Here is a 57,671-nt window from a genome sequence, read left to right as displayed (position 1 = left end):
CCAGAACGGGATCTCGGCCGCCGCCAGGACAAAGCCCGTGGCGATGAGGATCGTCATGGTGGGCAGCAGGAGGGATATGAAGGCGAGGGACTCGGCAAAGGTCATGAGCCCAAGGACGAAGGGTGCATAGCTCCTATGGTTCTGCACGAATTCCAGGATGCCGGTCTTCAGAAACTCGATGTCCATGGTGCCGTTGAATGTCCTGTCGTGGTTCCGCTGTCAGGGTCAATATGGCCTGTTCCGGTGAGAACCAATGGCCTTGTGATGAATGTGATCACATCAGGCGATTTGTAGCGGGGCGATGGTTGCGATAACGGGAGAGTGAAAGGGGCCTGAAGCATGAATGTTCTCTCGATCCAATCCCATGTCGCCTACGGTCATGTGGGTAACGCCTCCGCGGTCTTTCCGATGCAGCGCCTCGGCGTCGAGGTTTGGCCCATTCACACGGTGCAGTTCTCCAATCATACCGGCTACGGTTCCTGGAAAGGCCGTGTCTTCGACGGACCGGCCATCGAAGACCTCGTGGAAGGCATCGCGGAGCGGGGCGTTCTGGGCCGCTGCGATGGCGTTCTCTCGGGCTATATGGGCTCTGCCGATATCGGCAACGCGATTCTCTCGGCGGTGGCCCGGGTCCGTGCCCTCAACCCTGAGGCTCTCTATTGCTGCGATCCCGTCATCGGAGATGTGGGCCGGGGCGTGTTCGTGCGGCCGGGCATCCCGGAATTCATGCGCGAGCAGGCCGTGCCGGCCGCCGACATCATCACGCCGAACCAGTTCGAGCTGGACTATCTTTCCGGCGTCACGACTCAGACCCTGGATGACGTGAAACAAGCCATAGCGATCGTGCAGGCACTGGGTCCCAAGGTCATGCTCGTGACCTCGGTCGAAACGAAGGAGACGCCCGCCGACGGCGTCGATCTCGTGGCCGGCGAAGGTGGGCGATTCTGGCGCGTGCGGACGCCGAAGCTGTCTCTGTCCGTGAACGGGGCAGGAGATGCCATCGCGGCGCTCTTCTTCGTTCATTATGCCCGCTCACGCTCGGCCCCGACGGCCCTGGCCGAGGCCTCAGCTTCCGTCTACGGGTTGCTCAAGCGCACGGAGAAGGCGGGATCCCGCGAGATCCTGACCATCGCGGCGCAGGATGAATTCGTCTCCCCCTCGCATCGTTTCGAGGCGGCTGAGGTTTAGGGCGCTCTCGAGCCATCAGGCCCGATTCGGCACACCCGTGAGGAGCCAATAGGCCGAAGGGCGAAGGCGGCCTGCCTTGCGATCCTTCTTCAGGCGGTCCTAGAATGCCGTCCTAACGAAGGGTCATGAGGAGCGGAATGGATCAGGCAACCTCCCTTGCGGCGGTGGCGCTCAACGATGTTGCCATCACGTTCGGGCCGAAAGTGGGTGGCTACACGGCCGTCAGCGGCATTGACCTCTCGGTCCGTCCGGGCGAGTTCGTGGCGGTTGTCGGCCCCACGGGCTCGGGAAAATCCACGATCCTCAATGCGGCGGCCGGCCTGCTGAAGCCGTCGGCCGGTCAAGTCAGGATCTTCGGCAACGATCTTTCAAGCCTCAATCTGCGCGCCGGATACCTCTTCCAGCAGGATGCGCTGATGCCGTGGAAGACGGCTCTCGACAACGTGGCGGTCGCGCTCGAGTCGAAGGGCGTTGCACGCAGTGAGGCTTCGCGGCGCGCGAAGGAATGGCTCGGGCGTGTCGGGCTCTCGGCCTTCGTCGACCGGTACCCGCACCAGCTCTCCGGCGGGCAGCGCAAGCGCGTGGCTTTGGCTCAGGTCCTGATCCGCGATCCCGAGATCCTTCTGATGGACGAGCCATTCGGGCCTCTCGACGCGCAGACGCGGCAGATCATGGGCAATCTGCTTCTGAATTTGTGGGCAGCGGATCGCAAGGCGGTGATGTTCGTCACGCATGATCTGGAGGAAGCCATTGCCCTGGCCGATCGCGTGGTTCTGATGTCGGCCGGGCCGGCAGCACGGATCATCGGAGATTTTGCCGTGTCGTTGCCTCGTCCGCGCGATATTGCGGAGGTGCGCATGGAACCGACGTTCCACCCCATCCACAAGGAGATCTGGGCAAGCCTGCGCGTCGAAGTTCAGAAGGCCTACAGCCAAGGGGAGGGGGCGTGATGCCGCGCCTGAAACTGACCGTCCTGCAGATCGGCGTGGGGCTGATCTTCCTGCTGTTGTGGCATGTGCTGACCGTCTATCCGATCTCAGGAACGCCGAAGCAGGTTCAGTTCTTCTTCTCGACGCCGCTCGATGTCCTGAAGCGGTGCTGGACACTCTTCGCCACCGGAGAGATCTGGGGCCATCTCTGGATCACATTGGTCGAAACCATCCTGGCTTTTCTGATCGGCGCAGGCGGCGGCATCATCTTCGGCTTCCTGTTCGCCAGGAAGGAATTGCTGGCCGCGGTTTTCGATCCTTACATCAAGGCCGCGAATGCGCTGCCGCGCGTGGTGCTCGCTCCGATCTTCGCCCTGTGGTTTGGCCTCGGCATCTGGTCGAAGGTTGCACTCGGCTTCACACTGGTGTTCTTCATCGTGTTCTTCAACGTGTATCAGGGCGTTCGCGAAGTGTCGCCCGTCGTACTCGCCAATGCACGCATGCTCGGCATGAACGAGCGTCAGCTGCTCCGGCATGTCTATTGGCCATCGGCTTTGACATGGGTGTTCTCGTCGCTTCACACGTCTGTGGGTTTTGCTCTCGTCGGCGCCGTCGTCGGCGAATATCTCGGGTCGTCGGCCGGCCTCGGCTACAAGATCCACGAGGCCGAAAGCGTCTTCGACGTAACGGGCGTCTTCGCCGGCATGCTGATCCTCTCCGTCTTCGTCATCCTGATCGACATGCTCGTGACGAGGATCGAGAACAGCTTCCTCGTTTGGAGGCCGCAGACATCCTTGGCTGCGCGCACTTAGAATCCACAAAGATCCATCAAAGCAGGGAGAAACGCCATGGAACGCCGTACATTTCTGAAAAGCGCAGGAGCTCTTGGACTGGCAGCCGCTTTGGGACCGAACGCCCTTGCGCAAGGAACGCCGGAGAAGACGAAGGTGACGCTCGGCGTCGGCGGCAAGCCGCTGCTCTATTACCTGCCGCTCACCATCGCGGAGCGCAAGGGCTTCTTCAAGGAGCAGGGGCTCGAAGTCGAGATCAACGACTTCGGCGGCGGAGCGAAGTCCCTGCAGGCCCTCATCGGCGGTTCCGTCGATGTGGTGACGGGTGCCTATGAGCATACGATCCGGATGCAGGCCAAAGGCCAGGATGTCGTGGCCGTCACGGAACTCGGCCGCTTCCCGGCAATCGTGATCGCAGTGAAGAAGGACAAGGCCGGGCAGATCAAGTCGGCCGCCGATTTCAAGGGCCTCAAGATCGGCGTCACCGCACCGGGATCCTCCACGGCTCTCACGGCGCAATACGCCATGGTGAAGGCTGGCCTGAAGTCGTCCGATGCCGCCATCATAGGTGTCGGTTCCGGCGCCAGTGCGGTGGCTGCCATGCAGAAGGGCGAGATCGACGTGATCTCGCATCTCGATCCGGTCATCGCCAAGCTCGAAGCCGATGGGGACATTCAGATCCTCATCGACACACGCACGGAGGCCGGAACCCGCCAACTCTTCGGAGGCTCGAACCCGGCGGCGACGCTCTACACGAAGAAGGATTTCATCGAGAAGAATCCGCAGACCACGCAGCGTCTCGTCAATGCCTTCGTGAAGACGCTGAAATGGCTTCAGACCGCAAAGCCCGAGGATATCGCTGCAACGGTGCCGGAGGAATACTACCTGGGCGACAAGCCGCTCTACCTCAAGGCTGTCCAGAATTCGCTCGAAAGCTACTCCCGAGACGGCATCATTCAGATGGCCGGCATGCAGAGCGTGCTCGACATGCTGCGTCAGCTCGATCCGGAACTGAAGGGCGCCAAGGTGGACCTCGCCGCGACCTTCAACGACCGCTTCGTGCGGCAGGCGGCGATCTAACCGGGCGTCCGGGCGGATATCGTCGAAGCCTGGCTTTAAACCCGACTCGTTCGTCATCACCGGCATAGTGCCGGTGATCTCGATTGGAAGCGTGCGGCACTTCACAGTAGCGGGATGGCCGGCACAAGGCCGGCCATGATGTGGTAGGGCGCTGGCCTTGACAGTTCCTTCCGCGATGTCGGTGAACCCTCATTTCCTGTTCCGAGCCAGCCTTCCAGGTCGAAAGCGTAGACGGATAGGCCCGTCCCAATGCCACTGCGTGCCTTCGGTTGACAGAAGGGTCTCTAGCGTTACCTCATCCCGTTCTGAAGAATCGGAACTCTCGCGTTCCGAAGGCTCCCGAACAGGTTTGGCCCGCATGTCCCGTCGCTTTGTCACTCTCGATGTCTTCACATCCGCGCGCTTCGCCGGAAATCCTCTCGCGGTCGTTCTGGAGGCCGAGGGATTGGATGATGGGGGCATGCAGCAGATCGCCAAGGAGTTCAATCTCTCAGAGACCGTCTTCGTGCTCCCTCCTTCCGAGCAGCGCCAGCGCGCCGACATCCGCATTTTCACCCCGGCTCGCGAGCTTCCCTTCGCCGGGCATCCGACCGTGGGAACGGCGGTGCTGTTGGCGCTGCTCGATCAGAACGGGCAGCCGGGCGCCGTAGCCTTCGGCCTGAAGGAGCAGGTCGGCATCGTCCCCTGCGTCGTCGAGGTGGAGAATGCGGCAGGCGGCAAGGCGCGGTTTCGCCTGCCGCGCTTGCCCTTCGTCTGGGGCGAGGGCAAGGAGAGCGCCGATTGTGCCTGGGCGCTCGGCCTCGACCCGACCGAGATCGGTTTCGGCCAGCATGTCCCGAGCCGTCATTCGGCCGGCGTGGGTTACGACCTCGTTCCCGTCTCGTCCCTGGAGGCGCTGGCGCGCTCCAAGCCCCATGGCGAGGCCTTCGATAAGGCGTTCGGCGATAGCGATCATCCGGCGGCCTACGTCTATGCCCGCGTGCCCGATGCGGACGGCCTGAGGTTCCGCGCTCGCATGTACGGTCCCGGCATGGGCATCGCCGAGGACCCGGCGACCGGCTCCGCCGCGGCTGCCTTCGCGGGCGCCCTCATGCAATGCGAGCCTCTGGGCGATGGCGAGCACAACATCGTCATCGAGCAGGGCGTCGAGATGGGACGTCCCAGCGAGATCATGCTGCAGATGGTGATCAAGGCAGGAGCGCTCGTGTCGGCGGAGATCGGCGGACAGGCCGTGATGGTGAGCCGCGGCGAGATTCTGTCGTGAACCGTGAGCCTCGGATCCGGCGCGTCACCCGCGTCGAGGCGTTCTGCCGTCCGTTCGATTGGGACTGGCCCAAACAAAATCGGGACTTCATCGCCGAGAACTGGAAGCGCCGCACGGCGGGCAAGCCGCAGATGTTCAACGGGCGGGTGCTGCTGCTCCAGGATGTGCAGTTCGAGCAGGATCTGTGCCGCAACATCTATTTCGAGGTCGATTACGCCGATTTTCTCGGCTGGATCGACAGGGACTATCCTGACCCGGCCATCGCCAACGGTTTCGCCATGGGGGCGCTGCGCGGCTCCGACGGCGCCTTCATCTGCGGGGTCATGGGGAATGGCACGACCAATGCGGGCCGGGTCTATTTCGCGGCCGGTACGCCGGATCCGAGCGACCTGAGACCTGACGGTACGGTCGATCTCGCCACCAGCCTCACGCGGGAGCTCGCCGAAGAGACGGGCCTTTCGGAAGGTGACTACCATGTGGACGACGAGTGGATCATCGTCCAGCGCTGGCCTACCATCGCGCTCCTGCGGATGGTGACGCTGCCGATGACCGCCGAGGAGGGCGCGGCGAGAATCCGCGCCAACATCGCTGCCCAGGATGAGCCTGAATTGGAGGACGTGCGGGTCGTTCGCGGGGCGGAGGATATCGACCCGGAGCGAATGCCGCTCTTCCTGCAATCCTTCTTCGGCTGGGTGTTCGATCAGCGATAGCCGTGGCGGCTCTTGGTGGCATCGACGATGCGTACGGCTTCCGCATCGCGCCCGCCGGCACACGCGGCGTCCGCCGGCCCGAGTTCCCGCTCCACCTGATTGTAGACCGACTGATTCACATGCCCCATGGCGAGATCGTTGCTCATCACGGCACGATACCGGTCGATCTCGCCCCTGCAGCCCGCTCCTTCCGGCATACGGAATCCGGACGGAGTGATGCTTGTCCCGGCAGGGGGAGGGGCCGAGGCGGTCTGGTTGCAGGCGGCGAGCGGCAGCGCCAGCAACCCCGTCAGGCACAGGGAACGGATCGCAAGTTTCATGAAACACTCCTTGATCGAAGAAGCGAGGGACAAAAGCCAAGCTTGATCCGATCTAGGGCGATTTGCCGGGAAACCAGTCCCGTCTCGCTTGGAGTCATAACCCATACAATAGTCGAGCCTTGCCTTTTCATTTGTTTCAACGACTTGCCATCCTGACGAAGCCCCATTACAAACAGGCCCGTTGTTCGCGGCTTCACGCCCGCGGCCGAGGAGGATTGGGCAGCGATGATCATCGGCTCCCACAGCGCATGGACGAACGGACCCGCTCCCGCGGCCGGTCGCGCGCGTCTTCTTGGCCTCCTTCTCCTTAGCTGCCCCTGAGGGTCGGCTGGGCGTCGTTGCCTGGGCTCTCAGGGGTTCTGAAACAGCAGGAACAACCCCTTGAGCGCAAAAGGCCGCTCCCCCCGAGAAGGACTAAAATCATGACCGCTTCCGTATCCGGCTCCTCCAAGGACCGCGTTCTGATCTTCGACACGACCCTGCGCGACGGTGAGCAATGCCCCGGCGCCACCATGACTCTGGAGGAGAAGCTCGAGGTTGCGGAGCTGCTCGACGTCATGGGCGTCGACATCATCGAAGCGGGCTTCCCCATCGCGTCCAACGGCGACTTCGAGGCCGTCTCCCTGATCGCCAAGCAGGTGAAGCGGGCCACCGTCGCGGGCCTCGCACGTGCCATCTCGGCCGACATCGCCCGTGCCGGTGAAGCGGTTCGCGATGCCGCGCGGCCCCGCATCCACACCTTCGTGTCCACCTCGCCCATCCATCTGGCGCACCAGATGCGCAAGTCGGAGGAGGAGGTGCTGGAGATCATCACCAAGACCGTGACCCAGGCCCGCAACCTGATCGAGGACATCGAGTGGTCCGCCATGGATGCTACCCGCACGCCCATCGATTACCTGTGCCGCTGCGTCGAGGCCGCCATCAAGGCGGGCGCCACCACGATCAACCTGCCCGATACGGTGGGCTATGCCACGCCCGATGAATACCGTGCCATGTTCCGGGCCGTCCGCGAGCGTGTGCCCAATGCCGACAAGGCCATCTTCTCGGCACACTGTCACAACGATCTGGGGCTCGCGGTCGCCAATTCCCTGGCGGCGCTGGAGGGCGGTGCCCGGCAGATCGAGTGCACCCTCAATGGCATCGGAGAGCGCGCCGGCAACGCGGCCTTGGAAGAGATCGTCATGGCGATCAAGACCCGCGGCGACGTGTTGCCTTATGAGACCGGTATCGAGGCCACCATGCTGACCCGCGCCTCGAAGCTGGCATCGGCCGCCACGTCCTTTCCGGTGCAGTACAACAAGGCCATCGTGGGCCGGAACGCCTTCGCCCATGAGAGCGGCATCCATCAGGACGGCATGCTGAAGAACGCCCAGACCTACGAGATCATGACGCCTGAGAGCGTCGGCGTTACGAAAACCTCCCTGGTCATGGGCAAGCATTCCGGCCGCGCGGCCTTCCGCAACAAGCTGGAGGAACTGGGCTACAGCCTCGCCGACAACCAGTTCCAGGATGCCTTCGAGCGGTTCAAGGAACTCGCCGACCGCAAGAAGCACGTCTACGACGAGGACATCGAGGCCCTGGTCGACCAGAACATCGCCACGGCGCATGACCGCATCAAGCTGGTGTCACTCCATATCGTCGCCGGGACCCGCGGGCCCCAGCGCGCCACCATGCGGCTCCAGGTCGACGACAGGGTCGTCATCGAGGAGCAGGAGGGGAATGGTCCAGTGGACGCCACCTTCAACGCCATCAAGGCGCTCGTGCCCCACGAGGCGGTGCTGGAGCTCTACCAGGTTCATGCGGTGACCGAGGGCACGGACGCCCAGGCCGAGGTTTCGGTGCGCCTCTCCGCCGACAATCGCAGCGTCACCTCCCGGGCTGCCGATCCGGACACCTTGGTCGCCTCGGCCCAGGCCTATCTGGGTGCCCTCAACAAGCTCATGAGCCGCGGCGCCCGCCTGCACGCCCAGCACGCAGCGGAGTAACGCTCCTCAATCCTGTCGCATCCCCGGTGTGCGCCGGGGATGCACGGTCGCGCGATGCTTCAATGGTAAGCGGGCCCTAAGCGACGATGAGGGCAGGAGTTGAGGAGCTTTTAGAACGGCAGGGCTGTTCTATGCTGAGGGTTCGATCCCGTCGAACTCGGCTCAGCTGCCGCGCAGGCCGATTGTCCTGCGCCCTTCGAAGTCGAATTTTCTTGAAGAGATTGGTGGGTGTGCAAGGATTCGAACCTTGGACCCGCTGATTAAGAGTCAGCTGCTCTACCAACTGAGCTACACACCCGTCGCCGAAGCGCTCTTTCGCGGCGCGATGTCCGCTGAAGAGGCCGTGCGTGTAACAAACCGCTTGGCCCCTGTCTAGCCTGTTTGAAGAGGTTTTTTGCATCCTGTGGCAGTTTTTGGCGGGACCCGGTCGCAAGGGGGGCCTGTGACTTTTCATACCATTTTCCGTGCCAGAGGAACGGTCAGGCTTTCCGATCATTGACATACGGCGTGTCGAAAGCCGCGCGTAAACGGCGGTAAGCGGGAGGCTGGCTCCTATGAACGATGAGTCGAAGATCGAACCTTATTCCGGTCCTGCAGGAGGCTGGGGGTCCGTTAGATCCGTCGAGAGCATCCTGACGAGGGAGGGGCGGCTCGTCAGCGGCAACGCGATCCTGCTCAAGCAGAACAAGCCTGATGGTTATGCCTGTGTGAGCTGTGCCTGGGCCAAGCCGGCGAACCCTCATCCTTTCGAATATTGCGAGAACGGCGCCAAGGCGACGGCGTGGGAGCTCACGACGAAGCGGATAACGCCCGAGTTCTTCGCCGAGCATACCATCTCGGAGCTCAGGACCTGGACCGACCACGATCTCGAGGAGGCCGGACGTCTGACGCATCCCATGCGTTTCGATGCCGCTTCGGACACCTATGTGCCCGTGAGCTGGGAGGACGCGTTCCACGAGATCGGCCGGGAGCTGAAGGGTTTCGACCCGCGCGAGGTGGTGTTCTACACGTCCGGCCGCGCTTCGCTTGAAACATCCTATATGTGGGCGCTGTTCGCCCGCCTCTACGGCACCAACAACCTGCCGGACTCCTCCAACATGTGCCACGAGAGCACCTCCGTCGCTCTGCCGAAAAGCATCGGCGTTCCCGTGGGGACCGTGATCCTCGACGATTTCGAGAAGACGGACTGCATCCTGTTCTTCGGTCAGAATGTCGGCACCAGCAGCCCGCGCATGCTCCACCCGCTCCAGGAGGCGTCGAAGCGGGGCGTTCCCATCATCACCTTCAACCCGCTCAAGGAACGTGGCCTCGAGCGCTTCACCAATCCGCAGGCGCCGACCGAGATGCTGACAGGCTCCGAAACCCGCATCTCGTCGCAATATCATCAGCTCAAGATCGGCGGCGACATCGCGGCGCTCATGGGAATGGCCAAGGCCCTAATCGAAGCCGACGACCGCGCCCGGGAGGTCGGCGGCAAGCCGGTTCTCGATCACGCGTTCATCGCCGAGCATACCCACGGCTTCGAGGAGTTCGCCCGAGCCGCACGGCAGGCATCGTGGCCCGAACTGGAACGACGCTGCGGACTGCCGCAGGAGGCCCTGGAAGCGGCTGCGACCGTCTATGCCCAGGCCAATGCTGCCATGGGCATCTACGGAATGGGGCTTACCCAGCACAAAGCCGGCGTCGAGAACGTGCAGATGCTCGTCAATCTGCTTCTCCTGCGCGGGAACATCGGCAAGCCGGGCGCGGGAATCTGCCCGGTGCGCGGCCATTCCAATGTGCAGGGACAGCGTACGGTCGGGATCTCGGAGAAGCCCGAATTGGTGCCTCTCGACAAACTCAAAGAACAGTACGACTTCGAACCGCCACGCTGGAAGGGGCTGACGACGGTCGAGGCGTGCGAGGCCATCATCAAAGGCGAGGTGAAGGCCTTCGTTGCGCTCGGCGGAAACTTCGTGCGGGCCGTGCCGGAGACTGACGCCATGGAGGGCGCCTGGACGCGCCTGCGCCTCTCCGTGCAGATTTCGACGAAGCTCAATCGCAATCATCTTATTCCCGGGGAGATCTCCTATATCCTGCCGTGTCTTGGACGCATCGAGATCGACGAGCAGGAAACCGGGCCCCAGGCCGTGTCCGTCGAGGATTCGACGGCCTGCATTCATGGCTCCAAGGGAATCGCCAAGCCGGCAAGTTCCGACCTTCTCTCCGAGCCGCGCATCGTCGCGGAAATCGCCAAGGCGACACTGGCGCCAAACGAGAAAGTCCCTTGGGATGAGTGGGTCGCCGATTATGCACGCGTGCGCGATGCGATCGAGAAAACCTATCCGGAAGACTTCCGTGGCTTCAACGAGCGCATGTGGCAGCCGGGAGGTTTCCACCGTCCCATCGCAGCGCGCGAGAGGAAATGGAAAACCGAAACGGGCAAGGCCAACTTTACGACCCCCAAAAGCCTGGAAGTGGATCTCGGCATTGCAGAGCAGAATTCCGACATCCTCAAGCTTATGACGTTGCGCTCCAACGATCAGTTCAACACGACTGTCTATGGCTATTATGACAGGTTCAGGGGCGTGCGCGGCACGCGCATGGTCCTATTCATGAACAGCAACGACATCGCACGCCTGAACCTGGCGGAAGGAGACCTCGTGACGCTGACGACCGCCGTCGACGACGGGGTGATGCGTAAGGTGGACGGCTTGCGCGTGACGCCCTACGATATTCCCGAAGGATGCTGCGGATCCTATTATCCGGAATGCAATCCGCTGATCCCGGTCTGGCATCACGCGGATGAAAGCAAGGTGCCGTCGGCGAAGTCCATTCCGATCCGGATTACTCTGATGCAGCAACAGCAGCCGGAGGCGGCGGAATAACGCTTAGGGCCACGCCTGTCATTCGTCCTGAACGCATCGAACTTCGGATATCCTGAGGGAACGAAGCTGCGCTGAACCGATTGTGTCAACAGCGAAGCTTCATCTCGGGCGTATGCCTGACGAGAAAAGGGTGCGCAACGCAGGCAATGGCACAACTCTTCACACCGGCAGCAACCACTCTGTTTCGGGTGGGGATCGTGCTCATCGGTCTGGGCGTCCTCGCTGCGGGCACAGTAGCCTATGTCTGGGCCCGCTCCGGCAGCACGTGGAATGTGGGTAAGCCCGCGCCGCAGCCGGTTCCATTCCGTCACGACCTTCATGGCGGATCCCTCGGCATCGATTGCCGCTATTGCCATTCCACCGTGGAACGCGCTGCGGATGCCGGCATGCCGTCCGCCCAGACCTGCATGTCGTGCCATTCGCAGGTGTGGGTTGGAGCGAGTGTTTTGGAGCCCGCCCGATCGAGCTTTCTCCTCGGACAACCGATCAGGTGGACTTCCGTCCATCGCCTGCCGGATTACGCATATTTCAATCATGCCGTTCATGTGACCAAGGGAGTGGCCTGCGAGACCTGTCACGGCCGCGTGGACCAGATGCCGAGGACGGTGAAGACTCAGACCATGTCCATGGGATGGTGCCTGGATTGCCATCGCGATCCGACGCCGCATCTTCGACCGCGCGAGGCGGTGTTTTCGATGGGATACGAACCGCACGGCAAGGGTCTGCCGGAGGATGTGCGGGTGTTCTATCAGGAGGCGTCCCGGCGCCTCACAAGCTGCAGCACATGCCACCGGTAGACGAAATGGCCGAGAAAGAGATACTCGATTTCGACGCCGTGAAGGCCCGCCTCGCAGAAGAGGAAGGGCCACGGCTGTGGCGCAGCCTTGAAGAACTGGCCGATATGCCGGAGGTCCGCCGGTACGTGGAGGCCGAATTCCCGGATATCGTGCAGGCTTCCTCCGTCGACCGGCGGACCCTGCTCAGACTCATGGGCGCCTCATTCGCCCTGGGAGGTCTTGCAGCCTGCAACGGCAGCGGGGCTGAAAAGAATGCCCCGCTTCTGTCGCAGAGCCGCAACATGCCGGGCTACACGCCGGGCGTGCCGATCACCATCGCCACGTCGCTGCCGTTGAACGGCTATGGCCGGGGTGTCCTGGTGAAGGCGCAGGAGGGGCGGCCGATCAAGATCGAAGGAAATCCGCTTCATCCGGCGAGCCTGGGAGCGACGGACGTGTTCGCCCAGGCCGAGATCCTCTCCCTTTACGATCCTGATCGCTCGGACGTCCCGCTACGGGGTGGGTTGCCAACAACCTGGGAGGAACTCACGGGCTTCATCGGGCCTCTGCGTAACGAACTTGTCGTCGGGAAGGGGCGGGAGCTGCACATCCTCATGCCGCCGACCTCGTCGCCGACCTTGCTCCGGCTGATGGCGCAGGCGCGGCAGCTCTTTCCCTTGGCGCGATGGCATGTGTTCTCACCTGTCGACGATGACAACAGGCGAAGAGCCGCGACGGCTGCATTCGGTCGGGACCTGGACCTCGTCTACGACCTGACCCAGGCGGATGTCATCGTCACTTTGGGCGGCGATCTCTTCGCCGAGGAGCCAGGGCATCTGCGCTACGCGGCCGATTATCAGGCGCGGCGGCGGACGCAGGATCGGGCATTGCCGCATCTCTCCGCTGTCGAGACGCGGCCCAGCCTTGTGGGAGCTCGTGCGGATGAGCGCACTCCTCTTCCACCCCGAGATTTCGAAGCCTTCGTTCAGGCCCTTGCGGTAGTCCTGGGAGCAGGCGCCGCGCCTCTCGGCAATGCGCATCCATCCGTCTCGAAGCTCGCGGATGCCTTGCGCCGTGTGGGACCACGCGGGTTGGTCGTCGCAGGACGCGAGCAGTCGGCCCGCGTTCACGCGCTCGTCCACGCGATCAATGCCCATATCGGTGCGCTCGGAACGACGATCCGCGCCATCGAACCGGTCAGGCCGGTGGCGAATGATAAAGGCACGCTGGCGGATCTGGCTGGAGCCATGGAAGCCGGCGAGGTCTCCCGTCTTCTCATTCTCGGGGGCAACCCGGTCTATGCCGCACCGGCCGACATCGATCTGGCGTCGCTCATCGCGCGGGTTCCTCTGTCGCTGCATCTAGGTCAGCATCGGGACGAGACGGCGGCGGTCTGCCACTGGCATGTTCCGGAAGCGCATCCGCTCGAGAGCTGGGGCGACCTGCGAGCCTTCGACGGAACGGTGGGCCTGCGGCAGCCTGCAACGATGCCGCTCAAGACGGGGCTGAGCGTCGAGGAATTTCTCGGCCTCATGGCGGGGCAGCATCCGGATGGGCAGGCGCTCGTCCAGGCCACGTGGCGGGAGGCCTGGGGAGACGGTTTCGAGGAGCGTTGGGCGCGCTCGCTCGAAGATGGCGTGATCGAGGGTTCGGCGTCGCCGGCAGTCGCGTTGACCGAGCGGTTCGATGTGACAGCTGATGCGGCAGCTCCTGCCACATCTGGTGGAATCGACGTGGTATTCGCTCCCGATCCCTCTGTCTGGGACGGCTCCTATGCCAATAACGGCTGGCTGCAGGAGCTGCCGAGGCCTCTGACGAAGCAGGTCTGGGGCAATGCGGCCCTCATCGGTCCGGAGACGGCGACCATGTTCGGGTTGACCTCGGGCGATGCGGTTGACCTGACGGTAGAGGGGCGGGTGATCCGCGCGCCGGTCTGGGTCATGCCGGGGCATGCGCCGGGCGCCGTGACCCTGACCCTCGGCTACGGCCGCCGGCAGGCTGGCAGGATCGGCAACGGCATCGGGTTCGATGCCTATGCGGTGCGCCCCTCCCGCCGGCCCTGGATCGCTTCGGGTGAGATCAGGAAGGTCGGCGAGACAATCCCGGTGATCTCGACGCAGCAGCATCACTCGCTCCAGGGGCGCGACATCGTGCGCGTGGTCGCGTCCGACAAGGACGCCGTCGAGGCGGCGACGGAGCAGCCCTCGCTTTATCCGGACTGGTCCTACGAGGGACATGCCTGGGGCATGGCCATCGATCTCGATGCCTGCATCGGCTGCAACGCCTGCGTCATTGCGTGCCAGTCCGAGAACAACATCGCGGTGGTCGGGCCGGAGGAGGTGGCCAGGGGACGGGAGATGCATTGGCTGCGGGTCGACCGCTACCATGCCGGGGATCCGGCCAATCCCGAGACGTATTTCCAGCCCGTGCCCTGCATGCATTGCGAGAAGGCGCCCTGCGAGGTGGTCTGCCCAGTCAACGCGACGGTGCATTCGGCGGAAGGACTCAACGACATGGTCTATAACCGCTGCATCGGCACGCGGACCTGCTCGAACAATTGCCCCTACAAGGTTCGCCGCTTCAACTTCCTCGACTATCAGGGCACGGATTACACCGCCGCGCCCGACGCCATGAACCCTCAGGTGACGGTTCGCGATCGCGGCGTCATGGAGAAATGCACCTATTGCGTCCAGCGCATCGGTGCGGCCCGGGCGGATGCACGCGTCGAGGACAGGCCTCTGCGCGATGGCGAGGTCGTGACGGCCTGCCAGCAGGCTTGCCCGACACAGGCCATCGTGTTCGGCGACGTGAACGATCCCGGCAGCGCCGTGAGCAGGCTCAAGGCGAGCCCGCGCAACTACGCCCTGCTCGGCACCCTGAACACGAGGCCACGCACGACCTATCTCGCCCGCATCGAACCGTCCTCCGAGAATGGGTAGCCGCATGACCAGCGAGGCCCAGGCCGTCACGAGAACAGTCGCGGAAGTCCCGCTCGCCCGGCGCTTCGGCATGATCTGGTGGGGCGCGCTGCTGGCCTCCGGGGCGCTCGTGCTGCTTCTCGGCTACACCCTGGTCTTGGTCGCGCTTGTCGGCGTCGGGGTCTGGGGCATCAACATCCCGTTCGTCTGGGGCTTCGACCTGATCAACTATGCCTGGTGGATCGGCATCGCCAACGGGGCGAGCCTCTTCGCGGCCATTCTGGTGCTGTGCCGCCACGATCTGCGCACGGCGGTCAATCGCTTCGCGGAAGGCGTGGCGTTCTTCGCGGTCATCTGCGCGGGGATCTTTCCGATCTTTCATCTCGGGCGCCCCTGGCTGTTCTACTGGGTGTTTCCCTACCCGGCGACCTTCGAAGTATGGCCGCAGTTCCGCAGCACTCTCATGTGGGACTTCTGGGCCATCAGCACCCATGCCATCGTCACCAGTCTGCTCTGGTATGTCGGCCTCATTCCAGATCTCGCGACCCTGCGCGACCGCGCACGGAGCAGGAATGTCAAGCGCCTCTACGGCGTCTTCGCCCTCGGCTGGCGCGGATCGGTGCTGGACTGGGCCTATCATCAGCGCGCCTATCGCCTCGTCGCGATCCTGGTGCTGCCCCTGATCCTCATCATGCAGAGCACGGTGGCCTTCGAGTTCGCCGTGACCCTGGTGCCCGACTGGCACGAGACGCGCCAGCCGCTCCACTTCGTCGCCACCGGCTTGGCGCAAGGGCTGTCGATCGTGCTCCTCGTCGCCGTCCTGTTGCGCTGGGGCTTGCGGCTGGGGCCGTATATCGACGAGGGCGACATCGACCTCCTGGGCAGGCTCGTCCTCGCGAGTGCCCTCGTATCAGCCTATCTTTATGTCGACGAGATCGTCGCGGCGCTCCTTGCAGATGGGATTGCCCAGGAGGCCACGTTCAATCGCCTGACAGGCGATTACGCGGGGCTCTACTGGACGGCCATCGTCTACAGCATCCTGATCCCGCAGCTCCTCTGGCTCAAGGCCGCGCGCCGGAGCACCATCGCGTGCGTCTTCGTCGGATTCTCCATCGGCGTCGGCATCTGGTTCGACCGCTTCTCGATCATCGTCGGCGGCCTCCAGACCGATTACCTGCCGTCGATCTGGCGCACGTACAGCCCGACCCTCGCGGAAACAGGGCTCTTCCTTGGAACCGTCGGGCTGTTCGCAGCCCTCCTGCTGCTCTTCGCGCGCTTCCTGCCCGTGGTCTCCATGTTCGAGACACGCCATGACGAACATGAGGAGAAATCGTCATGACGCAGCCTCCTTACGGTATCATAGCCGAGTTCAGGTCGCCGGATGCGCTGATGGACGCCGTCAGGGCAACGAAACGCGCGGGCTTCACCCGGATCGATGCGTTCAGTCCCTTTCCGCTTCCCGACCTCGCCGATGAACTCGGCATCCGCACGAGCATCATTCCCTGGATCGCGTTCGTGACGGCGCTGGTCGGGGCTGGCCTCCAATACGGTTCTCAATACTGGATGAACGCCATCGATTATCCCTTGAACGTCGGTGGACGGCCCCTCAACAGCTGGCCGACCTTCATCCCTTCGACGCTGATCGTCGCCATCCTCTGGGCCGGGGCCGCGACCTTGCTCGGCCTGCTCGTGATCCTCCGGTTGCCGCGGCTTCATCATCCGGTCTTCTCCGTTCACGGCTTCGAGCGGGTGACCAACGACCGCTTCTTTCTCTGCGTCCTGAGCGAGGATCCGCTTTTCGACAGCGGAGCCACACGGGAGTTCCTGGAAACGCTGTCGCCGCAGGCGGTGCGGGAGGTCCCGGCATGCGATTAGCCGTTGCTCTCATCCCTGCCGTGTTTCTGGCGGCCTGCGATATCGGTACCGAGGAGCGCAACGAGGTCGCTTCGACCCGCACCGTCCAGCGCCCGCATGTGCCTGTTCCTCCCGGCGCCATCGCCCGGGGAACGGCGGCACGGGAGGCGGCGCTCGCACCTCCCGGACCGGAGGTGACGCGAGAGCTCCTGGCGCGCGGCGAAGAGCGGTTCCGGGCCTTCTGCGCACCATGTCACGGGGCGAGCGGGCGCGGCGACGGAACCATCGTCTCACGCGGCTTCCCGGCCCCCCCGTCTTATCACGAGGAGCGGCTGCGTTCCCTGGCGCCGGAGCAGATCGTCCAGGTGATCACCCATGGCAAGGGGCGGATGTTCCCCTACGCCGATCGCATTCTGCCTGAGGAGAGATGGGCCATCGCGCATTACGTGAAGGACCTGCAGGCGCGAGGAACGGGCTCGCCTTTCGATCAGGAAGCGGCGAGGCCATGAGCACGATGGAGGTCTTCTACATCGTGTTCGTCGGTCTGACGGGACTGGCGATGGGGAGCCTCGTCGTGCTCATGCTCGGCCATCTCATGAGCGAGCATTGGCTGGCTCCCGTGCGAAGCGAGATCGAGGCGGCCGCCCTGACGCTGCCGCTGCTCCTTCTTCTCTCAATACCGCTCGCGTTCGGGCTCGAACAGGTTTTCCCATGGGCCAGCTGGCGAGATGATCTGCCGCCCTTTCGGGCGGCATTCTTAAGTCCGGCGTTCTATCTGCTGAGGAGTGCCATCTATCTCGGGGTCTGCATTGCTTTGGCATTCTGGCTGACCCGGACCCCTCATGTCCGCCGCGCGAGCGCCATCGGATTGGCCTGTCTGATTCCCGTCATGAGCTTGTCGGCCTATGACTGGGTTCTGTCGCGCGAGCCGCATTGGTGGTCGAGCCTGTTCGGGTTCGCCTTCGGCCTGAGCGAGGCTCTCGCGGCGCTCTCCATCGCCATCCTCGTGGCCCTGCTCAAGACCGAGCCCGCTTCTCCTGTGCGCCTGAAGAGCCTGGAGCGCGCTCTGCTGACCCTGGCGCTGCTCTCGGTCTGGACATGGTTCGCGCAGTTCCTGATCGTCTGGCTCGCCAATCTTCCGCAGGGCGCGGAATGGTACGCGCGGCGTTCGGATCCTCAGAGCCTCGCTCTCGTGGCCGTTTCATACGGCCTGATGCTGGCTGCCATTCTGGTGCTGGTTCCCTCGGGCGTGAGCCGGATCGGCATGATCGTCGGAAGCGCGCTCGCCCTGCTGCATCACGGAATCCATTTCGTCTGGATCCTCCAGCCGCAAGGCGCTCCGTCCTGGATCGACCTGGGTGTCATGGCGGCCCTCATGGGCCTCTGGGGTGGCGCTCTCACGATCGTGATGCAGCTTCGGCCCACTTACGCGGAAGAGGCCGCAGCGGAGCCTTAGCTCTTTACGTCAGACCCTGCCGCCTGATGGGGAACGATGCGCCGCGTGCGGGGCTCCGTCTCCGATGGCTGGGGAGCCGGTTTCGGAAGATCCGCCGTCGTGTCCTCCTGCCTGCGGAGCGGGAGCGCCGGATCGGGAGGATAAACTGGGTTCTCGCCGGCGCCGAGGGTGTAGAGATAGCTTGCGACATGGCGGGCTTCTGCTTCCGTCAGCCCCTGCGCCGGCATGCCCGTTTGCGGCTTGAGCGCCACGGGATCGACCAGCCACGCGATCAGATTCTGCGGAGTGTTCGGGAGAAAGCCCGCGAGCAGATGTTGTTGCGCATAATCCCTCAACTCCGGGCCGACCTTGCCTCTGGCGCCTCTCACGCCGCTGATCGTGTGGCAGGTGCCGCAGCCATAGGCCTGGATCAGCGCCCGGCCGCGCCCTGGCTCCGCGCCCGCGATGGTCGAAGCGGCTGCCTGCTCCTGCTGGTCGCCGCAGGAGGGTAATCCAGCGAGGGCCGGGACGATGGCGATGCGCAGAAGAATGTGCCTGTTCATGGGCTCTGCTTGAGGGGATCCGACGAGGCAACCGGTAGTCTCGATCTCCGTTCCCGCCCGAGAGTGTCTTGTGATGAGTCGCTTCGCTCGAACGCCTTCTGCGGGATGTTTTGCGGGAACCAAGTCTCACGGCCAAGCTTATCCGTTCAATGCATGCAAGACCATGTAGGGCGGATGGATCTGGAAGCGACTCGGCATGGGCTCCCCTGGCGGCGCACGGCAACGACCCGTGCGGCGGCGCTTGCGTGCGCCGTGTCGCTTGCGGGCTGCAGCGGCGTGCAATCGGCCCTCGACCCGGCCGGCGGCGATGCGCTTCGGATCTACTGGCTCACCGTGATCATGACGGTGGGCGGAGCGCTCATCTTCCTCCTCGTCACCGGGCTTCTGCTCTATGCGATTTTCGCCCCGCCCGAGCGCCGGGCCTGGCTCAGCGGACGCAGGACCATTGTCGTCGGCGGACTCGCCTTTCCGATCGTCGTTCTGTCGGGTCTTCTGCCTTACGGGCTGATCGTCATGCGCGACACCGACGTGCCGATGCCCGGCGCGCTTCAAGTGGAGGTGGTCGGCGAGCAATATTGGTGGCGGGTGAAATACGCGGCCGAAGGTGCGAAGCCTGAATTCTCCACGGCCAATGAGCTTGTCATACCCGTCGGCCAACCCGTGACCGTGACGGTGACCGCCGCCGACGTGATCCACAGTTTCTGGATTCCGAATCTCGGCGGCAAGGTCGACATGATCCCGGGGCGCATCAACCGCCTCAGCTTCACGGCGGAGCGGCCCGGCATCTATCGCGGCGTCTGCGCCGAGTTCTGCGGCGACCAGCATGCCCGCATGGCCTTCGACGTGGTGGCGCTGGAGCCCGCAGCCTTCGAAGGCTGGAGAGCCGCGCAGGCGAAGCCCGCGCGGTCACCGGATCTTCCGTTTCTCGCGCGCGGCCGTGAGCTGTTTCGCGCCGGCGGGTGCGGGTCCTGCCATGCGGTGCGCGGAACCGACACCGATAGCGCCTTCGGGCCCGACCTGACCCATGTGGGAAGCCGACGCACCATCGGGGCAGGCCAGTTCCCCAACAATGTCGGCACGCTCGCCGGCTGGATCGCCAACACGCAGCACATCAAGCCGGGCGTGCGGATGCCATCCTACGGCTCGTTCACGGGTGAGGACCTTCGGGCGCTGGCGGCTTATCTGGAGAGCCTGAAATGAACGCGCCCGGGCGCTCCGAAGCCTTCGACGAGCGGGAGCAGGAGCTTCCCAATCCGCTGCCGCGCCCGGCGGGCGAGTTCGAGGCGCTCAAGAAGACATGGGAGGCTCCGCGCGACCTCAGCTTCATCACGGCCGTGAACAACACCTATGTGGGCCTGTGGTATGTGGGCACGGCGTTCCTGTTCTTCATCCTGGCGGGAATCCTCTCGCTGATCATGCGCGTGCAGTTGGCGGCGCCGGAGGGCGATCTCGTCGGGCACAATCTCTACAATCAGCTCTTCACCATGCACGGCACGGTGATGATGTTCCTCTTCGCCGTTCCGGCCGTGGAGGCGGCGAGCGTCTATCTTCTGCCGAACATGCAGGCCGCCCGCGACCTGCCGTTCCCGCGCCTCTCGGCCTATGCCTACTGGGCCTATTTCGTCGGGGGCCTCGTGTTCTTTTGCACGATCTTCTTCGGCCTCGCGCCCAATGGCGGTTGGTTCATGTATCCGCCGCTCACGGGATTGAAGTACTCGCCCGCCGACAATGCGGATTGGTGGCTCCTCGGCATCGGCTTCATCGAGATCTCGGCCATCGCGGGCGCCATCGAGATCATCGTCGGCGTGATGAAGACCCGAGCGGTCGGCATGAGCCTCGACAAGATGCCGGTCTATTCGTGGGCCATGCTCGTCTTCGCCGTCATGATCGTCATCGGCTTCCCGGCGATCATTCTCGGCACCCTGCTGCTCGAGATGGAGCGCGCCTTCGACTGGCCGTTCTTCATCGCCGAGAGGGGCGGGGATCCGCTCCTGTGGCAGCACCTGTTCTGGTTCTTCGGCCACCCGGAGGTCTACATCATCTTCCTGCCCGCGACCGGCATGGTGTCGATGATCGTGCCCGCCATGGCGCAGACGCCCCTCATCGGCTACCGGCTGATCGTGCTCGCCCTGGTGGCCACGGGCTTCCTCTCCTTCGGCCTGTGGGTGCATCACATGTTCGCCACGGGCCTGCCGAAGATATCCTTAAGCTTCTTCTCCGCCGCCAGCACCGCGGTGGCGGTGCCGAGCGGAATCCAGGTCTTCGCCTGGATCGCCACCATCGCGTCGGGACGCATGAAGCTGACGACGCCGTCGCTCTTCATCATCGGCTTCCTGTTTATCTTCACCCTCGGCGGCCTCACCGGCGTGATGGTCGCCATGGCGCCCTTCGACTGGCAGGCGCACGACAGCTACTTCATCGTGGCGCACCTGCATTACGTGCTCATCGGCGGCATGGTGTTCCCGCTCTTCGCGGCCTTCTATTACTGGGTGCCGGTGGCGAGCAAATATGCGCTCTCCGAACGGATTGGGCGCTGGGTGTTCGGCCTCATGTTCGTCGGCGTCAACGTGACCTTCCTGCCGATGCACATCACCGGCCTCATCGGCATGCCCCGGCGCGTTTACACCTATCCGGTCGGCATGGGATGGGACGCGTTCAATCTGGTGTCCACCATCGGGGCCTTCATGATCGCCGCCGGCGTCGCGGCCTTCCTGTTCGATCTTGCTCGAAAATTCCGTTTCGCGTCGGACGACAATGCCGGCAACGTCTGGAATGCGAGCACGCTCGAATGGCTCCCGAACGCCAATTACAACACCCGCAGCATTCCGGTCGTGGTGAGCCGTGACCCGCTCTGGGATCAGCCCAACCTGTCGAAGGATGTGGAGGACGGACGCTACTACCTGCCCGGAACCGTGACCGGCGGGCGCGAGACGCTGGTGACGAGCCCCTTCGACGCGAGGCCGCAATATATCCTGCAGGTTCCTGGCCCTGGCTGGCAGCCGCTGCTCGCCGCCGTGTTCACGGCCGCGTTCTTCCTGCTTCTCACCGTCAAGATGGTGCTCCTATCGGCGACCTGCGGCGTGCTCGCGGTCCTCTGCGTGGTCTGGTGGCTCTGGGAGACCGATCCGGGCCCGGTCCGCCCGCCTGCCGCTATCGGCGGCGGGATCGTAGTTCCCGTCTACGTGACCGGATCCATGAACCATTCCTGGTGGGCGATGATCGTCCTGATGGTCGTGGCCGGCATGGTCTTCACCTGCCTGATCTTCTCCTATCTCTTCCTGTGGCTCGTGAATCCCGCCGCCTGGCCGCCGCAGGGCGTTGAATTGCCCGAACGTCCTGCGCCCATCGTCGCAGCGGCTCTCCTCATCGTCAGCGCTGCGCTGATTGCCTACGCGAGCCGCCGTTTAAGAGGCGCCGATCGCCGCAGTCCCCGATCGGTGCCTATCCTGATCGCCGTGGCGCTGCTGCTCGTCGTCGGCGCCTCGGCGACGGATCTCTGGGCGCATTGGCAATCGGGCCTGAGACCCTCTGTCCATGCCTATGGAGCGGCCGTCTATGCCATTATGTCCCTGCAGATCTTCTTCGTGCTGACGACGCTGATCATGGGCCTCTACACCATTGCCCGCTGGCTCGCGGGCAGGCTCGACAGCGTCCGCCGTACGACCTTCGACAACACGATGCTATTCTGGTTCTACACGGTCGGTCAGGGCCTCGTCGGACTCGTGGTGGTCCACGGCTTCCCGCGCCTGACGGGGGGCGTCTAGCATGAATGGGCGGCGGACGGGACAGGTCCTCCTGATGCTGGCGGGCCTCATCGCATGGGCGGTCCAGTTCACGATCATCTATGCCGTGACATCCACGTTATGCGGCCGCGAATGGGCGGATGCGACGATCCTCGGGGTCGGAAGCGTTCACGCCATCGTCCTGCTCACGACGCTCGCAGCCCTCGGCGTTGCGGGCTGGTCTCTGCTCTGGTCGCGTTGCGTCCATGGCAGGCTCGGGGAAGCGGCCGCGGCATCCGATCGCTTCATGAGCCAGGCGGGGGCGCTGATCAGCGGTCTCTCGCTCGTCGTCATTCTCTGGCAGGGCATCCCTGCCTTCATCCTTCCGGCTTGCGCGTGATGCGCTCGATAGACGAGGTTCGACCATGATCAACTGGCAGGAGATATTCATACCCTCTCACTCGGTCCTGGAGACCATTGTGCGCGGGACGATGGTCTACGTCATGCTGTTTCTGATTCTACGCTTCCTGCTCAAACGTCAGACCGGCGTGATCGGCGTCGCCGACCTGCTCGTGATCGTCCTCATCGCCGATGCATCGCAGAACGCGATGGCGAGCGAGTACAAGTCGGTCACCGAGGGGATCGTCCTCGTTCTCACCATCGTGTTCTGGAACTACGCCATCGACTGGCTCGGCTTCCACTTCCCCGCCTTCCAGCGCCTCACCCGGCCGCCGCCGCTCCTGCTGATCGAGAACGGCAAGATGCTGCCGCGAAACATGCGCCAGGAGATGATCACGACCGAGGAACTCAACAGCCAACTTCGGGAGCAGGGCATCGAGCACTGTTCCGAAGTGAAGCGGGCCTATATCGAGGGCGACGGGACGATCAGCATCATCCGGAAGGACAAGGAAGAACCCGGAGGAAAAAACGAATCCGTGAAGGGAGTAGCCTAAGCCCTCAGACAATGCCCCCGCTGCCGCCCGCGACGGCGGGGCGCTCCTCGGCGACCATTCGGCGGTAGCCGCTGGCCCGGTAGGCCGCGATTGGGTCGACGGCGCCTCCGGCCTGCAGCCGCGCCATCGCCAGGATCGGCTCGATATCGGTGCGGTAGGCGGCCTTCAGGGTCTCGGACGCCATGAGGGCATCGTTGTCGTCCTGATAGCCTTCGAGGGCTTTCCGGTTCACGAGGAGCGCCTGGGCATAGGCGCGGCGGATCTCGTTGGCGCTGCGGATCAGGCTCTCGATGGGATCGGTCACGTTGTGCGACTGGTCGATCATATGGGCCGGGTGGAAGTTCTCGGCCCGGCGGTGCTCCGCATCCACCAGCTCGTTGAAGACGAGGAAAAGCCGGTGGGGATCGATGGCGCCCGCATCGAGGTCGTCATCGCCGTATTTCGAATCGTTGAAATGGAATCCGCCGAGCTTTTTGAACTGGATCAGGCGGGCAACGATCATCTCGATGTTCACGTTCGGCGCATGGTGGCCGAGATCGACGAGGCAATAGGCCTTGTCGCCGAGCTCCTGGGCGATCAGGTAGTTGGTGCCCCAATCCTGCACCACGGTCGAATAGAAGGCTGGCTCGTACATCTTGTGCTCGGAGAAGATGCGCCAGTCGTCCGGAAGGCGCTTGTAGATCGCCTTCATGGCATCGAGATAGCGCTCGAAGCTCCGGGTGAAGTTCGCCTGCCCCGGGAAGTTGGAACCGTCGCCGATCCACACCGTGAGCGCCTTGGAACCGATGGCCTGCCCGATCTCGATGCACTCGATGTTGTGCTCGACGGCCTGCTGACGCGTCGCCGCATCCGTATGGCTCAAGGAGCCGAACTTGTAGCTCTTCTCCTGGCCCGGCGCGTCGGAGAAGGTGTTGGAGTTCATGGCATCGAACCCGAGGCCCAATGCGTCGCCGTGCGCCTTGAGCCGCTTCGGATCGTCGACCTTGTCCCACGGAATGTGCAGCGAGACGGTCGGCGTCGCGCGGGTGAGCTGGTGGATCACCGCGCAATCGTCGAGCTTGTCGAAGATGTTGCGCGGTTCGCCGAGGCCGGGAAAGCGCGCGAACCGGGTGCCACCCGTGCCGACGCCCCAGGATGGGACCGCCACGAAGAACTGTCGCACCTTGCCGGTGACGGTATCGATGTCGACGCCGTCGCGCGCCAGCTTGGCACCCAGAGCATCGTAATCCGCCTTCAAGGCGCTCATGCGCTTCTCGTTGTCGGCGGAGACGATCTCTCCCGCAATCCTCTGTTCGGTCATGGCGTCCTCCCTTCTTTGCTTTGTCGCATTTTTGGACGGTGAACCGGATTCACTTCACCGAAAAATGCTCTTGGCTTATCGCGTGAACGACGTCGCGTTGCCCGCATCCACATTGATGATGTTGCCGGTCGATTTCGCGGATAGATCGGAGGCGAGGAAGTAGATCGCCTCCGCGATGTCCTCCGGGAAGACGTTCAGCTTCAGCAGCGAGCGCTTGCGGTAATGTTCCTCCAGCTCGTCGACGGCGAGCTTGGAGGAGGCGGCGCGCTGCTCGCGCCATTCGCCCGTCCAGATTTTGGAGCCGCGCAGCACCGCGTCCGGGTTCACCGTGTTGACGCGGATGCCGGCTTCCGCGCCTTCCAGCGCCAGGCAGCGGGCGAGGTGGATCTCCGCCGCCTTGGCGGTGCAATAGGCGGAGGCATTGAGCGAGGAGGCAAGACCGTTCTTCGATGAGACGAAGACCACGTTGCCGCCGAGCTTCTGGCGCCGGAACAGGCGGAAGGCTTCACGCGAGACGAGGAAGTAACCGGTCGCGAGAATCTCGATGTTGCGGTTCCACATGGCAAGATCGGTATCCTCCACGGGAGCCGAGGACGCGATGCCCGCATTGGACACGAGGATGTCGATGCCGCCGAACTCGACGCTGGCTTCGATGAAGGAGGACAGGACGTCCGGCTCGCTCGTGACGTTGAGTGTCACGCCGCGCACCGAATCCTGTCCGAAGCGCTTGGAGAAATCCTGCACCGTCGTTGTCAGCGATTCCTGATCGATATCCGCCAGCACCACGCAGGCGCCTTCGCCCACCAGACGCTCGGCCGTGGCACGGCCGATCCCGCCGGCGCCACCGGTGATGAAGGCCACGCGGCCGGCGAGGCTCTTCGGCTTCGGCATGCGCTGGAGCTTGGCTTCCTCGAGCAGCCAGTATTCGATGTCGAAGGCCTCCTGCTCAGGGAGGCCCTGATATTCGGACACCGAGGAGGCGCCGCGCATCACGTTGATCGCGTTGACGTAGAACTCGCTCGCGATGCGCGCCGTCGCCTTGTCGCGGGCGAAGGACAGCATGCCGACGCCCGGGATCAGGAAGATCACCGGATTGGGATCGCGCATCTTCGGGCTGTTCGGATGCTTCGACTGCTCGTAGTAGCGCGTGTAATCGGCGCGATAGGCCTCCAGTGCCGCATCGAGACCGGCGAGCACCGCATCGACGTCCGGTGTCTTCGGCTCGAAGTCGAGGACGAGCGGACGGATCTTCGTGCGCAGGAAGTGATCCGGGCAGCTGGTGCCAAGCTGGGCGAGGGGCTTCAGATCCGCCGAATTGACGAATTCGAGCACGGCGTCCTGGTCGTCGAAATGGCCGAGCTTGCGCTCCGCCTGGCCGATCTTGCCCCGGATCTCCGGCATCAGGCGCGCTGCAACCTTACGGCGCTCGTCCCGCGAGAGGCTGGAGGTCACGAGGCCGCCGAAGGCGGATTTGCCGGCCGTCCGCTCGGCGAACCATTGAATGGCCTGATTGATGATCCGCAGGGTGAGCGCGTAGCATTCCTTGGCGTCGTCGGCCCAGGTGAAGAGGCCATGGCTTTCGAGCACCACGCCCTTCGCATTGGGGTTGGCCTTGGCGAAAGCTTCAAGATCGAGGCCCAGCTGGAAGCCCGGGCGACGCCACGGCAGCCATCCGATCTCGTCGCCGAAGATCTCCCGGGTCAGTTCACGGGAGTTCCTGGATGCCGCGATGGCGATGATCGCATCCGGATGCATGTGATCCACATGCTTGTAGGGCAGGAAGCCGTGCAGCGGCGTGTCGATGGAGGCGGCGCGCGTGTTGAGGTTGAAGGTGGCATGGGGCAGGAAGCCGACCATGCGGTCTTCGCCCTCGACGCCCTGGTAGAGGTTCTTCAGCGACCGGAGCTTGTCCATGTAGAGGGTGGCGAAGCCGTCGAGCTTGATCGTGCCGACATCACCGCCCGAACCCTTGACCCAGAGCACCTCGACCTTCTCGCCGGTGAGGGGATCGGTTTCCAACACCTTGGCCGAAGTATTACCGCCGCCGTAATTGGTGATCCGCTTGTCGGCGCCGAGGAGGTTGGACCGGTAGAGCAGGAGGCCCGGCTCGTCCAAGGTGGCGGCCTTGGCGTCGTCCCATTGATTGTCGAGGAGTCTGACGGCTTGGGTCGCGGTGTCCACAATATCCTCCTATCCGCTTATGGGACGCGGAACGCCCCGAAATTGAGCGGAAAGTTGGCCGGGGGCCTCGATATTGTCAACCATTTTCGATCAAATTCGATCAATAATGATCATTATACGAAGGTGGTATGGCGAACTTGATTGACTGTGATCGGTTGCCTGCGCAGTCTAGGGTCGCAACTTGCGTGAGCCTGAAAGGGATTCGATCCTTCCGATCATTGTCGATCAGCCTTGTTGAGGAACCATGCACGAACGTGAAAGGCACCGGATCATCCTGAGCGCCGTCCAGGAGAAGCCGGTCGCGACAGTCCAGGATCTCGTGGAGCTGACATCCGCCTCGGAAGCCACGATCCGCCGCGACATCGCGGCCCTGCACGTTCAGGGACGCCTGCGCCGCGTCCGCGGTGGGGCGGAGGCTCTTCATCCGGCTCAGATCGGCAGCCTCGCGGCCAAGCCGTTCCGGGTGTCGGAAGGCGAGAACCTCGCGAAGAAGCGTGCCATCGCCCGCGAGGCCGTGGCTTTGTGCACGGAAGGGGACGCCATCATCATCAATGGCGGTACCACGACGTTTCAGATGGTGCATTACCTGACGACCCGACGGCTGCAGGTGTTCACGAACTCGTTCGCCATCGCCGAGCATCTCGTGAAGCATTCGAAGAACCAAGTGATGCTGCCGGGCGGCTCGATCTACCGTGACCAGAGCATCATTCTCTCGCCCTTCGAGAACGACGTGACGCGCAATTTCTATGCGCGCCGGATGTTCATGGGTGCCCAGGGTGTCGGCGCGCTCGGTGTCATGGAGCAGGATGCGCTGATCATCCAGGCCGAGCAGAAGCTGATCAACCAGGCCGACGAGCTGGTTCTCATGGTGGATTCCACCAAGTTTCAGCGCCGCTCCAGCCTCATTCTCTGCGCGCTCGATCGTGTCTCGACGCTGATTACCGACGACGCCATCCCGGATTCAGCCAGGACCATGATCGAGAATGCCGGAATCAAGCTGATCGTCGCCGGAACGACGGCGGCGGATCGGACTGAGGAAGCCTCATCGGCGGCCTGAGAGCCGGCGAGGGGTATTTGAAAAGGGAGGAAGAACATGAAAGCAATTGCAAAGCTTGCCCTCGGCACGGCGTTGGGTCTGGCGCTCTTTGCCGGATCGGCGAGCGCACAGAATATGAAGATCGGTCTCGTGGCGAAGTCGCTCGGCAACGGCTTCTTCGAGGCGGCCAACAAGGGCGCCCAGGAAGCCGCGAAGGAACTCGGCGGCGTCGAGGTCATCTATACCGGTCCGACGAGCACGACCGCCGAAGGGCAGATCGAGGTCATCAATGCGCTCATCGCCCAGCGCGTGGATGCGATCGCCATCTCGGCGAACGATCCCGACGCCGTCGTTCCCGCACTGAAGCGGGCCGCGCAGCGCGGAATCAAGGTGATCTCCTGGGATTCGGCCGTCGGCAAGGACGGGCGCATCGTGCACCTCAACCCGTCGTCGAACGAGCTGATCGGCAACATGTGCCTCAAGCTCGCGGCGGACCACCTGCCTGACGGCAAAGGCGATTTCGCGATCCTGTCCGCGACCTCCACCTCGACCAACCAGAACACCTGGATCGCCGAGATGAAGAAGCAGCTTCCGAAATATCCTGGGCTGAACCTCGTCACGACCGTCTATGGTGACGATCTGGCCGACAAGAGCTATCGTGAGGCTCAGGGCCTGCTGAAGTCCCATCCGAACGTGAAGGTGATCGTTGCTCCGACGACGGTCGGCGTGCTCGCCGCCTCGCAGGTGGTGAAGGATGCCGGCAAGATCGGGCAGGTCTACGTGACAGGCCTCGGGCTTCCCTCCGAGATGGCGGGCGCGGTGCATTCCGGCGCGACGAAGGAATTCGCCATCTGGAACCCGATCGATCTCGGCTATTCCGCCACGCAGATCGCCTATCGCCTCGTGAAGGGTGAGACCGACGGCAAGCCCGGTGCCGAAATCAATGCCGGCCGCATGGGCAAGATCAAGATCGGCGACAACGGCGAGGCCGCCATGGCCGATCCCTTCGTCTACGACAAGAACAACGTCGACGAGTTCGCCAAGATCTTCTGAGATCGGCAAGCCACTTGGCGGGAGGGCGCGGACAGCCGCGCCCTCCTTGCTCTCATCGGCACTTGGCAGGGTTTCCATGTCCGTGGTTCAAGCCATACTTGACGCTCCGACTCCGCTCCTGGAGATGCGCGGCATTTCCAAGTCGTTCCCCGGAGTCAAAGCGCTCGACCGTGTGGACGTCGCGCTCTATCCCGGCACCGTGACGGCGTTGATCGGCGAGAACGGCGCGGGCAAGTCGACGCTCGTCAAGATTCTCACCGGCATCTATCAGCCCGACGGCGGTGAGATCGTCGTCGATGGCGCTTCCGTGCATTTCGCCAATGCCGAAGCGGCGATCCGGAGCGGCATCACGGCGATCCATCAGGAAACCGTGCTGTTCGATGAGCTCTCGGTCGCGGAGAACATCTTTCTCGGGCACGCGCCGAGAAACCGGCTCGGGCTCGTCAATTGGAGCGCCATGAACGCGCGCGCCGCGGCTCTTCTCACCTCCATCGATGCGCCGATCAGCTCTTACACGCGGCTGAAGGACCTTTCGATCGCGCACCGGCATCTGGTTGCCATCGCGCGCGCGCTCTCCGTCGAGGCCCGCGTGGTCATCATGGACGAGCCGACCGCCGCGCTCTCCTACAAGGAGGTGGAGGATCTCTTCCGGATCATCGAGCGGCTGAAGAAGCAGGGTAAGGCGATTCTCTTCATCAGCCACAAGTTCGAGGAGGTCTACCAGATCGCCGAGCGCTTCGTGGTGTTCCGCGACGGTCGCTCGATCGGCTCAGGCCTGCTGGCGCAGACCGGGCAGGACGAGATCGTCCGCATGATGGTTGGACGGTCGGTCGATCACGTGTTTCCGAAAGTGGATGTGGGTATCGGCAATACCATTCTGAAAGTTTCTGGATACTCGCATCCGACGGAGTTCGACGGCATCTCCTTCGAGCTGCGGCGCGGCGAGATCCTGGGCCTCTACGGGCTGGTCGGCGCAGGGCGCTCGGAATTCTGTCAGGCCCTGTTCGGCATCACCCGTCCCAGCGCGGGAACCATAGAACTGGAAGGCCGCCGGATCGACATCCGTTCTCCGGCCGACGCCATCGCGGCGGGCATCGTCTATGTGCCGGAGGAGCGCGGCCGTCACGGCGCCGTTCTACAGATGCCGATCTTCCAGAACATCTCTATGGCGACGTTGAGCCGGACCACCCGAGCCGGGTTCCTGCGACAGGCGGAGGAATTCGCCCTGGCGCGGAAATACGCGGAGCGGCTGGACCTTCGCGCGGCGGCGCTCTCGGTGCCGGTCGGCACCCTGTCGGGCGGCAATCAGCAGAAGGTGGTGATCGGGAAGTGGCTTGCCACGAGGCCTAAGATCATCATCCTGGACGAGCCGACGAAGGGCATCGACATCGGCTCCAAGGCGGCGGTGCACGCCTTCATGAGCGAACTCGCCGGCGAAGGGCTGAGCGTGATCATGGTCTCGTCCGAACTGCCCGAGATCTTAGGTATGTCCGACCGCGTGATGGTGATGCGCGAGGGGCGGATGGCCGGGATGTGGGAGCGCGACGGTCTCGATGCCGAAATGCTCGTGCGGGCCGCGACCGGCAATGCATGACCGAGCACGACAGGGAATCTACGATGAGCCGAATCCTGAAATACCGTGAGCTCCTGCTGGTGGCGATCATCGTCGTGCTGATCGCGATCTTCTCGTCGCGCGCGCCGGGCTTCGCCTCGCCGGAGAGCCTCGCCAACATCTTCAACGATACGTCGATCCTGATGATCCTGGCGCTCGGCCAGATGGCCGTGATCCTCACCAAGTCCATCGACCTGTCGGTCACCGCGAACCTGTCCTTCACCGGCATGGCCATCGCCATGATGAACGCGGCTTATCCTCAGATCCCGCTTCCTCTTCTCATCGTGATGGCCATGAGCATTGGAGCGCTCCTCGGTGCCGTCAACGGCTTCATGGTCTGGAAGATCGGCATTCCGTCCATCGTGGCGACGCTCGGAACGCTCACGATCTATCGCGGCATGGCCTTCGTGCTCTCGGGCGGAGCCTGGGTCAACCAGACCCAGATGACGGCGTCCTTCCTCAACACGCCGCGTGTCGTCGTGCTCGGACTGCCTTTGCTCGGCTGGACGGCTATTCTGGTCATTGCGATCATCACCCTTGTCTTCACGCGCACGGTGTTCGGACGTTCCCTCTATGCCGCTGGCGGCAACCCGACGGCGGCGCTTTACGCGGGGATCGATGTCGGACGCACACGCTTTTTCGCCTTCGTGCTGTCGGGGGCCCTTGCGGGGCTCTGCGGCTATCTCTGGGTGTCCCGTTACGCGGTCGCCTATGTGGATATCGCGGCGGGTTTCGAACTCGACACGGTCGCAGCCTGCGTCATCGGCGGGATATCGACACTCGGCGGGATCGGGTCCGTCGGCGGCGCGATCCTCGGAGCCCTGTTTCTCGGCGTGATCAAGAACGCCTTGCCGGTCATCAACATCTCGCCGTTCTGGCAGATGGCGATATCCGGCTTCGTGATCATCGTGGCGGTTCTCTTCAATGCGCGGCAGGAGAAGCGGAAGGGCCGCCTTATCCTCCGCGATGCCGCGAACAGCAGACCGCCGCTGGCTGAAGTGCCGGCCGAAGGAGCCGCCGCATGAGCACGCTGACATTCGAGAGGAAGCCGCCACGACACATCCCCGACAAGCTCTCGACGCCGGCCGGGCGCATCCTCGGCAGCTGGGAGGCCCTGCTTGTCGCCGTCGCCATTGCGATCTTCATCGCGAATTCGTTCGCGTCTCCGCACTTCCTCGATCCATGGAACCTTTCGGACGCCACCTACAACTTCACGGAAAAGGCGATGATCGCCTTTGCGATGACGCTGCTGATCATCTCGGGCGAGATCGATCTTTCCGTCGCGGCCATCATCGCCCTGGCGTCGACCGCCATGGGGGCGGCCGTGCAGGCCGGCTTCCAGACTCCGTCCCTCGTCGGGATCGGGCTCGGTGTCGGGCTGCTCTGCGGTGCCTTCAACGGCTTCCTGGTGGCGCGCATCGGGCTTCCGTCCATCGTCGTGACCATCGGCACCATGAGCCTGTTTCGCGGCATCGCCCAGATCGTGCTCGGCGATCAGGCCTATGGCGGATATCCTGCGAGCTTCGCCTGGTTCGGCCAGGGCTACATGTCCGACTTCTCCTGGTGGCCGACGCTTCCCGGTTTCGAGGTCGTCACTTTTGAGATGGTCGCCTTCGTGGTGTTCGCTCTCATCTTCGGAATCCTGCTTCACTGGACGGCTTTCGGGCGACGGATCTACGCCATCGGCAACAACGCCTTCGCCGCGCAGTTCTCCGGCATTCCGGTTCAACGCACCAAGTTCATGCTTTTCCTCATGACCGGCCTGATGAGCGGCTTCGCGGCCGTCTGCCTCACCTCGCGCCTGGGCTCGACCCGTCACACCATCGCGGCGGGATGGGAGCTCGAGGTGGTCACCATGGCGGTGCTCGGCGGCGTGAGCATCCTCGGGGGCTCGGGCACCATCCCGGGCGTGGTGCTGGCCGCCATCGTCATGGGGCTCGTCACCTTCGGCCTCGGCCTCCTCAATGTCCCGGGCATCGTCATGTCGATCTTCATCGGCCTGCTGCTGATCCTCGTGATCGCGCTGCCGATCGTCATCCGCCGCATCCGCGCAAGGGCCGCCGCATGATCGGAACAGAAAAATACGCTTTCAAGATGCAGCTCAACCCCGGCATGGAGGACGAGTATCGCCGCCGGCACGACGAGATCTGGCCGGAGCTGGTGGAGCTTCTGAAAGAGGCTGGCGTCGAGGATTACTCGATCCATCTCGACCGGGAGACCGGCATTCTCTTCGGCGTTCTATGGCGGCGCGCGGATCACCGCATGGCCGATCTGCCGAACCATCCGGTGATGAAGCGCTGGTGGGCCCACATGGCCGACATCATGGCGACGAACCCCGACAACTCACCGGTCAGCACACCGCTCGCCACCGTCTTCCATATGGCATGAACGCATGAAAGTCGCAGTGCTCGATGTCGGCAAGACCAATGTGAAAGCCGTCATCGTCGACGCCGAGGCAAGGCGTGAAATCGCCGCCCGCACACGTCCAAACCGGGTGCTGACCGATGGCCCCTATCCGCATTTCGACGTCGATGGGATCTTCGAGTTCTTCCTGCTCTCCCTGAAGGAACTTCACGCGGAATTCGGGTTCGATGCCATATCGATCACAGCCCATGGTGCAAGCGGGGCGCTTCTCGGAGACGATGGCCTTGCACTTCCGGTTCTCGATTACGAGTTCCGCTACCCGGCAGAGGTCGATGCGGCTTATGACGAGATCAGGCCGGATTTCTTGGAGACCTTCTCGCCGCGTCTGCCCGGCGGGCTCAATCTCGGGGCGCAGCTGCACTATCAGAAATCAGTATTTCCGGAAGCCTTCAGCAGGGTGCAGGCCATCGTCACCTATCCCCAGTATTGGGGCTGGCGACTGACGGGTATTGCTGCCACGGAAGTCACATCGCTCGGCTGTCACACCGATCTCTGGAGGCCGAAGGAGGGACGTTTCTCCTCGCTCGTCGAGAGGCTCGACATCGCCGACAGGATCGCTCCCGTCATAAAACCTTCGAATGTCCTGGGGCATGTGACGGAGGAAATTGGTGCGAGGATCGGGCTTGCGCGGCCCGTGCCCGTCTATTGCGGCATTCACGATTCGAACGCTTCGCTTCTGCCTCATCTGGGCCAGCATGACGCGCCGTTCGCCGTCGTCTCGACGGGAACTTGGGTCGTGATCTTCGCGGTCGGCGGCGACCTCGATCACCTGGATCCCAAGCGGGACACCCTTGCCAACGTGGACGCACTCGGCCGTGCCGTTCCGTCCGCGCGGTTCATGGGTGGGCGGGAGTTCGAACTGCTGACGAAGGGGCGGGGCAAGGCGACGCCGGAGGCGATCCGCCGTGTCGTGGAACAGTGTATTCTCCTCACACCAAGCGTCGTGCCTGGATGCGGGCCATTTCCCGATCACAAACATCGTCTTGTCAATGCGCCCGATGATTTGAATGAAGATGAAACTTATGTTGTGGCTTCGCTCTACACGGCTTTGATGACGCAAGCCTGTCTCGATCTCACCCGCGCTGCAGGCCCGATCATCGTGGAGGGGCCCTTTGCACGCAATGTCCTCTATGCAGAGGCTCTGGGAAGCGCGACCGGCCGTCAGGTTCTAGCCGTTTCCAGCTCAACCGGAACGAGCGTCGGTGCCGCGCTCCTCGCGCTGATCTCGTCTGACCTAGACGTAAATCACGACGGGCAGAGAACGTCCGCCCGTCAACTGTCGGAAGAGTTTCAGCGCTATCGCGCGGAGTGGAATGCTCATTTGAAGATAAGATGATCGGAGCGCTTATGACTATCAGAGCATAAATCGCTATATCGTTAAATATTCCGACAAGTAGTAGTACGCTATTGCATGCATCAGTGATCCCCTATTGCTTTTCACCTGCCATATTGCAGCCGCACTGCGACGCTTAGCTGTGTCATAATTCAGTTGTAGCGTTTGAAGAGCAGAACAGGTTGCCGATGAAATTGGAACGAAAGAACCTATCACTCTCCGTCGACACGGACAGGCTTGAACGTGCACTCCACGTTCAAGCCCGACGCTCTCATCTTATCGGTGCTGCGCAACGAAGAAGAGACGCGGAAAGCGCAGCAGGACCTTTCCATCTCCTTGACCCGGATAAGCTTCCGAGATTGCTGCCTCGTAAAGGCGCAGAAAGTCGGAGCGCTCCTCCGGCAGCAGCGGATCGATATAGGGTTTCAGGCCGGTGCTCTTGAACCACTCGACGATGGCGGCGGCGCCATCGAGAGGATGAACATAGGTCGTCTGCCAGATGTCGACCGAGCATCCCGTCCGCCGAAGCCAGGCGTAATAATCCTCGAATGATCCGATCGCCTCCCTTGCTTGGGCAGCGGAGAACAGCTTTTGCGCCCATGGTCCCTCTTCGGCAACCTGGGCCATGAGGCGATGGGACGGCTCGTTCAGATTGTTCGGCATCTGAACAGCGAGGCATCCGCCATCCTTCAGGAAGGAGACGAGGCGTTCGAGAAGGGTAGGGTGGCCGGGCAGCCATTGCAGGACGGCATTGGCGAAGATCAGATCGAAACGCTCTTCCGTCTCCCATGTGGCGATGTCCGCCTCCTCGAAATCCAGGTTCGGCAACCGCGTTCTCGCCTTGGCCAGCATGTCGGGCGAATTGTCGAGCCCGATGATCCGTGCAGCGGGATAGCGTCGGGCGATCAGTTCCGTGCTGTTTCCTGGCCCGCATCCGAGATCGAGACAGTTCGTTGGAGCTTCCAAGGGTACCCGCCCAAGCAGGTCGAGCGAGGGCCGTGTGCGCTCATCCTCGAATTTCAGATATTGCCGTGCATCCCAGTCAGCCAATGGAAAGCCTCCTCGTCGTCGCTTCGTCGTACCGGCGCAGTTGACCATCCTGGCGGGATTCACGTAGGCCGCGAGCGGGGCGGTACGATTTGCGCGGCCGGTCTCAACCCATCGTGTGGTCCGCAACGCCTCGTCGGCTAAAACCGACGCGACAGCCATAATGTTTCGGCGTATACTTTGACAATAGGTTGCGGTTATGCGTGACCCCGGACGATACACGCAAGGCCGTGATCTCGACTGCCAAGGTTCATCCCTGGAGGAGTGATTATGGCCAATTTTCATATTGTCGCCGGCGCAAGTGATGCTCCGGCACATCCGGTTGTCAGAAAGATTACGCCTGCCGATTTGAAAGAAGCCCTGGCGAAGGGGTTCGACGATTTCTGGGCCATGCCGTCGCATCTGGTTTTTCTGGGGCTGATCTATCCGGTCGTGGGCGTCTGCCTCGCCGCTCTCACCTTCAGCAACGATGCGCTACCGCTTCTCTATCCATTGGCCTCTGGCTTCGCGCTGATCGGTCCGATCGCCGGCATCGGTCTTTATGAAATCAGCCGAAGGCGGGAACTTGGCCTGTCGACTTCCTGGCAGGATGCGTTCAACGTCCTGAAATCGCCCTCGATTCCATCGATCCTTGCTCTCGGCGTTCTGCTTCTGGTGATCTTCCTGACATGGTTGACGACGGCTCGCCTTCTCTACCAGTCGCTCTTCGGCTATGCGGTGCCCGATACCTATGCGGGGCTGATCAACCAGGTCCTTACGACCTCGGAGGGCATGCAGTTGATCGTCTGGGGCAACATCCTCGGCTTCGTCTTTGCCGTGGCGGTTCTGAGCATCAGCGTGATTTCATTCCCGCTTCTCCTCGACCGGGATGTGGGCGCGGCCGTTGCCGTCTACACCTCGGTCAAGGCAGTGGCCATGAATCCGCTCACCATGGCCCTGTGGGGCCTCATCGTCGCCGCGGCTCTCCTCATCGGCTCCATTCCGCTCTTCGTTGGTCTTGCCATCGTGATGCCGGTTCTCGGACACGCGACCTGGCATCTCTATCGTCGGGTCGTGGAGCCACCGCATCCCGACGACGCGCATCCGATCAGATAAATCGCATGTCCATGGGATTGTTGGAGGCGGCTCGGTGAACGGGCCGCCTTCCTGCTGTTCACGGACCGGGTCCGAAGAAGACCATCCGGGACAGCAGCGTGTAATCGGCTTCGAGTGACATGATCGCGACGAACACGAGAACTGCGCTGATCGGCACCAGAATGGCATAGACCAGCGACAAGCGCTCCCAGGCCATATGCATGAAGATCGCCACAATGAGGCCCGCCTTCAGCAGCATGAAAAGGACGATCAGGGCATATCGGAGAAGTCCCTGGACCTGGAAGTAATCGACGAAGTACGAGCATGCGCTCAAGACGAACAGCCATGCCCAGACGACCAGGTAAAGCTTGATCGGATGCTGTTGCCCTTGGGCATGTGCCGTTGCCTGTGCCATGGCGCGTCCCTTACCAAAGATAGAAGAAGGCAAAGATGAAGACCCAGACCAGATCGACGAAGTGCCAGTAGAGGCCCATGATCTCGACGGATTCGTAGCGCCCCTTCCGGCTCGTGAAGAAGCCCCGCCGCTCATGATCGAAGTCGCCGCGCCAGACCTTGCGGGCGATGACGAGAAGGAAGATCACGCCGAAGCTGACGTGGGTGCCGTGAAAGCCGGTGATCATGAAGAATGACGAGCCGAACTGAGCCGCTCCCCATGGATTGGACCAGGGGCGGACTCCTTCGTGAATCAGTTTGGTCCACTCGAAAGCCTGCATGCCCACGAAGGTGGCGCCGAGGAGCGCCGTCACCAGCATCAGGATCGCCGTCTTCTTCCTGTCTCGGCGGTAGCCGAAATTCACCGCCATCGCCATCGTGCCGCTGCTGCTGATCAGGACAAACGTCATGATGGCGATTAGGATCAGGGGAAGAGACCTGCCTCCGATGGTCAGGGCGAAGACCTCGCTCGTATTCGGCCATGGCACGGTCGTGGACATGCGCGCCGTCATGTAGGAGATCAGGAAGCAGCTGAAGATAAAGGTGTCGCTGAGGAGGAAGATCCACATCATGGCCTTGCCCCAGGACACATTCCTGAAGGCCTGCCGGTCCGAGGAGAAGTCGCTCGCGATGCTGCGCAGGCCCGAAGGTTCGGTGTAGGTGGTTCGCAAGTCCGTCGCAGCCTGTTCCGCCATGAGCAGAACTCCTCTCACGTCAGCAATTGCCGGCAGATGTCCACGAAATTTCCCGCCCAACCTGTCAGCACGCTCAGGAAGACGAGCCAAACAAGGAGAAGGAAGTGCCAGTACGTGGCGCAGAGATCCACGGACAGCCGCAGCCGATCCGTCGCACTTTCACGCCATGCGTTCTCGGTCGTCCTGCCCAGTGCGACCAAACCGCCGAGCAGGTGGAGGCCGTGCAGGCCGGTCAGGATGTAGAAGAAGGCATTGGCCGGGTTGGCGGCCAGGAAATAGCCCTCGTTGCTCAACTGTCGCCAAGCCAGGAGCTGGCCCGACAGGAACGCAAGAGCCGAGATGCCGCCTGCGAGAAGGCTCGCTCTCAGCTCGGGCATCTCGCCGCGTTCGGCTGCGCGTCTCGCTCCGTGCAGGGCGAGGCTGCTCAGGGCAAGAATGGTCGTGTTGAGCCAGAGAATGCGAGGCACCGGCAATGCGCGCCAGTCGGGCAATTGCATGCGCATCGCATAGGCGCTGATGAACAACGCGAACAGGGAACCGATCACGGCGAGAAGGATGAGGAGACCGACCCGGTAGGGAGGCACGGGCGTTGCTTCCGGCCACGCGCCCGCTGTTCCCTGTTCCAGCCAGGGCTTCGATGCCAGCCCTTGCCGCGAGAGCCACCAGGCGCCGATGACGGCGAGCACGCCCAGGAACAGGAGGATGCTACCCATGGGACGATCCTGGCACGATGCGGGTGATCCCAGGCTGATTCTGCGGCAGGAAATCCTGGTCGGCTCCCGGCACGCTGTAATCGTAGGCCCAGCGATAGACCACGGGCAGGTTCTTGCCCCAATTGCCGTGCGGCGGCGGCGTCTCCGGCGTCTGCCATTCGAGCGTGGTCGCCCGCCACGGATTACCGCCGGACGGCCTGCCGTGGCGCAGGCTCCAGAACAGATTGAAGACGAAGACGAGTTGCGTTGCGCCGACGATGAGGGCCACGATGGTGATGAAGGCGTTGAGCGTGTGCGCCGATGGCGGGACGAAGGACATGTCGCCGATGTCGTGGTACCGGCGCGGGATGCCCATAAGTCCTAAGTAATGCATGGGGAAGAAGATCGCATAGGCACCAAGGAACGTGACCCAGAAATGGATCCTGCCGAGCGTTTCGTTCAGCATGCGGCCGGTCACCTTCGGGTACCAGTGATAGATCGCTCCGAAGATCACGAGGATCGGAGCGACGCCCATGACCATGTGGAAATGGGCCACGACGAACATCGTATCGGACAGGGGAACATCCACCACCACGTTGCCGAGGAACAGGCCCGTGAGGCCTCCGTTCAGAAAGGTGACAATGAACGCGAGGGCGAACAGCATGGGCAGGGTCAGATGGATGTTCCCGCGCCAGAGCGTCAGGACCCAGTTGTAGACCTTGATCGCGGTCGGCACGGCGATGATCAGCGTCGTGGTGGCAAAGAAGAATCCGAAATACGGGTTCATGCCGCTCACATACATGTGGTGGGCCCAGACCACGAAGCTCAAGGCCCCGATGGCGAGCAGGGCCCAGACCATCATGCGGTAGCCGAAGATGTTGCGCCGCGCATGGGTGCTGATCAGGTCCGACACGATGCCGAAGGCAGGCAGGGCGACGATGTAGACCTCCGGGTGCCCGAAGAACCAGAACAGGTGCTGGAAGAGCAGGGGGGATCCGCCGCTGCGCTCCAGCGGCTGGCCCATCTCGACAATGGCGGGAACGAAGAAGCTCGTTCCGAAGACTCGGTCGAAGAGCATCATCACGGCGCCGACGAACAGGGCCGGGAAGGCGAGCAACGCCATGAAGCTCGCGGTGAAGATCCCCCAGACGGTGAGCGGCATGCGCATCAGCGTCATGCCGCGCGCCCGCGCCTGCAGCACCGTCACCACATAGTTCAGGCCGCCCATGGTGAAGCCGATGATGAAGATGATCAGGGAGGAGAGCATCAGGATGATGCCCCACTCCTGTCCGCCGGGCGTGCCTGAGAGAATGGCCTGCGGCGGATAGAGGGTCCAGCCGGCGCCCGTTGGGCCGCCCGGTGCGAAGAAGCTCGCGACGAGAACCAGCACCGCGAGGAAATAGACCCAGAAGCTCAGCATATTGACATAGGGAAACACCATGTCGCGGGCGCCGACCATCAGGGGAATGAGGTAGTTGCCGAAGCCGCCGAGAAACAGCGCGGTCAGGACATAGACCACCATCATCATGCCGTGCATGGTGATGAACTGGTAATAGGCATTGGCATCGATGAAGGCGAAAACGCCCGGAAAGCCGAGCTGGAGCCGCATCAGCCACGACAGCACGAGGGCGATCAGCCCGACCGAGAGGGCGACGAACGCGTATTGGATCGCGATGACTTTCGCATCCTGGCTGAAGACGTATTTCGTCACCCAGCTGTGTGGATGGTAGAGCTCGACATCCTCGACATCGGACGGCGCGACCGCTCCGGCCGGACCCAGTGGGACATCAACCATCAGGATTCTCTCCCCGGCTGTTTCCTCGTCTTTTCGTCAATCAGACACGCCGCTTTCAGGCGAGAGGCGCGCGAAGCTTCGTGCCGCCTGCTGCTGCAGCCATGCCTGATAATCGCTCTGCTCCTGGATCACGAGCGTTCCGCGCATCTGCGGATGGCCGACGCCGCAGAGCTCCGCGCAGAGAACGTCGAAGCTTCCGGTCCGTGTCGGCGTGAACCAGATGTAGGAGACTTGGCCGGGCACGAGATCCATCTTGGCGCGCAGCTCCGGCACATAGAAATCATGGATGACGTCGACGGAGCGCAGAAGCGCCTTGACAGGCTTGCCGACCGGCAGGTGCAGTTCGCCGCCCTCGACGATGACGTCGTCCTTGGATTTCGGATCGTCCTTGTTGATCCCGAGCGGATTGTCGGGGCTGATCAGCCGGGCGTCGGACGTGGCGAGCTTCCCGTCCGGTCCCGGCAGCCGGAAACTCCATTGCCATTGCTGACCCACGACCTCGATGTCGGTCGCATCCTCCGGAACGGTGATGAACTGCCGCCAGACGAAGAGGCCCGGCGTCAGCATGGCGGCGACTCCGACAGCCGTGACAAGGGTCAGCCACCATTCGAGCCTCTTGTTCTCCGGCTCGTAATGCGCCTGCCGGCCGTCCTGATGGCGAAAACGGTAGACGCAATAGGCCATGAAGAGGACGACCGCGACGAAGACCGCTCCGGTGATCCAGAAGGTGATGATGATCGTGTCGTCGATATAGCGCCAGTTCGAAGCGATCGGGGTCCACCACCATGGACTGACGAGGTGGAAGAGAACCGAGCCGAGGGCGACCAGAACCAAGATGAACGCTACAGCCATTCCTGACCCATCCTTGCCGTGAGAGGCCTCGGATTTGAAGCAGAAGGCGATAACTCTTTTACGCCATTACATCGTTTTCGGTTGATAAAAACTTGGAGACATTTCAACCAGAACGCTTTGCAGGCAATACCGGCTTGCCGCTCTACATGGGAGCAACTTGAACTGAGCCAGTATATGGAATGAAAAATTACACCCGGCGAAGCATCCGGTCAATGAGCCTTGGCTGTCGCATTCGCGGTGTTCAAAGATTAACCCTTCTTTCCTGGGACAGCGGAAAGGTTCTCATTTTTGCCACATTTCGTCTTGGCGAGAAATCGCCAGTCGAGTTGGCTCTGGTCGCACTATAATGTCGCGAACTTGCTGTCGTGGTAACGCATCGCTCGGCCATCATCCTCAAATTCCGATTCTCTCTATTGGGAGTATATTTTCCTCTGCATCGCCTGTGATCTTCAGTCAACTGCCTGTCAAAATCGTACGGCCAGGGTTTTGCCGCTGGGGAAACTGTGGTTAGGTGCCTCTCGACAAACGGAGCCGATCGGGTCCCGGCCCGCTGCCGGGCGGGATCGGCTGCAAGACCAAGAAATATGAATCTGTTTTGGCCAGGGAGATCATGCTTCACGTGCGACGGCTGCGTAACAACCGACGGATCGTGCTTCCCGTTCTGGTCGGCGTCCTGTTGAGTGGGTTGCCGCTCGCGCCTGCCGTGGCATTTGATCTGTTCGGGTGGCTTCGCGGGGATGGCGAAGCGCCGCCGCCGCCAAGTCCGCAGGCCCTGCCGTATTCCCTCGATATCGTAGTGAGCGGGGACAACAGCGATCTCAAGCAGGTCCTGAAGGACGCCTCGACCCTTCAAAGCCTGCAATCCGATCCGCCGCCCGACGCCGCAGCGCTGGCCAGCCGCGCCGAGGCCGACCTGCCTCGCCTGATCGATGCGCTCTGGGGCGCCGGGTATTACAATGCCCGCGTCACGATCAACGTGGCGGGCGTACCGATGGTCCTGCAGGCTCCCCGGAGGGATGCCGCGACCCGTGCCGCGGCAGGCTATCTCGCGCGCGCGCTCGTGCCCGTTCAGATCGTTGCGGATCCGGGTTCGCAGTTCGCCTTGGGGGACGTTGCGGTCTTGGACGCCAGGACAGGGCGCCCCTTCACGCCGGGAGAGCTTCCACCCCGTATCGTACAGGTCAAGCCCGGAGACCCGGCGCGTTCCGCCGACATCGTCGCCGCCGAGGCGCGGATCGTCGATTACTTTCGGTCCAAGTCGCACCCCTTCGCCAAGGTCCGCCGGCAGAATCCCGTGGTCATTCATCCGGCGCAAGTGATGGATGTGAGCCTGAGCGTCGATCCTGGACCTCAGGCGGGCATCGGGGCAATTTCGATCCACGGCGCGGAGAATGTCGATCCGGCCGTAGTGCGCTCCTTCATCTATACGGAGCCGGGCGATCCCTATTCGCCTGCGGAACTCGCCTCCATGCGCAAGTCGATCTCCCAGATCGAGGCGCTGTCCTCGGTGCGCATCCGCGAAGGGGAGTCCCTGGATGCTTACGGCAATCTTCCTCTCTTCGTAGAGCTGACCGAGCGCCCCCCGCGGGTCATCGGAGCCTCGGTACAATACTCGACGACGGACGGGCCGGCGGTGCGGGCCTACTGGGCTCATCGAAACCTGTTCGGCGGCGCCGAGCGGCTGCGGCTCGAGGGCAGCGTCTTCTATCTCACCGAGGATGGCGGCCAACCCGACCGGAACCAGGATTTCTCCTGGGACAATCTCGGCGGGCGGTTCCGTGCGAGCTTCTTGAAGCCTGCCCTCTGGGGGACCCGCAACGATTGGCTGGTCGACGGCCTGGTCGAGCGCGACAGGACGGAAGGCTATACGAGCCGTCTCGCGAACGCGAGCACCGGCATCCGCCACCGCTTCAGCGAGACCTTCTCTATCCAGGGCGGCATCGAGTACGAGAAGGGGCAGGCGACGGATATTCTCGGCCAGATCGACTACACCCTCGTCGGTCTGCCCGTTTCCCTGAGCTACGACTCGACCGATAATCTCCTCAATCCCACCAAGGGCATGAGGGTGATCGCCTCCGTGGCGCCCTATCCGGAGTTCCTCGGCTCGTCGGTGCCCATGACGGTCGCGCGGGGAACCGCCTCGGCCTATTTCTCCCTCGACGAGGAAGCTCGCTACATCCTCGCCGGCCGTATCGGGCTGGGCTCCATCGTCGGCGCGGACCTCGATGAAATTCCAGCCAACCGGCGTTTCTATGCAGGCGGCGGTGGTTCGGTGCGCGGCTACCGCTATCGTTCGCTGAGCCCGACCTTCCTTGGCCAACCCATCGGCGGCCGAAGCCTGCTCGAAGCTTCGCTCGAGGCGCGCATCAAGATCACCGACACTATCGGCATCGTTCCCTTCGTGGATGCGGGGACGGCGTTCGAGTCGAGCTTCCCGGATTTCGATGAGACCATTCGCGTCGGTGCGGGTCTGGGCCTTCGCTACTACACGTCGATCGGGCCCATTCGCCTGGACGTTGCGATCCCGGTCAATCCGGGGCCCGGCGATCCGTCCTACGCCATCTACGTCGGAATCGGGCAGGCCTTCTGATGATCAAGCCAATCCGCTCCCTCGCCCTCATGTCCATCGTCCTCCTGGCCGTCGCGGCCTTCTGGCTGGTGAGCGACCGCCCGAGCCAGGCCCAGAGCGACCAGGGCATCCTGGCGAACCTGATCTCGCGCCTGCTCTCGACGCCGACCACCCGCGTCACCATCGGCAGCATCGAAGGGGCGCTGACGTCGGACGCAGTCATCCGGGATATCCGCATCGCCGACCGGGATGGTGTCTGGCTCAACCTCGATCGCGCCCGGCTGGTCTGGAGCCGCACGGCGCTGCTGCGCGGGCGCCTGCAGGTCGATGAACTCACCATCGACAAACTCCAAATTTCGCGCAGGCCGCTGCCCGCCGAGGAGGATGCGCCGGTCTCCGACGAGCCGATTCTGCCCGAGCTGCCGGTCAAGGTCGTCGTGGACCGCTTCGCCCTGCAGGAACTCGCCCTCGGCCAGCCGGTGCTCGGCACGGAGGCACGGCTTTCGGCGGCGGGTTCGGCCCAGTTGGGCGATCCGTCCGAAGGGCTCGACCTGAACTTCCAGGCGCAGCGCCTCGATGCCCCCGGCAAGCTTTCGATCGATCTCACGTACGTGCCGCAGACGAAACGGCTCGCCCTCGAACTCACGCACCAGGAGCCCGCCGGCGGTATCGCGGCCCGGCTGATGGATCTGCCAGGACTTCCGCCCGTCGACCTGAAGCTCACAGGTCAGGGCCCGATGAGCGATTTCGCCGCGAGGCTCGATTTCACCGCCGGACCGACGATCGGCGCCGCAGGCACCGCGACCGTCCGGCGCGCCACGGCCGCCTATGACGTGAACCTGGATCTCGCGGCCCGCATCGAAGGATTGCTGCCCGCGCCGGCAGCGCCGGTCTTCAGCGGAACCACCCAGCTCGTCGGCAACGTGACCGTCGGGGACGACAGCAGCCTGCGCTTCCAGCCGGTGAGCATCACGTCGAACGTCGCACGTTTCGATATGACCGGGACCGTCAGCTCCGGCCAGGTGCTCGATCTCACCCTCAATGCCCGCGCCCTGCCGACCGACGGCGCGAAGACACGCGCCGGGGAGGCGGAGATCGCGCGGTTCAGTTTCGACGGCACGGTGCAGGGGCCGTTGATGGCGCCGCGCATCAACGGCTCGCTCGATGCGGCGGAGATCAGGCTGCCGGAGGGTTCACTGGACACGCTGACGGCGCGCATAGCCATGAATCCGTCGGACGGCGCAACCCCTCCCAGCCAGTTCTCCTTTGCCATCGACGCCAATGCCGCAGGGATCCGACCGGTCGACCGCGCGCTCGCCAGGGCGATCGGACCGACGCTCTCGATCACCTCACGCGGTTCCTTCGGTCTCGACGGCATTGCCAATGTAGAGACGGCGCGCATCGAGACCTCCACGGCACAGGCGAGCTTCACGGGCCGCGTGGGAGGCACCGTTCTCGACGGTACCCTCGATGCCCGCATCCTGGCGCTGGCACCCTTCTCCGGGCTTGCGGGCCGGCCGTTGCAGGGAGCCGCAACCCTGACTGCGAAATTGTCGGGCAATCCGCGTCGCTACGACATGGCGGCGGTGCTCGACGCCCGCCTGCGGGAGCTCTCGACGGGCACGCCGGCAGTCGATGGGCTCCTCGGACGCAATGTCACGGCGGCGGGCACCTTGCGGCGCATCCCCAACGGCTACGCGTTCGAGAACCTCCGCGTGGACGGGGCCCATCTGGACGCCCGTGTCGACGGACGGGCCACGCAGTTCGCAGCCGATCTCGGCCTTGACATTACCATCGACGAGTTGAGGCGCGTCGATCCGCGCATCACCGGGGGGCGGGCGAATGTCACGGCTCGCCTCGGGGGCTCGCTCGAAAAGCCGGACATCAAGGGCGTTGCGACGCTCACCGATGCGCGCGCCCTCAACAGATCCATTCCTCGGCTCGCGATCAATCTCGACGCCAAGGACGTTACGGGCGCGCTCGACGCAGCGCTCACCCTCGACGGGCAAGTGGATGGGAAACCCGCGACGGGCTCTCTCCATCTCGCCAGGCCTACAGATGGTGGGTGGCTCCTCGACCAGCTCGATATCGTTATCGGGTCGGTTGCGCTGAAGGGGAATCTTCGCCTCGGTAACGACCAATTGGCGCAGGGTGACATTTCCCTGTCCGGCAGCAATTTCGACGATCTCTCGCCCCTTGTGCTCACGAAGCTCGATGGAGCCCTCGATGCCGTCGTCTCGCTGAGCGCGCGCGACGGCGGTCAGGATGCACGGATCACGGCACAGGGCGCGCGCTTTGCCGTGGCGGACATTTCGGTGCGGGACTTCGATGCGCGGCTCACCCTCCAGGATCTCTACCGCCGTCCCATGATCGACGGCACCGTCTCTGCCGAGGCGCTGACCGCCGCGGGGCAGACCTACAGGACCGTGCGTTTCGTGGCGAACGGCACACCTGCCGCGTCGCAATTCACGGCCTCCGCCGTGGGGCAGGGGTTCAACCTCGATGCGCAGGGACGTGTCGTTCCAGGCGATGCGACGCGGATCGAGCTTGCGAGCTTCACGGCCCGTCGCGGCAACCGTCGTCTGGCTCTCGCGCAGCCCGCGGCTATCACGCTGCAGAACGGTGCCGTCACCTTGTCCAATCTCGTGATCGCGGCGGACCAGGGGCGCATCACCGTCAACGGTACCGTTGCCGACAGGCTCGATCTCACCGTCGATGTCCGCAGCCTGCCGCTTCAGGTGGCGGACATCGTGGTGCCCAATCTCGGTCTCGCCGGTACGGTCAACGGAAACGCGTCCATCGGCGGAACGGCGTCAAATCCTAGCGGAAACTACCGCGTCGCCGTCTCGGGCCTTGCCACGGCGGAAACCCGCCGAGCGGGCCTGCCCGCGCTCAACATCGACGCGCAGGGACGACTGGCCGATCAACGGGCCGGTATCGACGCGAGGATCGCCATTGGACGTGGCGGAACCTTGCAGGTAACGGGAAGCGTGCCTCTCAGCCCGGCCGAGGACCTTGCGCTCCGGGTGTCGGGCCGCACCGATCTCACCATCGCCAATTCGTTCCTGTCCACATCCGGTCAGCGCCTGACGGGAGCTGCCAATCTCGACCTGTCGATTGCCGGCAGACTCGCGGATCCGCGCATCGAAGGCAGCGTCACGCTCGCCAATGGCAGCTTCACCGACTCGCTGCAGGGTGTTCGGCTCACCGGCATCGCCGGCCGGTTCGTCGCGCGCGGGAAGACGCTCACCATCGAGAATCTGACCGCACAGACTCCGAGCGGCGGCTCCCTTGCGGCTCGCGGCGAGGTGACGATTGATCCGGTCGCAGGACTGCCGGGCGAGATCCGCATCACGGGCAATCGCGCGCAGCTCGTTTCCAACGAGACCGTCGATGCGACCGCCGATCTGGATCTGACCCTTTCAGGCCCGCTCATGAGCAGGCCGCGCGCGGCGGGGCGCATCAACATCATCTCGATGAATGTCTCGGTGCCGGACCGGCTGCCGACTACCTTGAGGCCGCTCCCCGGCACAAAGCATGTGCGGCCCACACCGACCGCGGCCGCGCGGCTTGCGCTCGCGCAGCGGCGGCAATCCGCTTCTGCGCGGGGCACCCCGTTCCGGGCGGAACTCGATCTGACGCTGACGGCGCAGAACCGGATCTTCGTGCGCGGGCGCGGCATCAATGCCGAACTTGGCGGCGATCTGCGGCTTCAGGGGACGACACAGGATCCCGTCGCCATCGGGGCTTTCGAGCTCCGGCGCGGGCGCTTCGACATCCTTGGCAAAAGGCTCGATTTCGTGCGCGGGCGGCTCGATTTTACCGGCGACCTCACGCCATCGCTCGACTTCCTGGCGGAGACGCAGGCCGGAGACGTGACCGCGCGCATCGGCGTGACGGGCCCGGCTTCGAGCCCGGAATTCACGTTCAGCTCCAGCCCGGATCTGCCTCAGGACGAGGTTCTCTCCCGCATCCTGTTCCAGCGGCCGTCGGGTGGTCTGTCGGCCGGGCAGGCGCTGCAGCTCGCGCAGGCCGTGGCGCAGCTCTCGGGCGGCTCCGGCACCGACGCATTCGAGGCGCTGCGTCGCTCGCTCGGCGTCGACAGCCTCGACATCACGGTCGGCGCCGGCGGCGGGCCGGGCGTGGGCGTCTCACGCTATATCAGCGACAATGTCCGTGTCGGCGTGAAAGCCGGCGCCCTGCCTGAGGAGAGCGGCGTAACGGTCGATGTCGACCTGACGCGGCGCCTGAAGGCGCAGGGCGAGATCAATGCCGAGGGCGGCAGCTCCGTGGGCTTGGGCTTCGAGATGGAATATTGAGGCAGTCCTCTTCCGCGTTACCGCCGGTCGAAGCGGCTGGCGATGAGATCGCCCGTGGATTGGACCACGGTGACGATCACGATCAGGACCGCGATGACGCTGACCATGACCGTGGTGTCGAAGCGCTGATAGCCGTAGCGCATGGCAAGGTCACCCAATCCGCCCGCACCGACCGCGCCGGCCATGGCCGAGGAACCGATCATCGACACCAGCGTGATGGTGAAGCCGCGAATGATGCCGGGCAGGGCTTCCGGCAGGAGTACGTGGACGATGATCTGCCAGCGGCTCGCTCCCATGGCCTGCGCGGCCTCCACGAGTCCGTGATCGACCTCCCGCAGGCTCACCTCCGCGATGCGGGCGAAGAACGGCGTCGCGGCGATGCTCAGGGGCACGACCGCGGCCCAGAGCCCGATCGACGTGCCGACGATCAGGCGCGTGAAGGGAATGAGGGCGACCAGGAGGATGATGAACGGCGTCGAGCGGAAGCCGTTGATGACGCTGCCCAGCACCCGGTTGAGGCGCGGCATCTCGTAGATGCCGCCGGCGGTGGTGGTGACGAGGACGACGGCCAGGGGGATCCCGGCCGCGAAGGCGAAGAGGCCCGCCGCGCCGACCATGGTCAGGCTCTCGAGGAACGCGTCCCAGAACATAGGGATGAAGTTGGTGGGCATGGCTGGTCTCCCGTTCCGGTTATGCGGTCCGCGATGATGCCTCGGCGGCGTTCTTCGCCTGGGCTTCGCTCTGGATGACGGCCTGGAGGACGCCCATGGGCGGCGTGCCGTTCAGCCAGTAATCGCCGATGGCGCGTTCGCGCTGAATGGCGGGATTGTGGGAGGCGAGAACCCGGGCATTGCGCCAGTAGCGGTCGAGACGGCGCGTCTCGCTCGTGGCCGAGGCGCCGCCGATCTCGAAGAGCAATGTAGTCGCTTCGAGCACCTGCTCGATTACGATCTGCTGCGCCTGGTAGGCCTTGATGTTGGCCGCCGTATAAAGCTCCGTCGCGTCCTGGCCGTTGGTAGCGGCCTGGTAGGAGGATTCAATCGCATCGGCAACGCCGTCTACCAGCGTGTCCGCTGTGAACGACAGGCTCGCGAGGCGTCCGATCACGCTCTGGACGAGCGGGTCGTGGCGCGGGTTCGACTTGCCCGGGACCGCGAAGGTCCGGGTCTTGGCGCGGGTGAATGCGATGGCGTCCTTCAGGACCGCCCGGGCGATGCCCGCAAGCGCCGCCAGATGAAACAGCTGGTAATAGGCGATGATGTAAGAGGCCTTCGGCGGCTGTTCGACGGAGACCCGGCGCAGGATCTGATCCTCGCGGATTGCGACCTTGTCGAACCGCGTCGTGCCGCTGCCGGTCAGACGCTGGCCGAAGCCGTCCCAATCGTCCTCGATCGTGACGCCCGGCGCCGTCGTCGGGAGAACGAGGGAGACATAGTCCGTTCCCTCCAGGGCGACCGCGACGATCCACGACGCGTAGATCGTCCCCGTGCTGTAGAACTTGTAGCCGTCGAGGAGCCAGTGATCGCCGTTCTTCGTGAGGGTCACGGTCGTCTCGGTGCCCTCCGTCTTCTCGGCCATGGCGGCGCCAAAAAGGGCACCATCGACGATAAGCGAGAGCCAGCGCTGACGGTCGGCTTCGTTCTTGCCGTTCAGGCGCTCCTCGACGAAGGCGAAATGGGCGCGGAAGATCTGGGGCAGGTTGGAATCGGCCTCGCCCAGTTCGATGAGAAGCCGGAACGTCTGGGGCAGGCTGGCGCCGAGGCCGCCATAGGCCTGCGGAATGCGTAAAGCTCCAAAGCCCGCGTCGCGTAGCCAGGAAACGGCCTCGACGGCCAATGTCCGCGACTGCTCGCGCGCGACGGCACCCTCGGCGATCTTCGCGAAGATCGGCCGGAAGCGCTGCGCCAGTTCCTCGTAGGAGATCGGCGGATCGAAGCGGTGCAGGGCGCTGCCCGCGCCGATGTGTGGGTCTGGTGTGAAAAGGCTCGTGGCGGCTGACATCGTTCGTTCCGTCGCAATGGAAAAGGATCAGGCGATTTTTCGCGCAGGCGCAGGCTGCGCCGCGTCCGCGCGGTAGCGAGCTCCCCAATGTTCTGACGGGAGACGGTTGCGGCCTTCGCCGAACAGCTTTTCGCGCAGGGTCCCGTCCGCATAATCGGCCTTGAACAGGCCCCGCTCCTGGAGCGCAGGAACGACGAGATCGACGAAGTCGGCGAGGCTTTCCGGCGCGACCGTGCGCGGCAGGTTGATGCCGTCGATATCGGCAGTCTCGACCCATGAGGCGATATGGTCGGCGATCTGCTCGGGCGTGCCGACGAACGGCTTCTGCCGGCTGCCGAGGATCATCTGGTCGATCAGCTTGCGAACGGTCCAGACTGTGCCGGCGCTGCGCTTGGTGATGGCTTCCAGGGTCGAGTTGTTGGCGTTATTTTTCTCGTACTGGATCGGCTCGTCGAGATCGTATTTCGCGAAGTCCACGCCCGACGAACTCGAGAAATGGGCCAGCGCGCCTTCCACGCTCGCGTGGCGGCGATACTCTTCCAGCTTGTCCTGCGCTTCCTTCTCCGTGCGGCCGACCACGAGGCTCATGCCGACGAAGACCTTCACGTCATGGGGATTGCGCCCATGGCTTGCCGCGCGGGCTCTGATGTCCGCGATGATGTCTTTTGCGACACCTGGGTTGGGGCCGCCCGTGAACACGCATTCGGCGTGCCTCGCGGCGAACTCGCGCCCGCGCGTCGAAGATCCGGCCTGATAGAGAACGGGCGTGCGCTGAGGCGACGGTTCGCTCAGGTGAATGGCATCGATCTGGTAATAGGGCCCGTCGTGCTTGATGGCCCTGACCTTGTCCGGGCGCGCATAGATGCCGTTGGCACGGTCGCGGATGACCGCATCGTCGTCCCAGCTGCCTTCCCAGAGCTTGTAGAGCACGTCGAGGTAGTCGTCGGCGATGTCGTAGCGATGATCGTGATCGAGCTGCTCGGACAGTCCCATGCCGCGCGCCGCGCTGTCGAGATAGCCCGTCACGATGTTCCAGCCGATGCGGCCGTTCGTGAGATGATCGAGCGTCGACATGCGCCGCGCGTGCAGATAGGGCTGCTCATAGGTGGTGTTGACGGTCACGCCGAAACCGAGATGCTTCGTGGCATGGGCCATGGCCGGCACGACGAGCATCGGATCGTTGACGGGCACCTGCACGCCGGCCGCGATGGCGGTCTCGGGGCCGCCCTTGTAGACATCGTAGACGCCCACGATGTCGGCGAGAAAGATGCCGTCGAGCTTGCCCCGCTCGGCGATCTTCGCGAGGTTCACCCAGTAATCCAGGCTCGTATAGGACGGAGATTGATCGCGCGGGTGGGTCCACATTCCATGATTGATGTGGCCCACGCAGTTCATGTCGAAGGCGTAGATATTGATCTTCTTGGTCATGGCCTCACCCGGCTCGATCGTCAGTTGATGGTTAGAGCAGCGAACGCAAAAGTGGGAACCGGTTTTGCGTGCAAAGATGCGGGAAGACAAAAACTTGGAGCATCGGACGTGAGTTCGAAATCACGCCCGATGCTCTAGTTCGTCGGATTGGCGGCGGTTTCCTTCGGGAGATCCCACGCAGGAACGGTCATGTCGCCGAAATGCTTCTTGAGGATGGCTTTGACCTCGGGCGAGTTCTGATAGATCGAGACGAACTTCTTGATCCGTGGATTCTCGGCGTCTTCCGCGCGCACCACCCACTGGATGGCGAAGCGCTTCTGGACATTGTCGAAGATCAAGGCCGAGTTCGGGTCGATGTCGTATTGCTTGAGGGTCGCGGGATAACCCTGTCCGAGATCCACGTCGTCGAGGGCGGTCGGCAGTTGCTGGGCGACGAGTTCGGTGATCTTGATGTTCTTCGGATTGGATACGATGTCGGCCACGGTGGCCTTGTAGTCCAGACCTTCCTTCAGCTTGATCAGCCCGACCCGTTCGAGGAGAACGAGGCCGCGACCGCCGTTCACCGGATCGTTGGCGATGGCGACCTTCGCGCCGTTGGGAAGATCCGTGATGCTTTTGTACTTCTTCGAGTAGAGGCCGACCTTGGACATCGTCCCCACGCCGATGGACACGAAATCATAGCCGCGGGCCTTCTTCGCATCCTCCAGGAAGGGGATGTGCTGGAAGTAGTTGGCGTCGATGTCCTTGTTCACGAGAGCGGCATTGGGCGTGATCCAGTCGGTGAACTCGATCACCTTCACGTCGAGTCCCTGCTCCTTGGCTTCCTTGGCCGCCTGGTGGACCGCATCGGCCGAGAGGCCCGAACTGATGCCGATCTTCAGGGGCGGTTCCGCGAAGGCCGGCGCCGACACGAGAGCCCAGGCGGACGCGGCGAGAAGGGTCAGGAGCGGCAGGGACTTTGATCTTGATCGGCGATGGCTCCAGGAGGAGAAAGCATTGATCGGCATCGAACGGGACCTCGGGTTTGTAAGAAAAAGGACGTCAAGTTGCCTGTCTCCGACAAGCCAATGAAGCTTTGCGGCCCTCGCTGTGCCGGTTCATGAGCTTTGACATCTTTGAAGATCCGCCTCGTTGAAAGCCGATACTTCCCTATGCTGATGCAAACGACCCATGTCGCATTTCGGAGACTTGACGAAATGGTGCCCAGCGAACGGGTCCGGGTCAATTAGATTGTTCTTTTTTTAGAACGAGGATGCAAAGAAAAAACTTCTTTCTGCTCTGGTGCGGGCAGGCGAAAAATTCTTCTGTACGGGAATGTGCCGAGAGACAAAGCTTTTCGAGGGTCGTTAGACTGCAGTTCATCCTGGGCTCCGACGAAGAAGGTGTTCGTGCGGCTTGACCTTGTTCTATATAAAGAACATAAAAGAGGTCGCGAAACGGCGCGTAGGAAAGTCGATGGACGCAATCGATGCCAAAATCCTGAAATTTCTGCAGGAGGACGCCAGCATCTCCGTGGCGGAGCTCGCCCAGCGCGTGAACCTGTCCCAGACGCCCTGCTGGAAGCGGATCCAGCGGCTGGAATCCTCAGGTGTCATTCAGCGGCGCGTGGCCTTGGTCGATCCGGACAAGATCGGCCTCAGCCTGACGGCCTTCGTGGCCGTGGAGGCCTACGACCATTCCGAGACCTGGATGCAGCAATTCGCAGAGTTCGTCTCCGGCATTCCGGAGGTGATGGAAATCTACCGCATGGCCGGCGACGTGGACTACATCCTGCGCGTCGTCGTGCCCGACATGGCGGCCTACGACAGTTTTTATAAGCAGTTGGTGAAGGCCATCCCGCTCAAGAACGTCACGTCGCGCTTTGCGATGGAGCGGATCAAGTCCACGACGGCATTCGTGCTGCGGTCGTGAGGGTGGCTTTGAGAATGTTCAGGCTCTTCCCTTTCACGTCATCACCGGCCTTGTGCCGGTGATCCCGATTGCATGAAGCGTCGCACCCTTCCGATCGGGATGGCCGGGACAAGCCCGGCCATGACGTGAGGGTGTCATTCCTCAGCACTCTCTCATGAACTGAACAGCTCCGGGTTTTCGGCCTCCACGCGCGGCAGGGCGCGCAGGATCTCCGTGAGATGCCGGCGCATGGCTTCTGCGGCCGCTTCCTCGTCGCGGCTGTCGATGGCTGTCATGATGGCGCGGTGCTGGTCGATCAGGGGCAGCATTGCCTCCGGGCTGGGGATCGTCAGCTGGCACACCCGGTCCATATGGGCCTTGATGTCCTGAACGGCCTCCCAGGCGAGGGGGCATCCGGCGCCTTCTGCCAGCGCTATGTGGAACAGCTCGTCGTAGCGCTGGAAGGCGTCGTGGTCGTTGCGGCGGGCGGCCTGTTCCTGCATCTCGAGGAGATCGTCGATCCGCTCCCGGCTCTGCTGATCGAAGGATGAGCAGGCACGGCGCACGACCGCTGTCTCGATCGCCTCCCGGACGAACCGCGCTTCCATCATCTTGCGCACCGAAATCTTCACGACCGTGGTGCCGCGCTGCGGCTGGATTTCCACGAGGCGGGTCCTGGCGAGGCCGATCAGCGCCTCGCGCACCGGCTGGCGCGAGACCCCGTGGCGCTCGGCGATGTCCTGCTCGGAGAGCCGGCTTCCGGGCGGAAGCTCCAGGGCAATAATCAGGCGACGCAGCTCGCTCTCGATGCGTTGGGCTGCGGAGCCTTGGCCGACAGGAAAGGGCGTGTTCACGGCAATCTCATTCTTTTGGCGGGTTGCGTAACATATAAGTGCATACTACCATACAATCGTCGACCAGGTAAGCCGCGGCAAGCGGCGCCCGGTCCGGATCGATGAGTCGCACGGGCTCGATGCGCAGGGCAAGCCGGTCAAAGGCTTGATCTGAAACAATAATGCACCTGAGGAAGCCTTAAGGAGGAAGATCATGTTTACCAGGAGAACCCTTGCCGCCACCGCGCTCGGCGTGTGGGCGGCTTTCATGAGCGGCACGGCCGGCGCCCAGACGACGCTGCGCTCGGCCGACATTCATCCGGACGGATACCCCACCGTCGAAGCCGTGAAGTATTTCGGCTCCCAGCTCGAAAAGAAGACCAACGGCCGGTACAAGGTGCAGGTGTTCCACTCCGCCCAGCTCGGCCAGGAAAAGGACACCATCGAGCAGACCCGGTTCGGCGTGATCGACCTGAACCGGATCAACATGGGGCCGTTCAACAACCTGATTCCCGAGACGCTGGTCCCGTCGCTGCCCTTCATCTTCCGCTCGGTCGACCACATGCGCAAGACCATGGACGGCCCCGTCGGCGACCAGATCCTCAAAGCCTTCGAGCCGCACGGCCTCGTGGCGCTCGCCTTCTACGATTCGGGCGCGCGCTCGTTCTACAATTCCAAGCGTCCCATCAACACGCCGGCCGACCTCAAGGGCATGAAGGTGCGCGTGATCCAGTCGGATCTCTTCCTCGACATGGTGAATGCGCTCGGCGCCAACGCGACGCCGATGCCGCCAGGCGAGGTCTATTCCGCGCTTCAGACCGGCGTGGTGGACGGCGCCGAGAACAACTGGCCGAGCTACGATTCCTTCCGCCACTTCGAGGTGGCGAAGTTCTACTCGCTGACCGAGCATTCCATGTCGCCGGAAGTGCTGGTGATGTCGAAGAAGAGCTTCGACAAGCTTTCTCCGGAAGACCAGAAGGCCGTGCGCGAGACGGCGAAGGAATCCGTCGTGAAGATGCGCGAGCTCTGGGAGGCGCGCGAGAAGGAAGCCGAAAAGAAGATCCGGGCGAGCGGCAGCCAGATCAACAACGTCGACAAGCAGCCCTTCATCGACGCCATGAAGCCTGTCTACGAGAAATACGCCAAGGACGCGAAGGTGAAGGAGCTGGTCTCCCGCATCCAGGCGATGAACTGAGCCTCGTCATACTGACGCCGGCGGACCGGCTGGCGCATCGTGCGGAAAAGTGGAAACCGGTTTTCCGCACGAACGATGCGCCTCTTGATAAAGGAGCATCGGATGGATTCTGAAAGTGTATTCCACTTTCAGGTCCCATGCTCAGACCGGTCCGTCTCTTGCTCCACCGGAGACCCTTACCGATGCGCGCTGAACTTGCCGCGCTATCCCGCATCCTCGCCGTCGTGAATCGGGCGGCTCTCTGGATCGCCGGGATCGGCCTCGTGTTCATGACCCTCTTCGTCGCCTGGCAGGTGTTCGGCCGTTACGTGCTGAACCAGTCGCCGAGCTGGACGGAGCCCGCCTCCCTGCTGCTCATGAGCTGGTTCATCCTGCTTGGCTCCGCCGTGGGCGTGCGCGAGGGCAACCATCTCGGCTTCGAGATTGCCCTTCATTATGCCCCGCACGGCCTGCGCCAGATCATGCTCGCCGTCACCGAGGTGCTGGTGATGCTCTTCGGCATCGCCATGGCGTGGTACGGCACCTCGCTGGCGGTGGAAACCTGGTCGGCCCTGATGCCGGGTCTGCCGATCCCGCAGGGATTCGACTATGTTCCCCTCGCGGTCGGCGGCGTCTTGATTGCTTTGTTTTCCCTGGAAAAGCTTGTTCGCCTTCTTCTTGCCGGGGAGGACGTGCCCCTGGTGCGCGCGGACGAGCCTCATCTCGTTGCCGTGAAGGAGTGATGACATGGAGATGTGGGTTCTCTTCGGCGTCTTCACGCTCCTGCTCATCATCGGAACGCCGGTGGCGTTCTGTCTCGGAATCGCGTCGCTGGCGACCGTGCTCTATATGCAGCTGCCGCCGGTTGTGGTGTTCCAGCAGCTCAATTCAGGCATGAACGCCTTCGCCATGATGGCAATCCCGTTCTTCATCTATGCGGGCGACCTGATGATGCGCGGCGGCATCGCAGACCGCCTGATCCGGCTGGCCGCCGGTTTCGTCGGGCATCTGCGCGGCGGCCTGGGCCAGGTGAACGTGGTCGCCTCGACGCTCTTCGGCGGCATTTCCGGCTCGGCCGTCGCCGACGCCTCGGCCATCGGCGGAATCATGATCCCGCAGATGGAGAAGCGGGGCTACGCCAAGGATTACAGCGTCAACGTGACGGTGAACTCCGCCATCATCGCGCTGATGATCCCGCCGTCCCACAACATGATCATCTATTCGATCGCGGCCGGCGGCACGATCTCGGTGGCGGATCTTTTCACCGCAGGAATCGTGCCCGGGATCCTTCTGGCGATGGCGCTGATGATCGCCGCCTACGTGGTGGCCGTGCGTCGCGGCTATCCGGCGGACCCGTTCCCGGGCTTCCGGATGCTGGCCTATTTCTTCGTCTCGGCCGTGCCGGGCATCCTGCTGATCTTCATCATTTTCGGGGGCGTCCGCTCAGGCGTCTTCACGGCGGCGGAGAGTTCCTGCATCGCGGTCGTCTATGCGCTGCTCGTCACGCTCTTCGTCTATCGCGAACTGAACTGGGAGAGCTTCGTCGAGGCGACGCTGGGAGCCGTGCGCACCACTGCCATGGTCCTGCTCGTCATCGGCACGGCCAGCGCCTTCGGCTGGCTCATGGCCTTCCTGCAGGTGCCGCAGGCGACGATCGCGCTCATGAAGAGCGTGTCGGACAATCCCATCGTGGTGCTTTTGCTCATCAACGTCATCCTGCTGGTGCTCGGCACCTTCATGGACATGGCTCCGATGATCATCATCTGCACGCCGATTTTCCTGCCCGTGATCAAGGCCTTCGGCATCGACCCGGTGCATTTCGGCGTGATCCTGATCCTCAATGCCGGCATCGGCCTCAACACGCCGCCGGTCGGCTCGGTGCTCTTCGTCGGATGCGCGGTGGGCAAGATCACCATCGGCGAGGCCATGAAGACCATCTGGCCGTTCCTGGGCGCCAGCGTCTTCGTCCTGCTGCTCGTCACCTACATCCCCGGCCTGTCGCTCTGGCTGCCGGCCCTGTTCCGCTGATTTTAGAATTCAAGAGGTAATGATGACCATCGACATCCGGCAGGTATGCCATCCCGAGGCGGTCCGCCATTTCAGTGCGGCCGAATTGCGCCGGCACTTCCTGATCGAGACACTGTTCGTTCCCGGCGAGGTCAAACTGACCTACAGCCATATCGACCGGCTGGTGGTCGGCGGCGCGACGCCGACGGCGGGAGCGATCAGGCTGGAAACGCACAAGCAGATCGGCTCGCCGAACTTCCTCGACCGCCGCGAGCTCGGCGTCGTCAATCTCGGCGGGGCAGGGCGCGTCCATACGGATGGCGAGGTCCACAATCTCGATCCCCGCGATGCCCTCTACATCGCCATGGGCACGAAGGACGTGCACTTCGAGAGCCTCGACGAGAGCCATCCGGCGAAGTTCTATCTCGTGAGCACGCCGGCTCATGCCCGTTTCGAGACCGTGAAGATCGGTCTCGACCGCGCCCGCCGAGTCGATCTGGGCGACGCGGCGAACGGCAACGTCCGCACGATCTTCCAGATGATCCATC

The 57,671-nt window shown here is 63.3% G+C and carries 49 protein-coding genes and 1 tRNA gene (2 of these 50 running past the window's edge); 33 read left to right on the top strand and 17 right to left on the bottom strand.

Features of this window, described 5'->3' with window-relative positions:
• Positions 1-186, bottom strand: the beginning of a protein-coding gene (locus AB4097_RS05770) for a DedA family protein (RefSeq protein ID WP_442037654.1). It extends 336 nt beyond the left edge of the window; 186 of the gene's 522 nt are visible here — the first part of the coding sequence; its start codon is at positions 184-186; its stop codon lies beyond the left edge, outside the window.
• A gap of 153 nt (positions 187-339) precedes the next feature.
• Here AB4097_RS05770 and pdxY point away from each other — a divergent pair, with 153 nt between their 5' ends.
• The 6 genes from pdxY to AB4097_RS05740 all read left to right on the top strand — a co-directional run bounded on the left by pdxY (position 340) and on the right by AB4097_RS05740 (position 5,962).
• On the top strand, positions 340-1,188 hold the full coding sequence (gene pdxY, locus AB4097_RS05765; protein WP_442037653.1) for a pyridoxal kinase PdxY: 849 nt from the start codon (positions 340-342) through the stop codon (positions 1,186-1,188).
• A 137-nt stretch (positions 1,189-1,325) separates the two neighbouring features.
• Complete coding sequence (locus AB4097_RS05760; protein WP_442037652.1) at positions 1,326-2,138, top strand: ABC transporter ATP-binding protein; 813 nt, start codon at positions 1,326-1,328, stop codon at positions 2,136-2,138.
• Entirely contained in the window at positions 2,138-2,929 is a 792-nt protein-coding gene (locus AB4097_RS05755) for an ABC transporter permease (protein ID WP_442037651.1), read from the top strand. The genes AB4097_RS05760 and AB4097_RS05755 overlap by 1 nt, the downstream gene beginning before the upstream one ends.
• 36 nt (positions 2,930-2,965) lie before the next feature.
• Positions 2,966-3,988: an ABC transporter substrate-binding protein gene (locus AB4097_RS05750; RefSeq protein ID WP_442037650.1), complete on the top strand. Its 1,023-nt coding sequence runs from the start codon at positions 2,966-2,968 to the stop codon at positions 3,986-3,988.
• A gap of 358 nt (positions 3,989-4,346) precedes the next feature.
• A complete protein-coding gene (locus tag AB4097_RS05745; protein ID WP_442037649.1) occupies positions 4,347-5,252 on the top strand; it encodes a PhzF family phenazine biosynthesis protein in 906 nt (301 codons plus the stop codon).
• The gene (locus tag AB4097_RS05740; protein ID WP_442037648.1) at positions 5,249-5,962 is read left to right on the top strand and encodes an NUDIX hydrolase; all 714 of its coding nucleotides are present in this window, start codon (positions 5,249-5,251) and stop codon (positions 5,960-5,962) included. Before AB4097_RS05745 ends, AB4097_RS05740 begins: the two co-directional genes overlap by 4 nt.
• On the opposite strand, the gene AB4097_RS05735 is transcribed toward AB4097_RS05740, so the two are convergent.
• Complete coding sequence (locus tag AB4097_RS05735; protein WP_442037647.1) at positions 5,953-6,282, bottom strand: hypothetical protein; 330 nt, start codon at positions 6,280-6,282, stop codon at positions 5,953-5,955. The genes AB4097_RS05740 and AB4097_RS05735 overlap by 10 nt on opposite strands.
• A 422-nt stretch (positions 6,283-6,704) precedes the next feature.
• Here AB4097_RS05735 and AB4097_RS05730 point away from each other — a divergent pair, with 422 nt between their 5' ends.
• A complete protein-coding gene (locus tag AB4097_RS05730; RefSeq protein ID WP_442037646.1) occupies positions 6,705-8,267 on the top strand; it encodes a 2-isopropylmalate synthase in 1,563 nt (520 codons plus the stop codon).
• Between the two features lie 222 nt (positions 8,268-8,489).
• On the opposite strand, the gene AB4097_RS05725 is transcribed toward AB4097_RS05730, so the two are convergent.
• A tRNA-Lys gene (locus AB4097_RS05725) sits at positions 8,490-8,565 on the bottom strand.
• A 256-nt stretch (positions 8,566-8,821) separates the two neighbouring features.
• Here AB4097_RS05725 and AB4097_RS05720 point away from each other — a divergent pair.
• From AB4097_RS05720 to AB4097_RS05690, 7 genes are all read left to right on the top strand, one after another.
• A complete protein-coding gene (locus AB4097_RS05720) occupies positions 8,822-11,134 on the top strand; it encodes an FdhF/YdeP family oxidoreductase (RefSeq protein WP_442037645.1) in 2,313 nt (770 codons plus the stop codon).
• 146 nt (positions 11,135-11,280) lie between these two features.
• The gene (locus AB4097_RS05715) at positions 11,281-11,931 is read left to right on the top strand and encodes a cytochrome c3 family protein (protein WP_442037644.1); all 651 of its coding nucleotides are present in this window, start codon (positions 11,281-11,283) and stop codon (positions 11,929-11,931) included.
• Between the two features lie 5 nt (positions 11,932-11,936).
• Complete coding sequence (locus tag AB4097_RS05710) at positions 11,937-14,849, top strand: TAT-variant-translocated molybdopterin oxidoreductase (protein ID WP_442037643.1); 2,913 nt, start codon at positions 11,937-11,939, stop codon at positions 14,847-14,849.
• A gap of 4 nt (positions 14,850-14,853) precedes the next feature.
• On the top strand, positions 14,854-16,167 hold the full coding sequence (gene nrfD, locus AB4097_RS05705) for an NrfD/PsrC family molybdoenzyme membrane anchor subunit (RefSeq protein ID WP_442037642.1): 1,314 nt from the start codon (positions 14,854-14,856) through the stop codon (positions 16,165-16,167).
• Entirely contained in the window at positions 16,164-16,703 is a 540-nt protein-coding gene (locus AB4097_RS05700) for a DUF3341 domain-containing protein (RefSeq protein ID WP_442037641.1), read from the top strand. The genes nrfD and AB4097_RS05700 overlap by 4 nt, the downstream gene beginning before the upstream one ends.
• Complete coding sequence (locus AB4097_RS05695; protein WP_442037640.1) at positions 16,694-17,191, top strand: c-type cytochrome; 498 nt, start codon at positions 16,694-16,696, stop codon at positions 17,189-17,191. The genes AB4097_RS05700 and AB4097_RS05695 overlap by 10 nt, the downstream gene beginning before the upstream one ends.
• Positions 17,188-18,138: a hypothetical protein gene (locus tag AB4097_RS05690; RefSeq protein WP_442037639.1), complete on the top strand. Its 951-nt coding sequence runs from the start codon at positions 17,188-17,190 to the stop codon at positions 18,136-18,138. The genes AB4097_RS05695 and AB4097_RS05690 overlap by 4 nt, the downstream gene beginning before the upstream one ends.
• Here AB4097_RS05690 and AB4097_RS05685 read toward each other — a convergent pair.
• Positions 18,135-18,680, bottom strand: a complete 546-nt coding sequence (locus AB4097_RS05685) for a c-type cytochrome (protein WP_442037638.1) — start codon at positions 18,678-18,680, stop codon at positions 18,135-18,137. The genes AB4097_RS05690 and AB4097_RS05685 overlap by 4 nt on opposite strands.
• Positions 18,681-18,833: 153 nt before the next feature.
• Between AB4097_RS05685 and coxB the strand changes: the two genes are divergently transcribed.
• Genes coxB through AB4097_RS05665 form a run of 4 tightly spaced genes read left to right on the top strand, consistent with a single transcriptional unit; the run spans position 18,834 to position 23,355 of the window.
• On the top strand, positions 18,834-19,880 hold the full coding sequence (gene coxB / locus AB4097_RS05680; RefSeq protein WP_442037637.1) for a cytochrome c oxidase subunit II: 1,047 nt from the start codon (positions 18,834-18,836) through the stop codon (positions 19,878-19,880).
• The gene (locus AB4097_RS05675; protein ID WP_442037636.1) at positions 19,877-22,444 is read left to right on the top strand and encodes a cbb3-type cytochrome c oxidase subunit I; all 2,568 of its coding nucleotides are present in this window, start codon (positions 19,877-19,879) and stop codon (positions 22,442-22,444) included. Before coxB ends, AB4097_RS05675 begins: the two co-directional genes overlap by 4 nt.
• 1 nt (position 22,445) lies before the next feature.
• Positions 22,446-22,802, top strand: coding sequence for a hypothetical protein (locus AB4097_RS05670; protein WP_442037635.1), 357 nt, complete (start codon positions 22,446-22,448; stop codon positions 22,800-22,802).
• A gap of 25 nt (positions 22,803-22,827) precedes the next feature.
• Positions 22,828-23,355 carry a DUF421 domain-containing protein gene (locus tag AB4097_RS05665; RefSeq protein ID WP_442037634.1) on the top strand — a complete coding sequence of 176 codons (528 nt, stop codon included), beginning with the start codon at positions 22,828-22,830 and terminating at the stop codon, positions 23,353-23,355.
• A gap of 4 nt (positions 23,356-23,359) precedes the next feature.
• Here the strand turns inward: AB4097_RS05665 and rhaI are convergent, their stop codons facing one another.
• Together rhaI and AB4097_RS05655 are read right to left on the bottom strand one after the other, a co-directional pair.
• A complete protein-coding gene (gene rhaI / locus AB4097_RS05660; RefSeq protein ID WP_442037633.1) occupies positions 23,360-24,655 on the bottom strand; it encodes an L-rhamnose catabolism isomerase in 1,296 nt (431 codons plus the stop codon).
• 75 nt (positions 24,656-24,730) lie between these two features.
• Positions 24,731-26,836: a bifunctional rhamnulose-1-phosphate aldolase/short-chain dehydrogenase gene (locus tag AB4097_RS05655; RefSeq protein ID WP_442037632.1), complete on the bottom strand. Its 2,106-nt coding sequence runs from the start codon at positions 26,834-26,836 to the stop codon at positions 24,731-24,733.
• Positions 26,837-27,080: 244 nt separating this feature from the next.
• Here AB4097_RS05655 and AB4097_RS05650 point away from each other — a divergent pair, with 244 nt between their 5' ends.
• The 7 genes from AB4097_RS05650 to AB4097_RS05620 all read left to right on the top strand — a co-directional run bounded on the left by AB4097_RS05650 (position 27,081) and on the right by AB4097_RS05620 (position 34,297).
• Positions 27,081-27,893, top strand: coding sequence for a DeoR/GlpR family DNA-binding transcription regulator (locus tag AB4097_RS05650; RefSeq protein ID WP_442037631.1), 813 nt, complete (start codon positions 27,081-27,083; stop codon positions 27,891-27,893).
• Positions 27,894-27,929: 36 nt separating this feature from the next.
• The gene (gene rhaS, locus AB4097_RS05645) at positions 27,930-28,925 is read left to right on the top strand and encodes a rhamnose ABC transporter substrate-binding protein (protein WP_442037630.1); all 996 of its coding nucleotides are present in this window, start codon (positions 27,930-27,932) and stop codon (positions 28,923-28,925) included.
• Positions 28,926-29,001: 76 nt separating this feature from the next.
• Complete coding sequence (locus AB4097_RS05640; protein WP_442037629.1) at positions 29,002-30,519, top strand: sugar ABC transporter ATP-binding protein; 1,518 nt, start codon at positions 29,002-29,004, stop codon at positions 30,517-30,519.
• A gap of 23 nt (positions 30,520-30,542) precedes the next feature.
• The gene (locus AB4097_RS05635) at positions 30,543-31,562 is read left to right on the top strand and encodes an ABC transporter permease (RefSeq protein WP_442037628.1); all 1,020 of its coding nucleotides are present in this window, start codon (positions 30,543-30,545) and stop codon (positions 31,560-31,562) included.
• Positions 31,559-32,605 (top strand): ABC transporter permease, encoded by a 1,047-nt coding sequence (locus tag AB4097_RS05630; RefSeq protein WP_442037627.1) that lies wholly within the window; start codon positions 31,559-31,561, stop codon positions 32,603-32,605. Before AB4097_RS05635 ends, AB4097_RS05630 begins: the two co-directional genes overlap by 4 nt.
• Positions 32,605-32,925: an L-rhamnose mutarotase gene (rhaM, locus tag AB4097_RS05625; RefSeq protein ID WP_442037698.1), complete on the top strand. Its 321-nt coding sequence runs from the start codon at positions 32,605-32,607 to the stop codon at positions 32,923-32,925. The genes AB4097_RS05630 and rhaM overlap by 1 nt, the downstream gene beginning before the upstream one ends.
• Before the next feature lie 4 nt (positions 32,926-32,929).
• Positions 32,930-34,297, top strand: coding sequence for an FGGY-family carbohydrate kinase (locus AB4097_RS05620; protein WP_442037626.1), 1,368 nt, complete (start codon positions 32,930-32,932; stop codon positions 34,295-34,297).
• 273 nt (positions 34,298-34,570) lie between these two features.
• On the opposite strand, the gene tam is transcribed toward AB4097_RS05620, so the two are convergent.
• Positions 34,571-35,344: a trans-aconitate 2-methyltransferase gene (tam, locus tag AB4097_RS05615; protein ID WP_442037625.1), complete on the bottom strand. Its 774-nt coding sequence runs from the start codon at positions 35,342-35,344 to the stop codon at positions 34,571-34,573.
• Positions 35,345-35,611: 267 nt separating this feature from the next.
• Between tam and AB4097_RS05610 the strand changes: the two genes are divergently transcribed.
• Positions 35,612-36,436, top strand: coding sequence for a DUF2189 domain-containing protein (locus AB4097_RS05610; RefSeq protein WP_442037624.1), 825 nt, complete (start codon positions 35,612-35,614; stop codon positions 36,434-36,436).
• Between the two features lie 58 nt (positions 36,437-36,494).
• Here AB4097_RS05610 and AB4097_RS05605 read toward each other — a convergent pair whose 3' ends face one another.
• Genes AB4097_RS05605 through AB4097_RS05585 form a run of 5 tightly spaced genes read right to left on the bottom strand, consistent with a single transcriptional unit; the run spans position 36,495 to position 40,902 of the window.
• Positions 36,495-36,830: a cytochrome C oxidase subunit IV family protein gene (locus AB4097_RS05605; protein ID WP_442037623.1), complete on the bottom strand. Its 336-nt coding sequence runs from the start codon at positions 36,828-36,830 to the stop codon at positions 36,495-36,497.
• A 10-nt stretch (positions 36,831-36,840) separates the two neighbouring features.
• Positions 36,841-37,563, bottom strand: a complete 723-nt coding sequence (locus AB4097_RS05600) for a heme-copper oxidase subunit III family protein (RefSeq protein ID WP_442037622.1) — start codon at positions 37,561-37,563, stop codon at positions 36,841-36,843.
• A 14-nt stretch (positions 37,564-37,577) separates the two neighbouring features.
• Positions 37,578-38,276: a cytochrome c oxidase subunit 3 gene (locus AB4097_RS05595; protein WP_442037621.1), complete on the bottom strand. Its 699-nt coding sequence runs from the start codon at positions 38,274-38,276 to the stop codon at positions 37,578-37,580.
• Complete coding sequence (ctaD, locus tag AB4097_RS05590) at positions 38,269-40,050, bottom strand: cytochrome c oxidase subunit I (protein WP_442037620.1); 1,782 nt, start codon at positions 40,048-40,050, stop codon at positions 38,269-38,271. Before ctaD ends, AB4097_RS05595 begins: the two co-directional genes overlap by 8 nt.
• Before the next feature lie 36 nt (positions 40,051-40,086).
• Complete coding sequence (locus AB4097_RS05585) at positions 40,087-40,902, bottom strand: cytochrome c oxidase subunit II (protein ID WP_442037619.1); 816 nt, start codon at positions 40,900-40,902, stop codon at positions 40,087-40,089.
• A gap of 610 nt (positions 40,903-41,512) precedes the next feature.
• Between AB4097_RS05585 and AB4097_RS05580 the strand changes: the two genes are divergently transcribed.
• Positions 41,513-43,492: an autotransporter assembly complex protein TamA gene (locus tag AB4097_RS05580; protein ID WP_442037618.1), complete on the top strand. Its 1,980-nt coding sequence runs from the start codon at positions 41,513-41,515 to the stop codon at positions 43,490-43,492.
• Complete coding sequence (locus AB4097_RS05575; RefSeq protein WP_442037617.1) at positions 43,492-47,790, top strand: translocation/assembly module TamB domain-containing protein; 4,299 nt, start codon at positions 43,492-43,494, stop codon at positions 47,788-47,790. The genes AB4097_RS05580 and AB4097_RS05575 overlap by 1 nt, the downstream gene beginning before the upstream one ends.
• 17 nt (positions 47,791-47,807) lie before the next feature.
• Here the strand turns inward: AB4097_RS05575 and AB4097_RS05570 are convergent, their stop codons facing one another.
• From AB4097_RS05570 to AB4097_RS05555, 4 genes are all read right to left on the bottom strand, one after another.
• Entirely contained in the window at positions 47,808-48,461 is a 654-nt protein-coding gene (locus AB4097_RS05570; protein WP_442037616.1) for a methionine ABC transporter permease, read from the bottom strand.
• A 19-nt stretch (positions 48,462-48,480) separates the two neighbouring features.
• Complete coding sequence (locus AB4097_RS05565) at positions 48,481-49,791, bottom strand: acyl-CoA dehydrogenase family protein (protein ID WP_442037615.1); 1,311 nt, start codon at positions 49,789-49,791, stop codon at positions 48,481-48,483.
• Positions 49,792-49,818: 27 nt separating this feature from the next.
• On the bottom strand, positions 49,819-51,219 hold the full coding sequence (locus AB4097_RS05560) for an LLM class flavin-dependent oxidoreductase (RefSeq protein ID WP_442037614.1): 1,401 nt from the start codon (positions 51,217-51,219) through the stop codon (positions 49,819-49,821).
• 134 nt (positions 51,220-51,353) lie between these two features.
• Positions 51,354-52,226, bottom strand: coding sequence for a MetQ/NlpA family ABC transporter substrate-binding protein (locus AB4097_RS05555; RefSeq protein WP_442037613.1), 873 nt, complete (start codon positions 52,224-52,226; stop codon positions 51,354-51,356).
• Positions 52,227-52,674: 448 nt separating this feature from the next.
• Between AB4097_RS05555 and AB4097_RS05550 the strand changes: the two genes are divergently transcribed.
• Positions 52,675-53,130 carry an Lrp/AsnC family transcriptional regulator gene (locus AB4097_RS05550; protein ID WP_442037612.1) on the top strand — a complete coding sequence of 152 codons (456 nt, stop codon included), beginning with the start codon at positions 52,675-52,677 and terminating at the stop codon, positions 53,128-53,130.
• A 152-nt stretch (positions 53,131-53,282) separates the two neighbouring features.
• Here AB4097_RS05550 and AB4097_RS05545 read toward each other — a convergent pair whose 3' ends face one another.
• Positions 53,283-53,963 carry a GntR family transcriptional regulator gene (locus tag AB4097_RS05545; protein WP_442037611.1) on the bottom strand — a complete coding sequence of 227 codons (681 nt, stop codon included), beginning with the start codon at positions 53,961-53,963 and terminating at the stop codon, positions 53,283-53,285.
• 193 nt (positions 53,964-54,156) lie between these two features.
• Between AB4097_RS05545 and AB4097_RS05540 the strand changes: the two genes are divergently transcribed.
• From AB4097_RS05540 to kduI, 4 genes are all read left to right on the top strand, one after another.
• A complete protein-coding gene (locus AB4097_RS05540; protein ID WP_442037610.1) occupies positions 54,157-55,137 on the top strand; it encodes a TRAP transporter substrate-binding protein in 981 nt (326 codons plus the stop codon).
• 182 nt (positions 55,138-55,319) lie between these two features.
• Positions 55,320-55,859 (top strand): TRAP transporter small permease, encoded by a 540-nt coding sequence (locus tag AB4097_RS05535; RefSeq protein ID WP_442037609.1) that lies wholly within the window; start codon positions 55,320-55,322, stop codon positions 55,857-55,859.
• A gap of 4 nt (positions 55,860-55,863) precedes the next feature.
• Positions 55,864-57,144 carry a TRAP transporter large permease gene (locus tag AB4097_RS05530; RefSeq protein WP_442037608.1) on the top strand — a complete coding sequence of 427 codons (1,281 nt, stop codon included), beginning with the start codon at positions 55,864-55,866 and terminating at the stop codon, positions 57,142-57,144.
• 22 nt (positions 57,145-57,166) lie between these two features.
• A protein-coding gene (gene kduI / locus AB4097_RS05525; protein ID WP_442037607.1) for a 5-dehydro-4-deoxy-D-glucuronate isomerase crosses the window boundary here: on the top strand, positions 57,167-57,671 show its 5' portion. The gene runs 332 nt beyond the window's last position; only the first 505 of its 837 coding nucleotides appear in the window; the start codon lies at positions 57,167-57,169; its stop codon lies off the right edge, out of view.

It is taken from the genome of Microvirga sp. 2MCAF35, assembly GCF_052115545.1.
Lineage (GTDB): Bacteria > Pseudomonadota > Alphaproteobacteria > Rhizobiales > Beijerinckiaceae > Microvirga.
This window is presented reverse-complemented; position numbering and strand designations above follow the sequence as displayed.

Coding starts and splice junctions, on each gene's coding strand:
- AB4097_RS05580 (WP_442037618.1), top strand. CDS start 41,513: ATGCTTCACGTGCGACGGCTGCGTAACAACCGACGGATCGTGCTTCCC.
- AB4097_RS05570 (WP_442037616.1), bottom strand. CDS start 48,461: ATGCCCACCAACTTCATCCCTATGTTCTGGGACGCGTTCCTCGAGAGC.
- AB4097_RS05630 (WP_442037627.1), top strand. CDS start 31,559: ATGAGCACGCTGACATTCGAGAGGAAGCCGCCACGACACATCCCCGAC.
- AB4097_RS05560 (WP_442037614.1), bottom strand. CDS start 51,219: ATGACCAAGAAGATCAATATCTACGCCTTCGACATGAACTGCGTGGGC.
- AB4097_RS05575 (WP_442037617.1), top strand. CDS start 43,492: ATGATCAAGCCAATCCGCTCCCTCGCCCTCATGTCCATCGTCCTCCTG.
- AB4097_RS05745 (WP_442037649.1), top strand. CDS start 4,347: ATGTCCCGTCGCTTTGTCACTCTCGATGTCTTCACATCCGCGCGCTTC.
- AB4097_RS05550 (WP_442037612.1), top strand. CDS start 52,675: ATGGACGCAATCGATGCCAAAATCCTGAAATTTCTGCAGGAGGACGCC.
- rhaS (WP_442037630.1), top strand. CDS start 27,930: ATGAAAGCAATTGCAAAGCTTGCCCTCGGCACGGCGTTGGGTCTGGCG.
- AB4097_RS05530 (WP_442037608.1), top strand. CDS start 55,864: ATGGAGATGTGGGTTCTCTTCGGCGTCTTCACGCTCCTGCTCATCATC.
- AB4097_RS05715 (WP_442037644.1), top strand. CDS start 11,281: ATGGCACAACTCTTCACACCGGCAGCAACCACTCTGTTTCGGGTGGGG.
- AB4097_RS05700 (WP_442037641.1), top strand. CDS start 16,164: ATGACGCAGCCTCCTTACGGTATCATAGCCGAGTTCAGGTCGCCGGAT.
- AB4097_RS05665 (WP_442037634.1), top strand. CDS start 22,828: ATGATCAACTGGCAGGAGATATTCATACCCTCTCACTCGGTCCTGGAG.
- AB4097_RS05600 (WP_442037622.1), bottom strand. CDS start 37,563: ATGGCGGAACAGGCTGCGACGGACTTGCGAACCACCTACACCGAACCT.
- AB4097_RS05650 (WP_442037631.1), top strand. CDS start 27,081: ATGCACGAACGTGAAAGGCACCGGATCATCCTGAGCGCCGTCCAGGAG.
- AB4097_RS05750 (WP_442037650.1), top strand. CDS start 2,966: ATGGAACGCCGTACATTTCTGAAAAGCGCAGGAGCTCTTGGACTGGCA.
- rhaI (WP_442037633.1), bottom strand. CDS start 24,655: ATGACCGAACAGAGGATTGCGGGAGAGATCGTCTCCGCCGACAACGAG.
- AB4097_RS05755 (WP_442037651.1), top strand. CDS start 2,138: ATGCCGCGCCTGAAACTGACCGTCCTGCAGATCGGCGTGGGGCTGATC.
- AB4097_RS05610 (WP_442037624.1), top strand. CDS start 35,612: ATGGCCAATTTTCATATTGTCGCCGGCGCAAGTGATGCTCCGGCACAT.
- AB4097_RS05675 (WP_442037636.1), top strand. CDS start 19,877: ATGAACGCGCCCGGGCGCTCCGAAGCCTTCGACGAGCGGGAGCAGGAG.
- AB4097_RS05670 (WP_442037635.1), top strand. CDS start 22,446: ATGAATGGGCGGCGGACGGGACAGGTCCTCCTGATGCTGGCGGGCCTC.
- AB4097_RS05635 (WP_442037628.1), top strand. CDS start 30,543: ATGAGCCGAATCCTGAAATACCGTGAGCTCCTGCTGGTGGCGATCATC.
- AB4097_RS05690 (WP_442037639.1), top strand. CDS start 17,188: ATGAGCACGATGGAGGTCTTCTACATCGTGTTCGTCGGTCTGACGGGA.
- AB4097_RS05555 (WP_442037613.1), bottom strand. CDS start 52,226: ATGCCGATCAATGCTTTCTCCTCCTGGAGCCATCGCCGATCAAGATCA.
- AB4097_RS05605 (WP_442037623.1), bottom strand. CDS start 36,830: ATGGCACAGGCAACGGCACATGCCCAAGGGCAACAGCATCCGATCAAG.
- nrfD (WP_442037642.1), top strand. CDS start 14,854: ATGACCAGCGAGGCCCAGGCCGTCACGAGAACAGTCGCGGAAGTCCCG.
- AB4097_RS05565 (WP_442037615.1), bottom strand. CDS start 49,791: ATGTCAGCCGCCACGAGCCTTTTCACACCAGACCCACACATCGGCGCG.
- AB4097_RS05710 (WP_442037643.1), top strand. CDS start 11,937: ATGGCCGAGAAAGAGATACTCGATTTCGACGCCGTGAAGGCCCGCCTC.
- AB4097_RS05535 (WP_442037609.1), top strand. CDS start 55,320: ATGCGCGCTGAACTTGCCGCGCTATCCCGCATCCTCGCCGTCGTGAAT.
- AB4097_RS05640 (WP_442037629.1), top strand. CDS start 29,002: ATGTCCGTGGTTCAAGCCATACTTGACGCTCCGACTCCGCTCCTGGAG.
- AB4097_RS05760 (WP_442037652.1), top strand. CDS start 1,326: ATGGATCAGGCAACCTCCCTTGCGGCGGTGGCGCTCAACGATGTTGCC.
- AB4097_RS05720 (WP_442037645.1), top strand. CDS start 8,822: ATGAACGATGAGTCGAAGATCGAACCTTATTCCGGTCCTGCAGGAGGC.
- pdxY (WP_442037653.1), top strand. CDS start 340: ATGAATGTTCTCTCGATCCAATCCCATGTCGCCTACGGTCATGTGGGT.
- AB4097_RS05620 (WP_442037626.1), top strand. CDS start 32,930: ATGAAAGTCGCAGTGCTCGATGTCGGCAAGACCAATGTGAAAGCCGTC.
- AB4097_RS05730 (WP_442037646.1), top strand. CDS start 6,705: ATGACCGCTTCCGTATCCGGCTCCTCCAAGGACCGCGTTCTGATCTTC.
- coxB (WP_442037637.1), top strand. CDS start 18,834: ATGCAAGACCATGTAGGGCGGATGGATCTGGAAGCGACTCGGCATGGG.
- AB4097_RS05695 (WP_442037640.1), top strand. CDS start 16,694: ATGCGATTAGCCGTTGCTCTCATCCCTGCCGTGTTTCTGGCGGCCTGC.
- AB4097_RS05585 (WP_442037619.1), bottom strand. CDS start 40,902: ATGGCTGTAGCGTTCATCTTGGTTCTGGTCGCCCTCGGCTCGGTTCTC.
- ctaD (WP_442037620.1), bottom strand. CDS start 40,050: ATGGTTGATGTCCCACTGGGTCCGGCCGGAGCGGTCGCGCCGTCCGAT.
- AB4097_RS05540 (WP_442037610.1), top strand. CDS start 54,157: ATGTTTACCAGGAGAACCCTTGCCGCCACCGCGCTCGGCGTGTGGGCG.
- AB4097_RS05735 (WP_442037647.1), bottom strand. CDS start 6,282: ATGAAACTTGCGATCCGTTCCCTGTGCCTGACGGGGTTGCTGGCGCTG.
- AB4097_RS05685 (WP_442037638.1), bottom strand. CDS start 18,680: ATGAACAGGCACATTCTTCTGCGCATCGCCATCGTCCCGGCCCTCGCT.
- AB4097_RS05595 (WP_442037621.1), bottom strand. CDS start 38,276: ATGGGTAGCATCCTCCTGTTCCTGGGCGTGCTCGCCGTCATCGGCGCC.